The 55,302-nt window shown below is 71.5% G+C and carries 57 protein-coding genes, 2 tRNA genes and 2 rRNA genes (1 of these 61 only partly in view); 15 read left to right on the top strand and 46 right to left on the bottom strand.

What is annotated here, in order from left to right; genetic code table 11:
* The 4 genes from AB0C33_RS05840 to AB0C33_RS05825 all read right to left on the bottom strand — a co-directional run.
* Positions 1–45, bottom strand: partial view of an ABC transporter permease gene (locus AB0C33_RS05840; RefSeq protein WP_352326440.1) — the start only. Its footprint begins 969 nt before the window's first position; the window shows 45 of its 1,014 coding nt (coding positions 1–45); the start codon lies at positions 43–45; the stop codon falls past the left edge of the window.
* On the bottom strand, positions 45–1,553 hold the full coding sequence (locus AB0C33_RS05835; protein ID WP_358284040.1) for a sugar ABC transporter ATP-binding protein: 1,509 nt from the start codon (positions 1,551–1,553) through the stop codon (positions 45–47). The genes AB0C33_RS05840 and AB0C33_RS05835 overlap by 1 nt, the downstream gene beginning before the upstream one ends.
* Before the next feature lie 52 nt (positions 1,554–1,605).
* A complete protein-coding gene (locus AB0C33_RS05830; RefSeq protein ID WP_358284038.1) occupies positions 1,606–2,583 on the bottom strand; it encodes an ABC transporter substrate-binding protein in 978 nt (325 codons plus the stop codon).
* Positions 2,584–3,034: 451 nt separating this feature from the next.
* On the bottom strand, positions 3,035–3,784 hold the full coding sequence (locus AB0C33_RS05825; protein WP_358284036.1) for a metallophosphoesterase: 750 nt from the start codon (positions 3,782–3,784) through the stop codon (positions 3,035–3,037).
* Positions 3,785–3,855: 71 nt separating this feature from the next.
* On the opposite strand from AB0C33_RS05825, the gene AB0C33_RS05820 reads away from it, so the two are divergent.
* The 3 genes from AB0C33_RS05820 to AB0C33_RS05810 all read left to right on the top strand — a co-directional run bounded on the left by AB0C33_RS05820 (position 3,856) and on the right by AB0C33_RS05810 (position 7,126).
* Positions 3,856–5,334, top strand: a complete 1,479-nt coding sequence (locus AB0C33_RS05820; RefSeq protein WP_358284034.1) for a PLP-dependent aminotransferase family protein — start codon at positions 3,856–3,858, stop codon at positions 5,332–5,334.
* Between the two features lie 36 nt (positions 5,335–5,370).
* Positions 5,371–5,556 carry a DUF4236 domain-containing protein gene (locus tag AB0C33_RS05815; RefSeq protein ID WP_352326433.1) on the top strand — a complete coding sequence of 62 codons (186 nt, stop codon included), beginning with the start codon at positions 5,371–5,373 and terminating at the stop codon, positions 5,554–5,556.
* Between the two features lie 85 nt (positions 5,557–5,641).
* A complete protein-coding gene (locus AB0C33_RS05810; RefSeq protein ID WP_358284032.1) occupies positions 5,642–7,126 on the top strand; it encodes a pyridoxal-dependent decarboxylase in 1,485 nt (494 codons plus the stop codon).
* Here the strand turns inward: AB0C33_RS05810 and AB0C33_RS05805 are convergent.
* The 3 genes from AB0C33_RS05805 to AB0C33_RS05795 form a co-directional block, all read right to left on the bottom strand.
* On the bottom strand, positions 7,123–7,575 hold the full coding sequence (locus AB0C33_RS05805; protein WP_358284030.1) for a MarR family transcriptional regulator: 453 nt from the start codon (positions 7,573–7,575) through the stop codon (positions 7,123–7,125). The two genes, AB0C33_RS05810 and AB0C33_RS05805, sit on opposite strands and share 4 nt — an antisense overlap.
* A gap of 70 nt (positions 7,576–7,645) precedes the next feature.
* Complete coding sequence (locus AB0C33_RS05800) at positions 7,646–8,287, bottom strand: response regulator transcription factor (RefSeq protein ID WP_358284028.1); 642 nt, start codon at positions 8,285–8,287, stop codon at positions 7,646–7,648.
* A complete protein-coding gene (locus AB0C33_RS05795; RefSeq protein WP_358284026.1) occupies positions 8,284–8,865 on the bottom strand; it encodes an ATP-binding protein in 582 nt (193 codons plus the stop codon). The genes AB0C33_RS05800 and AB0C33_RS05795 overlap by 4 nt, the downstream gene beginning before the upstream one ends.
* On the opposite strand from AB0C33_RS05795, the gene AB0C33_RS05790 reads away from it, so the two are divergent.
* Complete coding sequence (locus AB0C33_RS05790) at positions 8,860–9,039, top strand: hypothetical protein (protein WP_358284024.1); 180 nt, start codon at positions 8,860–8,862, stop codon at positions 9,037–9,039. The genes AB0C33_RS05795 and AB0C33_RS05790 overlap by 6 nt on opposite strands.
* 259 nt (positions 9,040–9,298) lie before the next feature.
* Here AB0C33_RS05790 and AB0C33_RS05785 read toward each other — a convergent pair whose 3' ends face one another.
* From AB0C33_RS05785 to AB0C33_RS05765, 5 genes are all read right to left on the bottom strand, one after another.
* Positions 9,299–10,096: a hypothetical protein gene (locus tag AB0C33_RS05785; RefSeq protein ID WP_358284022.1), complete on the bottom strand. Its 798-nt coding sequence runs from the start codon at positions 10,094–10,096 to the stop codon at positions 9,299–9,301.
* Between the two features lie 139 nt (positions 10,097–10,235).
* Positions 10,236–10,308: transfer RNA gene (locus tag AB0C33_RS05780), tRNA-Ala, on the bottom strand.
* A 105-nt stretch (positions 10,309–10,413) separates the two neighbouring features.
* Positions 10,414–10,944 (bottom strand): Clp protease N-terminal domain-containing protein, encoded by a 531-nt coding sequence (locus AB0C33_RS05775; protein ID WP_358284020.1) that lies wholly within the window; start codon positions 10,942–10,944, stop codon positions 10,414–10,416.
* A 3-nt stretch (positions 10,945–10,947) separates the two neighbouring features.
* Entirely contained in the window at positions 10,948–11,163 is a 216-nt protein-coding gene (locus AB0C33_RS05770; protein WP_352357954.1) for a hypothetical protein, read from the bottom strand.
* A 50-nt stretch (positions 11,164–11,213) separates the two neighbouring features.
* Positions 11,214–11,633: a MarR family transcriptional regulator gene (locus AB0C33_RS05765; protein ID WP_358284018.1), complete on the bottom strand. Its 420-nt coding sequence runs from the start codon at positions 11,631–11,633 to the stop codon at positions 11,214–11,216.
* A gap of 49 nt (positions 11,634–11,682) precedes the next feature.
* On the opposite strand from AB0C33_RS05765, the gene AB0C33_RS05760 reads away from it, so the two are divergent.
* Entirely contained in the window at positions 11,683–12,423 is a 741-nt protein-coding gene (locus AB0C33_RS05760) for a dienelactone hydrolase family protein (protein ID WP_358284015.1), read from the top strand.
* Positions 12,424–12,463: 40 nt separating this feature from the next.
* On the opposite strand, the gene AB0C33_RS05755 is transcribed toward AB0C33_RS05760, so the two are convergent.
* The 5 genes from AB0C33_RS05755 to AB0C33_RS05735 form a co-directional block, all read right to left on the bottom strand.
* Positions 12,464–13,285, bottom strand: a complete 822-nt coding sequence (locus AB0C33_RS05755; protein ID WP_358284013.1) for a metal-dependent hydrolase — start codon at positions 13,283–13,285, stop codon at positions 12,464–12,466.
* Positions 13,282–14,463, bottom strand: coding sequence for an MFS transporter (locus tag AB0C33_RS05750; protein WP_358284010.1), 1,182 nt, complete (start codon positions 14,461–14,463; stop codon positions 13,282–13,284). Before AB0C33_RS05750 ends, AB0C33_RS05755 begins: the two co-directional genes overlap by 4 nt.
* Positions 14,464–14,645: 182 nt before the next feature.
* Entirely contained in the window at positions 14,646–15,263 is a 618-nt protein-coding gene (locus tag AB0C33_RS05745) for an SRPBCC family protein (RefSeq protein ID WP_357984730.1), read from the bottom strand.
* Between the two features lie 31 nt (positions 15,264–15,294).
* On the bottom strand, positions 15,295–15,672 hold the full coding sequence (locus AB0C33_RS05740) for a hypothetical protein (protein WP_358284008.1): 378 nt from the start codon (positions 15,670–15,672) through the stop codon (positions 15,295–15,297).
* Positions 15,669–16,031 (bottom strand): hypothetical protein, encoded by a 363-nt coding sequence (locus tag AB0C33_RS05735; protein ID WP_358284006.1) that lies wholly within the window; start codon positions 16,029–16,031, stop codon positions 15,669–15,671. The genes AB0C33_RS05740 and AB0C33_RS05735 overlap by 4 nt, the downstream gene beginning before the upstream one ends.
* A gap of 79 nt (positions 16,032–16,110) precedes the next feature.
* Between AB0C33_RS05735 and AB0C33_RS05730 the strand changes: the two genes are divergently transcribed.
* Positions 16,111–16,605: a DUF523 domain-containing protein gene (locus AB0C33_RS05730; protein ID WP_358284004.1), complete on the top strand. Its 495-nt coding sequence runs from the start codon at positions 16,111–16,113 to the stop codon at positions 16,603–16,605.
* Here AB0C33_RS05730 and AB0C33_RS05725 read toward each other — a convergent pair.
* Positions 16,581–16,961: a hypothetical protein gene (locus AB0C33_RS05725; RefSeq protein WP_358284001.1), complete on the bottom strand. Its 381-nt coding sequence runs from the start codon at positions 16,959–16,961 to the stop codon at positions 16,581–16,583. The genes AB0C33_RS05730 and AB0C33_RS05725 overlap by 25 nt on opposite strands.
* A gap of 41 nt (positions 16,962–17,002) precedes the next feature.
* Positions 17,003–17,602: a TetR/AcrR family transcriptional regulator gene (locus AB0C33_RS05720; protein WP_358283999.1), complete on the bottom strand. Its 600-nt coding sequence runs from the start codon at positions 17,600–17,602 to the stop codon at positions 17,003–17,005.
* 142 nt (positions 17,603–17,744) lie between these two features.
* Between AB0C33_RS05720 and AB0C33_RS05715 the strand changes: the two genes are divergently transcribed.
* The 4 genes from AB0C33_RS05715 (at position 17,745) to AB0C33_RS05700 (ending at position 21,882) form a co-directional block, all read left to right on the top strand.
* Positions 17,745–19,115, top strand: coding sequence for a Dyp-type peroxidase (locus AB0C33_RS05715; protein ID WP_358283996.1), 1,371 nt, complete (start codon positions 17,745–17,747; stop codon positions 19,113–19,115).
* An 88-nt stretch (positions 19,116–19,203) separates the two neighbouring features.
* A complete protein-coding gene (gene nhaA / locus AB0C33_RS05710; protein WP_358283994.1) occupies positions 19,204–21,000 on the top strand; it encodes a Na+/H+ antiporter NhaA in 1,797 nt (598 codons plus the stop codon).
* A gap of 36 nt (positions 21,001–21,036) precedes the next feature.
* Positions 21,037–21,528 (top strand): hypothetical protein, encoded by a 492-nt coding sequence (locus AB0C33_RS05705; RefSeq protein ID WP_358283992.1) that lies wholly within the window; start codon positions 21,037–21,039, stop codon positions 21,526–21,528.
* An 84-nt stretch (positions 21,529–21,612) separates the two neighbouring features.
* Positions 21,613–21,882 carry a hypothetical protein gene (locus AB0C33_RS05700; RefSeq protein WP_358283989.1) on the top strand — a complete coding sequence of 90 codons (270 nt, stop codon included), beginning with the start codon at positions 21,613–21,615 and terminating at the stop codon, positions 21,880–21,882.
* 21 nt (positions 21,883–21,903) lie between these two features.
* On the opposite strand, the gene AB0C33_RS05695 is transcribed toward AB0C33_RS05700, so the two are convergent.
* On the bottom strand, positions 21,904–22,359 hold the full coding sequence (locus AB0C33_RS05695) for a hypothetical protein (RefSeq protein WP_358283986.1): 456 nt from the start codon (positions 22,357–22,359) through the stop codon (positions 21,904–21,906).
* 46 nt (positions 22,360–22,405) lie between these two features.
* Between AB0C33_RS05695 and AB0C33_RS05690 the strand changes: the two genes are divergently transcribed.
* On the top strand, positions 22,406–23,377 hold the full coding sequence (locus AB0C33_RS05690) for a YafY family protein (RefSeq protein ID WP_358283984.1): 972 nt from the start codon (positions 22,406–22,408) through the stop codon (positions 23,375–23,377).
* A gap of 139 nt (positions 23,378–23,516) precedes the next feature.
* On the top strand, positions 23,517–23,999 hold the full coding sequence (locus AB0C33_RS05685; RefSeq protein ID WP_358283982.1) for a hemerythrin domain-containing protein: 483 nt from the start codon (positions 23,517–23,519) through the stop codon (positions 23,997–23,999).
* 44 nt (positions 24,000–24,043) lie between these two features.
* On the opposite strand, the gene AB0C33_RS05680 is transcribed toward AB0C33_RS05685, so the two are convergent.
* A tRNA-Ala gene (locus AB0C33_RS05680) sits at positions 24,044–24,116 on the bottom strand.
* A gap of 66 nt (positions 24,117–24,182) precedes the next feature.
* Positions 24,183–25,094, bottom strand: coding sequence for a TetR/AcrR family transcriptional regulator C-terminal domain-containing protein (locus tag AB0C33_RS05675; RefSeq protein WP_358283980.1), 912 nt, complete (start codon positions 25,092–25,094; stop codon positions 24,183–24,185).
* A gap of 155 nt (positions 25,095–25,249) precedes the next feature.
* Between AB0C33_RS05675 and AB0C33_RS05670 the strand changes: the two genes are divergently transcribed.
* On the top strand, positions 25,250–26,437 hold the full coding sequence (locus AB0C33_RS05670) for an FAD-dependent monooxygenase (protein WP_358283978.1): 1,188 nt from the start codon (positions 25,250–25,252) through the stop codon (positions 26,435–26,437).
* Between the two features lie 9 nt (positions 26,438–26,446).
* Here the strand turns inward: AB0C33_RS05670 and AB0C33_RS05665 are convergent, their stop codons facing one another.
* From AB0C33_RS05665 to nadD, 3 genes are all read right to left on the bottom strand, one after another.
* On the bottom strand, positions 26,447–27,076 hold the full coding sequence (locus AB0C33_RS05665; protein ID WP_358283976.1) for a histidine phosphatase family protein: 630 nt from the start codon (positions 27,074–27,076) through the stop codon (positions 26,447–26,449).
* A complete protein-coding gene (gene rsfS, locus AB0C33_RS05660; RefSeq protein ID WP_125639389.1) occupies positions 27,073–27,468 on the bottom strand; it encodes a ribosome silencing factor in 396 nt (131 codons plus the stop codon). Before rsfS ends, AB0C33_RS05665 begins: the two co-directional genes overlap by 4 nt.
* A gap of 91 nt (positions 27,469–27,559) precedes the next feature.
* Positions 27,560–28,177: a nicotinate-nucleotide adenylyltransferase gene (nadD, locus tag AB0C33_RS05655; protein WP_358283974.1), complete on the bottom strand. Its 618-nt coding sequence runs from the start codon at positions 28,175–28,177 to the stop codon at positions 27,560–27,562.
* Between the two features lie 87 nt (positions 28,178–28,264).
* Here nadD and AB0C33_RS05650 point away from each other — a divergent pair, with 87 nt between their 5' ends.
* Complete coding sequence (locus tag AB0C33_RS05650) at positions 28,265–29,296, top strand: M48 family metallopeptidase (protein WP_358283972.1); 1,032 nt, start codon at positions 28,265–28,267, stop codon at positions 29,294–29,296.
* A 21-nt stretch (positions 29,297–29,317) separates the two neighbouring features.
* On the opposite strand, the gene AB0C33_RS05645 is transcribed toward AB0C33_RS05650, so the two are convergent.
* The 19 genes from AB0C33_RS05645 to AB0C33_RS05555 all read right to left on the bottom strand — a co-directional run bounded on the left by AB0C33_RS05645 (position 29,318) and on the right by AB0C33_RS05555 (position 52,972).
* Positions 29,318–31,294, bottom strand: coding sequence for a protein kinase (locus AB0C33_RS05645; RefSeq protein ID WP_358283970.1), 1,977 nt, complete (start codon positions 31,292–31,294; stop codon positions 29,318–29,320).
* Between the two features lie 91 nt (positions 31,295–31,385).
* Positions 31,386–31,562 carry a hypothetical protein gene (locus tag AB0C33_RS05640; protein ID WP_352358003.1) on the bottom strand — a complete coding sequence of 59 codons (177 nt, stop codon included), beginning with the start codon at positions 31,560–31,562 and terminating at the stop codon, positions 31,386–31,388.
* A 50-nt stretch (positions 31,563–31,612) separates the two neighbouring features.
* Entirely contained in the window at positions 31,613–32,896 is a 1,284-nt protein-coding gene (locus AB0C33_RS05635; protein ID WP_358283968.1) for a glutamate-5-semialdehyde dehydrogenase, read from the bottom strand.
* Between the two features lie 10 nt (positions 32,897–32,906).
* On the bottom strand, positions 32,907–34,037 hold the full coding sequence (gene proB / locus AB0C33_RS05630; RefSeq protein WP_358285914.1) for a glutamate 5-kinase: 1,131 nt from the start codon (positions 34,035–34,037) through the stop codon (positions 32,907–32,909).
* Positions 34,038–34,556: 519 nt separating this feature from the next.
* Positions 34,557–35,909, bottom strand: coding sequence for a GTPase ObgE (gene obgE / locus AB0C33_RS05625; RefSeq protein ID WP_358283966.1), 1,353 nt, complete (start codon positions 35,907–35,909; stop codon positions 34,557–34,559).
* Positions 35,910–36,047: 138 nt separating this feature from the next.
* Positions 36,048–36,305: a 50S ribosomal protein L27 gene (gene rpmA / locus AB0C33_RS05620; protein WP_012893687.1), complete on the bottom strand. Its 258-nt coding sequence runs from the start codon at positions 36,303–36,305 to the stop codon at positions 36,048–36,050.
* 15 nt (positions 36,306–36,320) lie between these two features.
* Complete coding sequence (gene rplU, locus AB0C33_RS05615; protein ID WP_055506260.1) at positions 36,321–36,623, bottom strand: 50S ribosomal protein L21; 303 nt, start codon at positions 36,621–36,623, stop codon at positions 36,321–36,323.
* Between the two features lie 208 nt (positions 36,624–36,831).
* Positions 36,832–39,591: an Rne/Rng family ribonuclease gene (locus AB0C33_RS05610; RefSeq protein WP_358283964.1), complete on the bottom strand. Its 2,760-nt coding sequence runs from the start codon at positions 39,589–39,591 to the stop codon at positions 36,832–36,834.
* A 723-nt stretch (positions 39,592–40,314) separates the two neighbouring features.
* Complete coding sequence (locus tag AB0C33_RS05605; protein ID WP_352329263.1) at positions 40,315–41,067, bottom strand: TIGR03936 family radical SAM-associated protein; 753 nt, start codon at positions 41,065–41,067, stop codon at positions 40,315–40,317.
* Positions 41,068–41,219: 152 nt separating this feature from the next.
* Positions 41,220–43,130, bottom strand: coding sequence for a TIGR03960 family B12-binding radical SAM protein (locus AB0C33_RS05600; RefSeq protein ID WP_358283962.1), 1,911 nt, complete (start codon positions 43,128–43,130; stop codon positions 41,220–41,222).
* A 69-nt stretch (positions 43,131–43,199) separates the two neighbouring features.
* Entirely contained in the window at positions 43,200–44,363 is a 1,164-nt protein-coding gene (rodA, locus tag AB0C33_RS05595; RefSeq protein ID WP_358283960.1) for a rod shape-determining protein RodA, read from the bottom strand.
* On the bottom strand, positions 44,360–46,408 hold the full coding sequence (mrdA, locus tag AB0C33_RS05590) for a penicillin-binding protein 2 (protein WP_358283958.1): 2,049 nt from the start codon (positions 46,406–46,408) through the stop codon (positions 44,360–44,362). Before mrdA ends, rodA begins: the two co-directional genes overlap by 4 nt.
* The gene (gene mreD / locus AB0C33_RS05585; protein WP_352328456.1) at positions 46,405–46,869 is read right to left on the bottom strand and encodes a rod shape-determining protein MreD; all 465 of its coding nucleotides are present in this window, start codon (positions 46,867–46,869) and stop codon (positions 46,405–46,407) included. The genes mrdA and mreD overlap by 4 nt, the downstream gene beginning before the upstream one ends.
* Before the next feature lie 90 nt (positions 46,870–46,959).
* A complete protein-coding gene (gene mreC / locus AB0C33_RS05580; RefSeq protein WP_358283955.1) occupies positions 46,960–47,838 on the bottom strand; it encodes a rod shape-determining protein MreC in 879 nt (292 codons plus the stop codon).
* Complete coding sequence (locus tag AB0C33_RS05575) at positions 47,838–48,869, bottom strand: rod shape-determining protein (RefSeq protein WP_352328454.1); 1,032 nt, start codon at positions 48,867–48,869, stop codon at positions 47,838–47,840. Before AB0C33_RS05575 ends, mreC begins: the two co-directional genes overlap by 1 nt.
* 273 nt (positions 48,870–49,142) lie before the next feature.
* Positions 49,143–49,553 carry a nucleoside-diphosphate kinase gene (gene ndk / locus AB0C33_RS05570; RefSeq protein WP_352358020.1) on the bottom strand — a complete coding sequence of 137 codons (411 nt, stop codon included), beginning with the start codon at positions 49,551–49,553 and terminating at the stop codon, positions 49,143–49,145.
* A gap of 166 nt (positions 49,554–49,719) precedes the next feature.
* The gene (locus AB0C33_RS05565) at positions 49,720–51,297 is read right to left on the bottom strand and encodes a hypothetical protein (RefSeq protein ID WP_358283953.1); all 1,578 of its coding nucleotides are present in this window, start codon (positions 51,295–51,297) and stop codon (positions 49,720–49,722) included.
* 11 nt (positions 51,298–51,308) lie between these two features.
* Positions 51,309–51,650 (bottom strand): DUF4233 domain-containing protein, encoded by a 342-nt coding sequence (locus tag AB0C33_RS05560; RefSeq protein ID WP_358283950.1) that lies wholly within the window; start codon positions 51,648–51,650, stop codon positions 51,309–51,311.
* Positions 51,647–52,972 carry a folylpolyglutamate synthase/dihydrofolate synthase family protein gene (locus AB0C33_RS05555; protein ID WP_358283948.1) on the bottom strand — a complete coding sequence of 442 codons (1,326 nt, stop codon included), beginning with the start codon at positions 52,970–52,972 and terminating at the stop codon, positions 51,647–51,649. The genes AB0C33_RS05560 and AB0C33_RS05555 overlap by 4 nt, the downstream gene beginning before the upstream one ends.
* Before the next feature lie 155 nt (positions 52,973–53,127).
* Here AB0C33_RS05555 and AB0C33_RS05550 point away from each other — a divergent pair, with 155 nt between their 5' ends.
* Complete coding sequence (locus AB0C33_RS05550; protein WP_358283946.1) at positions 53,128–53,961, top strand: carbohydrate-binding protein; 834 nt, start codon at positions 53,128–53,130, stop codon at positions 53,959–53,961.
* A 122-nt stretch (positions 53,962–54,083) separates the two neighbouring features.
* On the opposite strand, the gene rrf is transcribed toward AB0C33_RS05550, so the two are convergent.
* Together rrf and AB0C33_RS05540 are read right to left on the bottom strand one after the other, a co-directional pair.
* A 5S ribosomal RNA gene (gene rrf / locus AB0C33_RS05545) occupies positions 54,084–54,200 on the bottom strand.
* A gap of 76 nt (positions 54,201–54,276) precedes the next feature.
* Positions 54,277–55,302: ribosomal RNA gene (locus AB0C33_RS05540) — 23S ribosomal RNA — on the bottom strand; the annotation flags it as partial.

Here is a 55,302-nt window from a genome sequence, read left to right as displayed (position 1 = left end):
CAGCAGCAGCGCGAGCACCGCCACGGGCCACAACAGCCGCCGCATCAGGGCCGCCCTCCGCTCGCGATCGTCTCCATCAGCACGTCCGTGGTGAGGGCTTCGTCGTTGGGCAGCTCGGCCACCAGCCGCCGGTCGCGCAGCACCTCGACCTTGTGGCTGAGCCGCAGCACCTCCTCCAGCTCGGCGGAGATGAACAACACCGCCATGCCGCCGTCGGACAGCTCGGCGACCAGGCGCTGGATCTCGGTCTTGGCGCCGACGTCGATGCCGCGGGTGGGCTCGTCGAGGATGAGCAGCCGGGGCTCCAGGATGAGCCAGCGTGCCAGCAGCACCTTCTGCTGGTTGCCGCCGCTCAGGTTCCGCACCAGGTGCTCGGGGTTGGGCGGGCTGATCCGCAGGGCCTTGACGTACCGGGCGACCAGCTCGTCCTGCTGTTCGCGCGGCACCGGCCTGGTCCAGCCCCGGGTGGCCTGGAGCGCCAGGATGATGTTCTCGCGCACGGTGAGGTCGGGGATCAGGCCGTCCTCCTTGCGGTTCTCCGAGCAGAAGGCGATCTTGTGGTTCATCGCCGCGCGGGGCGTGCGCAGCGCGGCGGGCGCGCCGCCGACGGACAGCTCGCCGCCGCTCGCGTGGTCGGCGCCGAACAGCAGCCGCGCGACCTCGGTACGCCCCGAGCCGAGCAGCCCGGCCAGCCCCACGACCTCGCCCTCGTGGATGGTGAGCGAGAACGGCTCGACGGCCCCGGCCCGGCCCAGCCCGCGCGCCTCGACCAGCGGGCGGTCGAAGACCCTGGCCTCGCCGTGCAGGCGGTCGAGCGCGGCCAGCTCCTGGCCGATCATCTTGGCGACCAGGTCGAGCTGGGGCAGCTCGCGGGTGAGGTACTCGCCGACGAGCCGTCCGTTGCGCAGGATCGTCATACGGTCCGAAATTTCGTAGATCTGGTCGAGAAAGTGGGAGACGAAGAGGATGGCGATGCCCTCCTCCTTGAGCCGCCGCATCACCCGGAAGAGCTGCCGCACCTCGTCGGCGTCCAGGCTGGAGGTGGGCTCGTCCAGGATCAGCACCCGGGCCTCGATGTCGACCGCCCGCGCGATGGCCACCATCTGCTGCACCGCCGGCGAGTACGCCGACAGCGGCGCCGAGACGTCGATGCTCAGGTCCAGCCCGCTCAGCAGCTCGCCGGCCCTGGCCCGCACGCGTTTCCAGTCGATGCGCCCGAACCTGCGCGGCTCGCGGCCGATGAAGATGTTCTCGGCCACCGACAGGTTCGCGCAGAGGTTGACCTCCTGGTAGACCGTGCTGATGCCGGCCCGCTGCGCCTCGGCCGGGCCGGCGAAGGCGACGGGCCGCCCGCCCAGCTCGATCGTGCCCGAGTCGGCGGGATGCACGCCGGTGAGCACCTTGATCAGGGTGGACTTGCCGGCGCCGTTCTCGCCCATGAGCGCGTGCACCTCGCCGGGCAGCAGCCGCAGGTCCACGCCGTCCAGGGCCGTGACCCCGGGAAACTGTTTGCCGATCCCGTTCATCGTCAGGACCGGCACGGGTGCGGCCATGCGCCTCCCCTTCCGCCTGAAGGGGCCGGGCCACCGGGCCCGGCCCGCGCGATCAGTACTGACGGCTGGACAGGACCTGCTTGGCCTGCTCCTGCGTGAACGTGGTCTCCTCGGTCACCACGCGGGCCGGCACCTGCTCGCCCTTGACGACCTTCTTGGCCAGGTCCATGAGCTGCGGGCCGAGCAGCGGCGAGCACTCGACGATGTAGTTGATCTTCCCGTCGGCCAGGGCCTGCATGCCGTCCTTGACGGCGTCGACTGTGATGATCTTGATGTCCTTGCCGGGCACCTTGCCCGCGCCCTCGATGGCCTCGATCGCGCCCAGGCCCATGTCGTCGTTGTGGGCGTAGAGCACGTCGATGTCCGGGTTGGACTTCAGGAAGGCCTCCATGACCTCCTTGCCCTTGGCCCTGGTGAAGTCGCCGGTCTGCGAGGCGATCACCTTGAACTTCGGGTCGGCGCCGATGACCTGGGCGAACCCGGCCTTGCGGTCGTTGGCGGGGGCCGAGCCGGTGGTGCCCTGGAGCTCGACGATGTTCACCGGGTCCTTGGCGTCCTTGTACTCCTGCACCAGCCACTGACCGGCCTTCTTGCCCTCCTCGACGAAATCGGAGCCGAGGAAGGTCTTGTACAGGGAGGTGTCCTTGGAGTCGACGGCGCGGTCGGTCAGGATGACCGGGATCTTCGCGTCCTTGGCCTCCTTGAGCACCGTGTCCCAGCCGGACTCCACCACCGGCGAGAAGGCGATGACGTCCACCTTCTGCTGGATGTAGGAGCGGATGGCCTTGATCTGGTTCTCCTGCTTCTGCTGGGCGTCGGAGAACTTGAGCGTCACGCCCGCGTTCTTGGCCGAGTCCTGCACGGACTTGGTGTTCGCGGTGCGCCAGCCGCTCTCCGCGCCGACCTGGGCGAAGCCCATGGTGATCGAGCCGTCGCCGCCGCCGCCGCTGCCGCCACTGCCTCCGCCGCAGCTCGCCACCGACATCGCGGTGAGCCCGGCGAGCACCAGCGCCGAGATCCTCTTGAACACGTGGGGGGTTCCCTTCTCATGTGAGCGCTAACAACCGAACCCGGCTGCCGGCGCCTTCCTGCCTCGGGGGCCTGCGCGGTCCCGTCGGGCCGTGCCCGTCTCGCGTACCGGCGACCGCGGGGCGCCAGGAGGCGGGCCGCCACCTCGCCTCCTCGGCCGCGACCGAGGGGAGACGACCCCGGACCGATCCCGCGACCGCTCCTTTCCTGGCTTGGCCACGACTGTGAACGTTAACAAGCACATCCGTCAAGGGTCCCCCACATCACGGTCACGTCACGCCGGACACCCCTTGACTCCAGGGGTGTTCCCTCCCTAACGTGACGCCGATCACCTTTGTTAGCGGTCACTTTGACTGGTAGCGCTAACAGTCCCTCGTCCGAGGAGCCCCCCATGAAGCGAACCGTCCCGGCGCCGGGAAGCCCGCGGCCTCCCGGCCCGCCGCCGTCCGCCCTCAGACCGGTACGACGCGGTGGTGGGTGGTGATCCGGCCGTCGTCGTCCAGCACGTGGAAGACGAGCCCCGGCGGGAGTTCGTAGTCGGCGCAGTCGGCCAGCGTGGTCGCGCCCTCCCACGGCAGCCGCAGCGTGGACACCACGCCGGGCGCGGCGAGCAGCGGGCGGCCGGCGAAGGTGGTGGCCGCCGAGGTGTGGGCGTGGCCGACCAGCACGGCCGTCACGTGCGGGTGCCCGGCCAGCAGGCCGGCGAGGCGTTCCGGGGTCCGGAGCATGATCGTGTCGACCGGCGAGTGCAGCGTCGCGGGCGGGTGGTGGAAGGCCACGAGCACCGGCAGGCCGCGTTCCGCACCGAGCACGCCGTCGAGCCAGGCCAGCGTCTCGTCGTCCAGGTGGCCCTCGGGCCGGCCCGGGACGGAGGAGTCGCACAACACGTAGACGGCCCCGCCGGTGCGGTGGACCCGGTTGACCGGCCCGGACGCGGCCGGCTCGGCGAGCAGCACCCGCCGGAACTCCTCCCGGACGTCGTGGTTGCCGGGGCACACGAGGACCGGGTGGCGCGAGGTCAGCAGCTTGCGCGCCTGCTCGTACTCCTCGGGCAGACCGTGGTCGGCGATGTCGCCGGTGACGAGCACCGCGTCGAGGTCGTACGGGAGGGCGTCCAGATAGCGCATGACGGCGTCGGCGCGCTCGACCGACCGCTCCGAGCCGCCGAGGTGGATGTCGCTGAGATGGGCGATCACGAGCATGGGCAGAACTTCCTTTCGAGGTACGCCCTCGACGGTAGCCGCCCACCGGCCCACCCGTAAGATCCGGTTTTATGGCGAAATATTGGGCCAGTTCCGGAGTTGACCTGCATCTGGAGCTCGATCCCGCACTCGGGCGGCGACGAGCCGTCGAGGACGCGCTGCGCGCCGCCGTCCGCGACGGGCGGCTGCCGCCCGGCACCCGCCTGCCCTCGACCAGGGCGCTCGCGGCCGGGCTCGGCCTCGCCCGCGGCACGGTGAGCGCCGCCTACGACCAGCTCGCCGAGGAGGGCTACCTCACCACCCGCCCGGGTTCGGGCACCGAGGTCGCCGACGCCCTCCCACCCGCCCCCGCGCCGATCCGCTCCCCTTCCGCCGCCGGGCCGGCGCAGCCGATCCGCTCCCCTACCGTCGCCCGGCCGGAGCCGGTGCACGACCTTCGTCCCGGGCAGCCGGACGTGTCGGCCTTCCCCACGCGCGCCTGGCTGCGGGCCACCCGCCACGTGCTCGCCGCGGCCCCCGCCGACGTCTTCGGCCCCTGCGACCCCCGGGGCCGGATCGAACTGCGCACCGCGCTGGCCGGCTACCTCGGCAGGACCCGCGGCGTGCGCACCACCCCCGACCGGATCGTCGTCACCACGGGCTTCGTCCAGTCGCTCAACCTGCTGGCGGGCGTGCTCGGCGCGGGCCCGATCGCCATGGAGGACCCGGGCCACGACTTCTACCGCGAGGTCCTGCGCCGCGCCGGCCGCACGCTCGTCCCCCTCCCGGTGGACGAGCAGGGCGCCCGGACCGGCGACCTCACGTCCGGGGTGGCTGCCGCCGTGCTGACCCCGGCGCACCAGTACCCGACCGGCGTCCCGCTGGCCCCGGCACGCCGCCGCCTGCTGCGCGAGTGGGGCGGCCCGGTCATCGAGGACGACTACGACGGCGAGTTCCGCTACGACCGCCGTCCCGTGGGCACCCTCCAGGGCACGGCCCCCGACCAGGTCGTCTACTGCGGCACCACGTCCGAGTCGCTCTCCCCGGCGCTGCGCCTGGGCTGGATGGCGCTCCCGCCCGCCCTGGTGGGACCGGTCGCCGAGGCCAAACTGCACGCCGACGCCCACACCGGGGCGCTGGGCCAGCTCGTCCTGGCCCGGCTGATCGACGACCACGACTACGACCGGCACGTCCGCGCCGCGCGCCTGCGCTACCGCCGCCGCCGCGACCTGCTGCTGTCGCGGCTCGGCCCGGGACCGGACGCCCCGCTGCCCGGCGCGCGCCTGCCCGGCGTGGCCGCGGGCCTGCGCGCCCTGCTGCTGCTCCCGCCGTCCGGACCGGCCGAGTCCGCCGTGCTGGCGGCCTGCGAACGGCGCGGCATCGCCCTGCGCGGCCTGAGCCCGCTGCGCCAGACGCCCGGCCCCGGCGGCCTGCTGATCGGGTACGCCGCCCCCTCCGAACGCGCCTTCCCCGGCGCCCTGGACGCCCTGGCCGACGCTCTGACCTGGGCATCCGCCGAAGGAAGCACCTCCAGCGCCGAAAACCCCGATATTTTCGGCCGTTCGGGGTAGTTGACCGGCTCTCACCGACCTCGACGGAGGAGTCCGATGAGCTGGAGCTACCGCAAGACGATCAAGCTGGGCCCGGTCCGGCTGAACCTGTCCCGCGGCGGCGTTGGACACAGCTGGGGCAACCGGCTGTTCAGGGTGACGCGTACCGCCGACGGCCGCCGTACGCTGTCGGTCAATCTGCCCGGCGGCTTCCACTGGCGCAAGACGCTCAGCGGGCGCTGACCCGCGGGAACAACGGGCCGGAGGCGCGCGGCCTCCGGCCCGTTCCCGTCTTCCCGGGACGCCGCCCGGATGATGATCTGTAGGCATGAACGCCCACATGAGCCCCGAGGAGTTCCGCCGCCACGGCAGGCAGGTCGTCGACTGGATCGCGGACTACATGGCGGGCATCGAGTCCCGTCCGGTGATGTCACGGGCCGAGCCGGGGAACGTCCGCCGCGCGTTGCCCGCCGAGCCGCCCGAGCACGGCGAGCCGTTCGAGGCCGTCCTGGACGACCTGAACACCATCCTGCTGCCCGGCATCACCCACTGGCAGCACCCCTCCTTCTTCGCCTACTACCCCTCCAACGCCAGCGGCCCCGCCATCCTCGGCGACCTGCTCTCCAGCGGCCTCGGCGTGCAGGGCATGTTGTGGGTCACCAGCCCCGCCTGCACCGAGCTGGAGACCGTGGTGGTGGACTGGCTGGCGAGCCTGCTCGGCCTGCCCGCGCACTTCAGGACCGACGCGCGCGGCGGCGGCGTGATCCAGGACTCGGCGTCGAGCGCCTGCCTGGTCGCGCTGCTCGCCGCCCTGCACCGGGCGAGCGGCGGCCGGGTCACGCGCACGGGCGTCGCCGAGCGGTACACGATCTACGTCTCGTCGCAGACGCACTCCTCGCTGGAGAAGGCCGCCCGCGTCGCCGGCCTCGGCTCCGACGGCGTACGGGTGGTGGACGTGCACCCCCGTACGCTGGCCATGGACCCGGGACGGCTGCGCGAGCTGATCGCGGCCGACAAGGCCGCCGGCGCGGTCCCCGCGATGGTCTGCGCCACCGTCGGCACCACCTCCTCGGCCGCCGTCGACCCGGTGCCGGAGATCGGCGAGGTGTGCCGCGAGCACGACGTGTGGCTGCACGTGGACGCCGCCTACGCCGGGGTCGCCGCCGTCTGCCCCGAGCTCCGCGGGCTCAACGACGGCGTGGCGGAGTACGCCGACACCTACTCCACCAACCCGCACAAGTGGCTGCTGACCAACTTCGACTGCACCGTCCTGTGGACGGCCGACCGCGCCCCCTTGCTCAGCGCGCTGTCGATCCTGCCGGAGTACCTGCGCAACGCCGCCACCACGGCCGGCTCGGTGGTCGACTACCGCGACTGGCAGATCCCGCTGGGCCGCCGGTTCAGAGCGCTGAAACTGTGGTCGGTGATCCGCTGGTACGGCGCCGAGGGCCTGCGCGCCCACATCCGCAAGGGGGTCTCCCTCGCCCAGCACCTGGCCGCCCTGATCGCCGCCGACCCCGCCTTCGAGCTGCACGAGCCGCACCCGCTCGGCCTGGTCTGCTTCCGCCCCCGCTGGCCCGGCCTGCCGCCCGCCGACGCCGACGCCGCCACGCTGCGCCTGATGGAGACCCTGAACGCCGGCGGCTCCCTCTATCTGACGCACACCGCGATCGGCGGCCGGATCGTGCTCCGCATGGCCGTCGGCGGCCCCGCCACAGAACTCCGCCACGTCGAACGGGCCTGGGCCGACATCCGCCAGGGACACGCCGCCGTGGCCCGGGAGACCGCCCGGGAGACCGCCCGCGACGACTAGACCGGCAGCCCCGCCTGGGCGGCCAGCGTGCCGAGGACCCTGGCGAGCACGGCCCGGTCCCGCGGGCCGAGCCCGCCGGTCAGCTCGGCGTCGAGCTCCAGCGTCACCTCCAGGCACCGGCCGAGCAGCGCGCGCCCCTCGGCGGTGAGGTCGAGGAGCTGACGCCGCCGGTCGCCGGGGTCGCGCACCCGGGAGATCGCGCCGAGCCGTTCGAGGTGGTCGGCCAGCGTCACCACCAGGCTCGGCGCGACGCCCATGGTCTTGGCGACGTCGAGCTGCGAGGCCGCGCCGCGCGCCTCCAGCAGGGTCATCAGCCCGACGTGCTTGGGCTTGAGATCGAGCGGGACGAGCGCGGCCGTGAACCGCTCGGTCAGGATCGCCCCGAGCGTCCCGATCCTGAAGGCCATCGTCCCCGCCACCGACACCGGCTTGACTTCGTCCACGTGCATAATGCTAGCGTCGATACATCATTCAGAGCATGAATGATTCGACGGCCCGCCGCGTCCGCTGCGCGACCGCTCAGGGGCGGCGGTTCAGGCCGTGCTCGTAGGCCCAGATGACCGCCTGGACCCGGTCGCGCAGCCCGAGTTTGGCCAGGATGCGGCCGACGTGGGTCTTGACGGTGCCCTCGGACAGGAACAGCGCGCCCGCGATCTCGGCGTTCGTCTCGCCCCAGGCGATGTGCCGCAACACCTCCCGCTCCCGCTCGGTCAGCGGGTCGGGCCCGGCGTCCGGCAGGTGCGGCGCGACGTGGTCGAGCAGGCGGCGGGTGGTCGAGGGGGCGATCACCGCGTCCCCCCGGTGGACGGTCCGCACCGCGGCGAGCAGTTCCTCGGCGGGGGCGTCCTTGAGCAGGAACCCCGACGCGCCGGCCCGCAGCGCGGCGAAGGCGTACTCGTCCAGGTCGAAGGTGGTCAGGACGATCACCCTGGGCGCGCCGGGGGTCGCCAGCAGCCGCCGGGTCGCCTCGACGCCGTCCATGCACGGCATGCGGACGTCCATGAGCACCACGTCCGCCGTCACCGCGCGCAGCCCGGCCAGCGCCTCCACCCAGTCGCCGGCCTCCCCCACCACGCGCATGTCGTCCTGGGCGTCGATCACCATCACCGTGCCGGTACGCACCAGCCGCTGGTCGTCGACGACGTACACGCCGATGGTCATGCCGGGTACGGAAGGCGGGCCTCGACGACGAACCCGCCTTCCTCCTCCGTCCGGACGTCCAGGGTCCCGCCCAGCGCGGTCACCCGCTCGCGCATGCCCGCCAGCCCGTTCCCCGGCCCGTCACCGCAGGTCGTGGCGGAGGCGGTGCCGCCCGCGTCGCCACCCGCGTCGCCGGCGGTGATGCGCAGGGCGTCGTCCGTCCACTCCAGCCGGAGGGTGCTGCGCGCGCCCGCGCCCGCGTGCTTGAGCGTGTTCGTCAGCGCCTCCTGCACCACGCGGTAGGCGACCAGATCGGCCCCCGGCCCGAGGGGACGCGGCGTGCCGCGGACGATCTCCTCGACGGGCAGCCCGGCGTCCCGGGTCCGCGCCACCAGGTCCGGCAGGCCGGTCAGTCCGGGCGGCGGCCCGTCCCCGGGCGTGGCGCGCAGCACGCCGACGGCGGCCCGCATGTCGGTGAGGGCCGCGCGTCCCGTCTCCTCGATCGTGGCCAGGATCTCGGCCGCCCGCGCGGGCGCGAACCGGCCGCCCCTGGCCTGGGCGACGATGACGGCCAGCGCGTGGGCGACCACGTCGTGCATCTCCCTGGCGATCCTGGCCCGTTCCTCGGCGGTGGCCCGCGCCGCGGCCTCGCCGGCCCGAGCCCGGCCGCCGCGACGCTGGAGTCGGTCGCGAACCTGGCCGCCGCCGCCCCCGCGCCCGCCAGGCCGACCAGCAGCGGCGGGTGCCGCCGGGCGTGGGCGGCGCAGGAGTAGACCGCGAGCGGGAACAGCGCCGACGACGGCAGCACGAGGAACAACCCGGTCACCGCGACCTGGACGGCGAAGGCCGCGGCGACCACGAGGAACGCCCACGTCCGCCGCCGGTACGCCACGGCCGCGTGCGCCGCCAGGCAGGCCCCCGCCAGCAGGACCGCCCGCACGCCGGGCGCCGACAACACCGCCACCGTCAGGGAGAGCGGGAACAGTGTCACCCCGGCGACCAGGGCCAGGACCACGTCGGCGCGGCGGGCCGTCATCGTGCCGTCGTGCGCTGGTAGGAGAGGGTGGCCCCGGCGACCGCGAGTCCGAACAGCAGCCAGCTCCCGTACACGACCGCGACCGCCGCCACCGTGGCCGGCTCGGACAGCGGCACCGGCCCCTGGGTGAGGCCGAGGAGCTGGGAGAACGTGCCGAGAACGGACATGGCTCCCATAGTGGTCAACATGGCGGCGCCCGTCCACCCGCCGGCCAGCACCAGCCGTCGCGGCAGCGACCGTCCCCACCTCTGCACGAGGGCCAGCGAGCCTACGGCGCCGATGACCAGCATGATCGTCTCGCCGTACGGGAAGCCCTCGCCGTAGTCCGCGGGGCGCAGCAGGGTGCCGCCCGCCGACCAGTAGAGCTTGGCGAGGGGGTAGACGAACCCGAGGGCGAACGCGGCGTACCCGAGCCAGGGCCCGCCGGGCACCCTGATCCGCAGCAGCAGCAGCGCGCCCAGCAGCGCGCAGCCCGCCAGGCTGAGCCCGCGCAGCGCCATCCCGGGCCAGTCGACCTGCGCGAACTCCCCGGCGGGGATGCCGGTGAGCGCGAAGAAGGCGCGGAAGACGTCGAGCACGAGCCCGCCCGCCGACCACAGCAGCAGCAGGGCGGGCAGCAGCCCCGCCAGGTGCGGCCGCACCACGAACACCGCCCCCACCCCGGCGGCCAGCACGGTCACCCAGTGCGGCGCGAACCCCATGGTGTACGGCAGCCCCGGCAGCGGCGCGAGCGCGAGCGCCACGACGAGCGCGAGGACGGAAAGCGCCGAGATCTGCAGTCGTTGAAGTCGCATGCCCTCGACGATCGCGGCTCCGGACCGCCGCCCGCGTCTCCCCCAGGTCCGGACAAGAGGCGACCTGAGAGGGTATTGACACGGCCTGGCGGAGGCATGAAAAAAGGTGACGCCCTAACGGACGCCACCTTTTCTTCTGTGGAGCTATGGGGATTCGAACCCCAGACCTCCTCCATGCCATGGAGGCGCGCTACCAACTGCGCCATAGCCCCTTGCGATCACCAAGTGTATCGGACTTCCGGACCCCTCGCGTCACGCCGGATCCCGCGCCCCGGCGGGCCGGAGGAGCTCTCCGGCCCGCCCCGAACGGCGTGACGTCAGGCGGCGTGGCGGGACGGGATGCCCGCCTCCCTGACCAGCGCGGCCACGTCGACCCCGGCCTCGCGGAGCAGGCGGCCGGCGCCGTTCGCGCCGTCGGCGAGCAGGCCCCACAGCAGCCGTTCGCCGGTGACCGGCCCCGGCTTCCACATCGCCACCTCGATCACCTTCCTGGCGTGCATGGCCAGCGGGATCGTGCCCAGCGGCCCGTCCAGGGCGACGCGCAGCGGGCGCAGCCTGGACCGGCGCAGGGCCCACTGGTCGGGCGCGTCCGTTCCGGCCCTGGTGCGGCGGTGCACCTCGTCGAGGTCGATGCCGAGGGTGGCCAGCAGCGCACGCGCGTCGCCCAGGTCGACGCGGGCGCGCAGGCCGGCGCCGGAGGCGGTGAACGACGACAGCGAGAACGGCCGCACCTCGGCCACGCCCAGCAGCAGGAGATCGGCGTCGAGCGTGGCGCGGTGGGCGTCGAGCGCGAGGATCCCGGCCCGGACCACCGCCCGGCGGGCGCCTTCCGTGAACCTGTCGAACACCTGCTACCTCCCCGTTCTGCGGGCGTGCTTGCGATGGGCGGACTGCCGCCGGACCCCGAGCGCGCCGGCAATCTGCTCCCACGACCACCCCGCCGCGCGGGCGTTGCTGACGTGGACCGCCTCCAGCTCCTCCAGCAGGGCCCTGAGCGCGGCCACCGCCGCGAGGCCCGTTCCGGGGTCGCGGTCGGCTGCCGCCCCGGCCAGTTCGGTGACGTCCATGGTGTCAGCATGTGCTGACAGAGGGCCGCTTGTCAACACATGCTGACACCTCAGAGCCGTTCGGCCAGGTCGGCGAGGACGGGCAGGGCGGCGGCGAGGCGTTCGCGCTCGTCGGGGGTGAGGGAGTCGACGGCCGCGGCCAGGCGTTCGGCGATCACCTCTTCGCGGCTGACGAGGGCGGCGCGGCCGGAGCCGGTGATGGCGGTGATCACCCGCCGCCGGTCGGCCGGGTCGGGCTCGCGGGCCACCATGCCGCGCTGGTGGAGACCGCCCAGCACGGTGCCGATCGCCTGGGCGGTGATGCGTTCCAGGTGCGCGAGCTGGGCCGAGGTGTGCGGCCCGTCCCGGTCGAGACGGGAGAGCACGGCGAGCTCGGTGAACGACACGTCGTCGCCCGAGGCGTTGGTGTAAAGCTGCCGGATGCGGCGGGCGAGCCGCCCGACCGAGATCCGCAGTTCCTTGGCGAGCACAAAACCAAGCCTAGCTTTATCAATCCAGCTTTGGTAGTTTCCCGGCACTATGTGCTACGACAACGACGCCGCACCACCGCGCCCGCGACCGCCGATCACCGGCACCCGCTCCGCCGACCTCCGCCTGACCTCCGCCGACGGCACGTCGTTCGCCGCCTACCAGTCCCGTCCCGACCGGGTGAGCGGGCCCGGCGTCGTGATCCTCCCCGACGTCCGCGGCCTGCACGGCTTCTACAAGCAGCTCACCGTACGGCTGGCCGAGCAGGGCCATCCGGCGCTCGCCCTCGACTACTACGGCAGGACCGCCACCGACGACGACCGGGGCGAGTCGTTCCAGGTCATGGCGCACATCCCCAAGCTGACCAGGGAGAACATCCAGGCCGACCTCCAGGCCGCGACCGAGCACCTGGGACGTCCGGCGGTGGCGCTCGGCTTCTGCATGGGCGGCCGGAACGCGTTCTTCGCCTCGGCGCCCAGGTTCGGGTTCGCCGGCGTGATCGGGTTCTACGGCGCGCCGGGGATCGCCGGCCCGTACGGCCCCGGCCCCGCCCAGCACGCCGCCGAGCTGGGCGCGCCGATCCTCGGCCTGTTCGGCGGGGCCGACGAGGGCATCCCGGCCGACCAGGTGGCCGAGTTCGGGGCCGCGCTGACCGGGGCCGGGGTGGAGCACGAGATCGTCGTCTACCCGGGCGCCCCGCACGGCTTCTTCGACGAGGCCCACGGCGAGCATGAGGCGATCTGCGCGGACGCGTGGCGCCGGCTCCTCGCCTTCCTGGCCGCGAGAGCCTGACACGGGCCTCCGCAGTAAGGGCCCCCGCAGTAAGGGCCCGCTAGCCGCAGGTGGTGCGCATGGTGAGGGCGGCTTCCACCAGGGTGAACGCGACCTCGACCGTGCCGAGCTCGGCCGTGTCGCGCACGTGCGTGCCGCCGCACGGGATCGACGCCTCGCCCTCGGGCAGCGAGCAGTGCCAGGTGCGCAACGCGGTCAGACCGGGCCCCGGCACGTCGAGCCGGACCGGCGCCCGGGCCGCCACCCATGTGCCGAGCTGCTCGTTCACCCGCCGGGCCAGCTCGGTCAGGTCCAGGTCGTCGGCGGAGAAGCCCTTCTTGCGCAGCGACTTGCCGAGGCGGTATTCGTCCACGCTGCCGTGCGGCACGATGCGCGAGGAGGTGATCGCCGTCTGGTCGAAGTCGGGGTGGCCGAGCCGGTCCAGCCGCACCTCCTTGCGCCACCTGTCCGCCAGCGCCGCGTTGAGCGCCAGCGCGGCCAGGTGGCAGGCGGTGTGGCCGGCCGAGAGCGCCGCCCGGTATCCGGCGTCCACCTCCAGGTCCACCTCGGCGCCGACGGGCAGCGGGGTGTCGGTGACGTGGACGACCAGCCACTCCCAGCCCTCGGCGCCCCGCCGGACCGGGATGGACTCGCCGACGAAGATCTCACCGTCGTTCGACTGGGCCCCTGTCACGCAGTCGAGGACCGGCAGCTCGCCGATCGTCCCCCGGTCTGCGGGCTGGTCGGGCCAGGTGTGGTCGAGGGGATGGAACGGCGTCTCGGCGGTGACGAGGCCGTGCCGGTCCCCCACCGGCACGGCCCCGACAATCGGGGAACGGCCGCTGACCCGGCCGTTGGGGAAGGTGACGACAGTGGATCTCACCTGGTCATTGTGGCAGGGCGGCGCTCGTCCTCCAGATAACGGTCGCGGCCGGCGTACAGGCCGGTGAGGAGCTGGACGGCGAGCACGCCGAAGATCAGCACGTACGTCAGCGACCAGCCGCCGGTCATCTGGTAGATCACCCCGACCAGCAGCGGGCCGGCGCCGGCGATGAGATATCCGGCGCTCTGCCCGAAGGCCGACAGCGCGGCCGTGCTCTCCGGCGTACGGGTGCGCAGCCCCAGCATCACCAGCGCCAGCGGGAACGACCCCATGCCGACCGCCACGAACACCACCCAGACCATGGCGGTCGAGGAGGGCGCGAACCACAGCCCGAGGAAGCCGATCGTGTAGAACACGACCAGCCCCACGACGACCGGCCGCTGGTCGCGGAAGCGCGCGGCGATCGTCGGCACGAGGATCGAGACCGGGATGTTCAGGGCGGTGAACACGCCGAGCATGATCCCGGCCTGCGAGGAGGTGTATCCCCCGTCGGTCAGGATCGTGGCCAGCCATCCGAACATGATGTAGGCGATCATCGACTGGGTGCCGAAGTAGATCGCCACCATCCAGGCGAGCCTGCTCCTGAGCAGGGTCGAGATGCCCGCGTCCCGGCTGCCCGTGTCCCGCTCCGGCTCACTGCGCAGCAGCGCAAGCCACGGAATGGCGGCCACGGCGGCCAGGGCCGCCCACACGCCGAGCGCGATGTGCCAGTCCCCCGACGCGCGCTCGATCGGCACGGTCGCGGCGGCGGCCAGCATGGTGCCCGCCGCCAGGGCCGTGGTGTAGACGGTGGTCATGATCCCGGTACGCCCGGGGAAGTGACGCTTGATCAGCGTCGGGATGAGCACGTTGCCGACGGCGCCGCCGGACAGCGCGACCGCGCTGCTCAGCAGGAACACCGGGGCCGACCCGACCAGCGACCTGACCAGCATGCCCGAGCCGAGGGTGACCAGCGCCAGCAGCAGCAGCCGGTGCTCGCCGATCCGGCGGGCCAGGGTGGGGGTGACCGCGCCGACGCCGGCGAAGGCCAGCACGGGCAGCGTGGTGAGCAGGCCGGTGCCGACGCTGCTCATGCCGAGCGCCCCGGCGAGCTGGTCGAGCAGCGGCCCGACGCTGGTGACGGCCGTGCGAAGGTTCAGCGCCGCCAGAACGATGCCCAGCACGAGAAGCCAGGCCAAGGGGGCGGTTCTGCCTGTTCTGCCACGGGCCTCTTGGGCTAGCACGCTCATGCTGGTCAGGTCCTCCACTCATCAAATCATGGGACGAATCACCACCTTAACAGGACCAAAATGTCCCTTTATTCCTGGACATGAGAAAGCCCCCGGGGCGGGGGCTGAGATTCTCGGGGAAAGATCCCGTCCTACAGGACCGGGCTCGGGCCCTCCGGGGGCTGGTTGCGCGGGGGAACGGGGCCGGGGGGCGGCAGGGTGCCGCTCGGCGGGTAGTCGCCGCCGCCGACGGTGCCGGGCGGGACCGGCGCGCCGCTGTCGCCGTAGGTGGAGCCGTGCTCGTGCTGGTGCTGGTGGGCGCCGGGGACGTCGCCGCGCCAGCCGCCCGTCTCGCCGCCGCGCGACTCGATGAACGACTTGAACCGCTCCATGTCGTTCCTGATGCGCAGCCGGACGATCTGCAGCGCGTCGCCGACGGTCTCGACGACGCCCTCCGGGTCGTACTCCATCTGGAGGGTGACCTTGGTGGTGTCGGCGTCGATGCGGTGGAAGGTGACGACGCCCGCGTGGTGCGGCGAGTCCGTGCCGCGCCAGGCGACGCGCTCGTCGGGGTGCTGCTCGGTGATCTCGGCCTGGAACTCGCGACGGACCCCGGCGATCTCGACCACCCACTCGGTGAGCGTGTCGGAGATCTGCTTGACGGACTCCACGCCCTCCATGAACTCGGGGAAGCTCTCGAACTGGGTCCACTGGTTGTAGGCCACGCGGATCGGGACGTTGACGTCTACTGAGTGCTCGATCGTGCTCATGGGGTCTGTCCCTGCCCGCGCACGCCCGGCGTTAACGCCTGCGCAGCAGCCAGTAGAGCCCCACGAAGGGCAGCACGAGCGGGATGAACAGGTAACCCTTGCCGTACGACGACCACACCGTGGCGTCGGGGAAGGCGGCCGGATCGGCCACGCTCGCGGTGCCGATCAGCAGCACCCCGGCCAGCTCGATGACGAGCGCGCCGAGCGCGAGACGACGGGCGCCGCGCACGAGGGCGACGGTGAGCACGACGTAGACCAGCGCGGCGAACGCCGACAGGGCGTAGGCCAGCGGCGCCTCGCCGAACCTGGTGGCGATCTGCACCGCCGCCCGCGCCCCGGCCGCCAGCGAGAACAGCCCGTAGACGGCGACCAGCGCGCGCCCGGGGCCGGTGCCGATCGGGGCGCTCACGCCACGCCCTGCCAGATCTGCAGCAGCCGCGCGTTCATCACCGCGATCGCGAACCCGGCCACGACCAGGATCGCCGTGCCCCACCGGCTGCGCTCGGCCAGCGCGAGGAACACCCCGGCGGGCGGGATGAGCACCTGACCGCCGATGTACCCGAACAGCGTGGCCTTCTCCGGCGGCCCCTCGCCGCCGCTCACCGCCGCGATCACGAACCCGGCCTGCACCAGGATCGCCACCTCCAGCACGGCGAAGCCGACCAGCAGGACCATGCCCATGGGCCGGTCGCGGACGGCGACGACCAGGCTCGCCAGCATGAGCAGCAGTGAGCCGACGATGACGATCGTGGCGACGGTGGTGTTCATCGCGACACAGGTTAGCGCCCGTGCGGGTCGCCCTCGCCGGCGTCCCGCTGGTGCCGATCGCGCTCATAGGATCGGGGACGTGCAGAGAATCCTCGTCAGCGCCTGCCTGATGGGCCGCCGGGTCCGCTACGACGGCGGCGCGAAGACCAGCGCCGACGCCCTGCTCGCGGGCTGGCGGGCGGAGGGCCGGCTGGTGGTCTTCTGCCCCGAGGTGGCGGGCGGGCTGCCCGTTCCGCGGCCGGCGGCCGAGATCGAGGGCGGCGCGGGCGGCGCGGCGGTGCTCTCCGGCGACGCCCGCGTGCTGGCGAGCGACGGCTCCGACGTGACGGCCGAGTTCGTCGCGGGGGCGCGGGCCGCGCTTGAGGCCGCCCGCTCGGCCGGCGTCCGGCTGGCCGTGCTCAAGGAGGGCAGCCCCTCGTGCGGCGCGCTGGCCATCCATGACGGAACGTTCGGCGGCCGGCGGGTGCCCGGCCAGGGGGTGACCACCGCCCTGCTCGAAGCGCACGGCGTCCGCGTGTTCACCGAGGACCAGCTGCCCGAGGCGGCCGATCACCTGCGCGATCTGGAGGCGTAGAAGGCCCCGGCCAGCCCGGCGGCCAGCAGCACCGCCATCGTGTCGTGGAACCAGGTGCTCAGCGCCGTGGCCGCCGACGGGTGCAGGGCCAGCGCCAGGATGCCGATCAGCACGCCGCCCAGCGCCCCCGCGTGGGTGTGGACCAGGCCGTCCCAGGCCCACCGGCGGCGGGTCAGCGCGCCGTGACCGCCGGCGAGCAGGCCCAGGGCGCACAACGTCTCCACGACCACCGCGGGCGGCACGACCGGCTGGGACAGCGGGCCGACCGTGACGCCCGAGTGCAGCAGCGCGGCCCCGGCGAAGATCAGCGCGTAGGCCAGGGAGAGCACGCCGAGGGCTTTGCGCAGTGCGTCCATGGGCTACACGCTCGCATCGCGGGGGGCCGGCGGAATCGTCCTCAGGGAGAAGGCCGCGGTACGCCGCCCGTCGTAGCCAGCATGCGGCGGACGATCCGGATCACCTCGTCGATGGTCACCTGGGCGTCCCCGTCGGACTCGCAGGCCGCCACCTCGCGCCCGGCCTCTCCCATCACCGTGGTCAGCAGCACGACCAGCACGTTGCCCTCCGGCGTGTCCGCCAGGCCGAGCAGCCGCTTGTTGCCGCCGATCCACTCCCAGCCGCGCTGCCTGCGCAGGGTCGTGAACTCGGCCGGGCCGTCGTTCTCCAGGAACAGCCTGGCCACGTCGCGCTGCTCCCACGAGCCCTCCAGATAGGCGCGGGCGCCGGCCAGGAACCGTTCCTCGCCGGCGCCGGCGGTGGCCTTGGCCGCGCGGGAGGTGCGTTCCTCCTGGCTGCGCATGAACTGCTCCCACAGGGCGAGGAACAGGCCCGGCTTGCCGCCGAAATGGTGGTACAGGCTGCCGACGCTGATGCCCGACGTCTCGACGATGTCGGCGACGGTGGCCTCGGCGTACCCCTTGGCCAGGAAGACCTCGCGGGCCGTGCGCAGCAGCGTGTCGCGGGTGCCGCTGGAACGTCCCCAGCCCCGGTTCTTCATCCGGACATTATGTACGGGTCCGCGGGGTTTGATCAGGAAATCGAACTGACCTGATCAAGTGGAAACTTTCTCGCATTCCCGGGAGTCGTACAGATGCAGGGGGGCCCGATTCATTTCGAAACGGGGAAAGGATTCGGCGACAATGGCTGTCGACCTGAACAACGCACAACCCCTGGCCTGGGATTCGGCCAAGCTCGACGCGGACACCAAGGAGATGCTGGACAATCTCCAGCCCAACATTCTCCGCGCGCACGTGCGCGAGCACCTGTCCGTGCTGTTCGTCAGGTTCAACGACGTCGCCGCGGGAAAGGCGTTCCTGCGGCACATCGCCGTCACCAAGATGAAGTCGGCGCGCCGGCACCTTGAGGAGGTGCGCGAGTTCGGCGCGAACGGCCGGCGCGGCACGCCGTACGTCGGCATCGGCATCAGCAAGGCCGGCTACCGCGACCTGGGCCACTCGGTCGAGGACGTGCGCAGGTTCGGCGACAAGGCGTTCCGCGACGGCATGAAGCGGCGCGGCGCCGAGCTGGACGACCCGCCGGTGACGGAGTGGGAGCCCGCCTACCAGCGGGAGATCCACGCCGTCATCCTCATCGGCGACGCCCGCCAGGACCGGGTCGAGGAGCTGCGCGAGGAGATCCTGGGCGAGCTGCCCGCAAGCGCGCGGCTGCTCGGCGAGGAGACCGGCCACGGCATGCGCAACCCCGCCGGCGACGGCATCGAGCACTTCGGGTACGTGGACGGCCGCAGCCAGCCGCTGTTCGTGCGGGACGAGGTGGACAAGGAGCCGAGGGAGCACTGGGACCCCGCCTTCCCGCTCTCCAACATCCTGGTCGCCGACCCCTTCGCACCGCACCCGGAGCGGCATTTCGGCAGCTACCTGGTCTTCAGGAAGCTGGAGCAGAACGTACGGGCCTTCAAGGAGATCGAGCAGGACCTGGCCGACGCCCTCGGCCTGCTCGGCGCCGACCGGGACCGCGCGGGCGCCCTGCTCGTCGGCCGCTTCAAGGACGGCACCCCCGTCACGCTCAAGCAGAAGCCGGGCGGGGGCCCGGTGGCCAACGACTTCACCTTCGACGACGACCCGGGCTCGAAGTGCCCCTTCAGCGGGCACATCAGGAAGACGAACCCGCGATCGTTCGGCCGTGAGGTCCTCATGGCCCGCCGGGGTCAGACCTACGGCGACCGCACCGACGACCCCTGGGACGACTCCCCGCCCGGCGCCCGCCCGAGCGGCGAGGTCGGCCTGCTGTTCATGGCGTTCAACAGCAGCCTGCTCGCCCAGTTCGAGTTCACCCAGCAGAGCTGGGCGAACAACGAGGACTTCCAGAACCCGGCGACCGGCCACGACCCGCTCATCGGGCAGGGAGCCCGCGACGTCAAGGTGAGCTGGCCGAAGGTGTGGGGCCGGGCCGAGCCGTCGGCCCCGCAGGCGCAGGTCGCCCAGACGATCACGATGAAGGGCGGCGAGTACTTCTTCGCGCCGTCCCTGGCCTATCTCCGCAACCTGTGACATCCGGGCCCGGCGGGGAACACCCCCGCCGGGCCCGGCCGCCTTAGGGGCGGGTTCTAAGATCGGATCTCCGGGGGGAGATCTGACGATGTTGCGGGCGTTCTTCAAGACCGAGGCGGGCAGCACGAGCGTGCTGCTCGTGGCCACCGCCCTGGCCATGGTCTGGGCCAACTCGCCGTGGGCCGGGACCTACGAGTCGTTCTGGCACCTGCCCATGGGCATCTCGTTCGGCGACGCGGTGTTCTCCCTCGACCTGCGCCACTGGGTCAACGACGGCCTCATGAGCGTGTTCTTCTTCCTGATCGGCCTGGAGGTCTCCTACGAGGTGCGGCTCGGGCAGCTCAGGGACCGGCGGCTGATCGCCGTCCCGGCCGTGGCCGCGCTCGGCGGGATGCTCGTGCCCGCCGCCGTCTACCTCGCGCTCAACCTCGGCGGCCCAGGCGCGGGCGGGTGGGGTGTGCCGATCGCCACGGACACCGCGTTCGTGCTGGGCGTGCTGGCCGTCGTCGGGGCGCGCTGTCCCGATCCGCTGCGGGCGTTCCTGCTGACGCTGGCCATCGTGGACGACGTGCTGGCCATCATGATCATCGCGATCTTCTACACGGCCAGCCTCCAGCTCACCGCGCTCGTCGCGGCCGTCGTGCTGCTGGCGGCGATCGTGCTGCTGCGCTGGCTGAAGATCTGGCGGGCGCCGGCCTACATCGCGCTCGGGTTCGGCTTGTGGGTCGCGACGCTGGAGAGCGGCATCCATCCGACGCTCGTGGGCATCGCGCTCGGCGTCCTCGTGTTCGTCTACGCCCCCAGCGACCAGAAGCTGCTGCTGGCGGGCGAGGCCGTCCAGGAGTTCACCACCGAGCCGAGCGCGCGGGCGGCCAGGGAGGCCTCGCGGCGCGTGCAGCGCGCCGTCTCGGTCAACGAACGGCTCCAGCTCCGCCTGCATCCCTGGAGCAGCTACGTGATCGTGCCGGTGTTCGCCCTGGCCAACGCCGGGGTGCGGCTCGACGGCGAGACCCTGCGGGCGGCGCTGACCTCGCCGATCTCCCTCGGCATCGCGCTGGGGCTGCTGCTCGGGAAGTTCGCCGGGATCTCGCTCGGCACGTGGCTGCCGCTGCGGTTCGGCTGGGGCATCCTGCCGGGGAACCTGGTGTGGGGGCAGCTGCTGGGCGGCGCGGCGGTGTCCGGCATCGGGTTCACGGTGGCGCTGTTCATCGTCGACCTGGCCTTCGACGACCCGGCGATCCAGAGCCAGGCCAAGATCGGCATCCTGGCCGGGTCGTTGTTGTCCGCCGCGCTGGGCTGGGTGGTCTTCCGGCTGGCCTGGGACCGGGGCGGCGTCTGCGCGCCGCCCGAGGCCGAGCCCGACGAGGAGCTGCCCGACGTGCTGTCGGTGCCGGTCGGCCCCGACGACCACGTACGGGGTCCGGCGACCGCCAAGGTGACCATCGTCGAGTACGGCGACTTCGAGTGCCCCTACTGCGGCCGTCTCCACCCCGTCCTGGACGAGATCCTGCGCCGGAACCCCGACGTCCGGCTGGTCTTCCGGCACTTCCCGATCCGGACGCTGCATCCCCGGGCCGCCTCCGCCGCCATCGTCTCCGAGGCCGCCGCCGACCGCGGCCGGTTCTGGGAGATGCACGACATCCTCTACGACAACCAGCGTTTCCTCACCGACGCCGACCTCGAACACTACGCCGCCGAGCTCGACGTCGACCCCTGGGCGGACGTGGCCGGGCACGCCTCCCGCATCGCGCTCGACGAGGCGTCGGGCAAGGAGAGCGGCGTGCGCGGCACCCCCACCCTGTTCCTGAACGGCCGCCGGCACAAGGGCGGTCTCGACCTGCAGTCGATCAGCCGTGCGGTGGAAGAACTGCGCGGATCCCCGTAACGTCGCCCGAGTCCCCCTTCTGGCTGGAGTCGCCCCATGAGTTTCCTCAACATGCTCACGAACCTGCTCCCCACCCTCATCACCGCCCTGCTGCTGGTGGTGGGCATCGTCCTGATCGGGATGAACAGACGGCACGTGGGCCGCGCGGCCACCCTCGGCATGTCGGGCTGCGGACTGCTGCTGATCGGCACGCTGATCAACCTCGTGCTGAGCATCCTGACCCAGACGCTGATCGAGTCGTACGGCTCCAGCATGATGGCCGTCCTGCCGTTCGCCTACCTCATCTCCTCGCTGTTCCACCTGGCCGGCATCGGGCTGCTGATCTGGGCCGTCGTCGCGCGCCGCGCCGCCCCCCAGCAGGAGCGGCCGCAGGGCCCCGGCTGGCAGCAGCCCCCGCAGCCGTACCACCAGCCCTACCAGCAGCAGCCCTACCAGCAGCCCGGCCCCCAGGGCGGCCCTCAGGGCGGTCCCCAGGGTGGCTGGCAGCCGCCGCAGCCGCCGCCCGGCGGCGATCAGAGCGGTTACTGAGCCTTCCGACGTCTGGACCGCGTTTCACCGGCAAGTATGACAATGTCGATGAAACCCACCTCCAGAGCCGCGTCTGAGGGGATCATGAAGCGAGAGCCGCAGGAGCCGGACCCGAACCAGACCGTCCGACATCGCGTCCCGCACCCGGAGCACCCTCCCCAGGGCCCCCCGGAAGCGCCGTACACGCAGAGCCTGCCCTACACCCCCGACATGCTCCCCGACGTCCCCCTGTACGAGCCCCCGCCGCCGCCGAAGTCGGCCTGGCGGTGGGTGGTCCTGGTGGGCGGGCTCCTGCTGCTGGTCGCGGTGGTGGCCGTGGCCACGGTCCTGTGGGTGCGCGGCCAGGCGTCCTGAGGCCTGGACGAAGCCGCTCGCTCAGGACGCCCGGGTGAAGTCCATCGTCCAGTTGGTCTCCCAGGTCTGGCCGTCGTCCGCCGAGAAGGCCTGCTCCCACCTGGCCCGGTGCTCGTCGACGACGGTCCAGACGAACCGGCAGCGCACCGGCCGGCCCTCGTGGGTCTCCTCGCCGTAGAACTCGCCCCGGTTCCCGGTGAACGCGCCCACCATGGGCCGGGTGTCCAGCGTGCCGGTCGCGCTGCTGGCCCAGTAGATCGACCACTGCCGCGTCGCGGGGTTGCGGACGCGCACGGTCATCCCGTGCCGGCCCTTGGTGGGGAAGGCGATCTCGTCGAAGCTGGCCGCGCCGTCGAAGTGCCGGGTCGCGACCGAGCGGCCGGGGAACTCGTCCCATTCGTCGCTGCCGGCCAGCGGCTTGAGGAGCCTGCGGTTCACCACGTCCCAGGTGCCGGCGAGGAAGTCGAAGTCGTTCATGCGGGCGAACGTACGGCCGGGTCACTGACATGTAGTGTCAGTGTCCGTGCGCGCCTCCCGCCTGGTCTCGATCCTGCTGCTGTTGCAGACGCGCGGCCGCATGACGGCCCACGACCTCGCCGAGCGCCTGGAGGTCTCCGTCCGCACCATCTACCGCGACATGGAGTCCCTGCACGCCGCCGGCATCCCGCTCTACGGCGACGCCGGGCCCAACGGCGGCTACCAGCTCCTCGCCGGCTACCGCACCCGCCTCACCGGGCTGACCACCGACGAGGCCGAGTCGTTGTTCCTGGCCGGGCTGCCGGGGCCGGCGGCCGAGCTGGGCCTCGGCGCGGTGGTGACCGCCGCCCAGCTCAAGCTGATGGCCGCGCTCCCCGTCGAGCTGCGCGACCGCGCGGGCCGCATCCAGGAGCGGTTCCATCTCGACGCGCCCTCCTGGTACCGGGACGCCGAGCCGGTCACGTACCTGCCGGCCGTGGCCGACGCCGTGTGGAACGAGCGGGCCGTCCAGGTCACCTACCGGCGGTGGAAGGCGCCGCAGGAGGTGGAACGGCGGCTGGAGCCGTACGGGCTGGTGGTCAAGGCGGGCCGCTGGTACCTGGTGGCGCGCTGCGGCGAGCACGTGCGCACCTACCGCGTCTCCCAGATCCTCGACCTGCACGCCCTCCCCGAGACGTTCGCCAGGCCGGACGACTTCTCCCTGGCGGCGTACTGGCAGGGTTACCTGGCCGAGTTCGAGGCCAGGCTGCGGCGCGGCGAGGCGGTGGTGCGGCTGTCGCCGCGCGGCCTGGAACGCCTGCCCGACCTCATGACGCCCGGCGTCGCGGCGGCCGCCCGGGAGACCGCCGAGCCGCCGGACGCCGAGGGCTGGACGCGGGTCACCCTGCCGATCGAGTCGCACGACCACGCGCTCGGCGAGTTCCTGCGGCTCGGGACCGACGTCGAGGTGCTGTCCCCGCCCGCGCTGCGCGAGGCCCTGGGCGCGGCGGCGGCGGAGCTGGCCCGGCGCTACGCCTGACGCCGGGGCACGCCGCTCCGGGGCCGGCCCTCTTCGGGGCTCGGCCCGCCGAGTTGATTCGCCGCGAAAAGCATGATCTGATCCCAGATCAGCGTCGCAGTGCACCCGGCCAGGAGACCGCCGCGGGCATGGAGGCGCCGTGACATCGGACACGACCATGAACGACTTCCCCGAGCCGGCCCGCCGTCTGGCGGCCTTCGGCAACCAGCTGATCGACGTGCACCTCCGGCTCCGCGAAGAGCTGGCCAGGCTGCGCGACACCGCCGGCCGCGGCGGCTCCCTGCGCGACCTGCGCACCCACTGCCTGACCTTCTGCTCGGCGATCACCACCCACCACACCGGTGAGGACGCCACGGCCTTCCCGGTGCTCGCCGCCGAGTTCCCCGAGCTGCGCCCCGTCCTTGAGGAACTGCGCCGGGACCACGAGCAGGTGGCCGCCATCCTGCGCGACCTGGAAACCCTGCTGACCGCCGACGCGCCCGCCACCCGTGACGTGCGCACCGAGCTGGACGGCCTGTCGGCCCTGCTGGAATCGCACTTCGTCTACGAGGAGAAGCGGATCGTCGCCGCCCTCAACGCCCTGCCCGCCACGACGTGGAGCGCTCCGGCGTTCCTGGACTGACGCGCGGCCGAGCCTGACTGCCCGGACCAGGGAAACAATCTGTGTGGAGCTATGGGGATTCGAACCCCAGACCTCCTCCATGCCATGGAGGCGCGCTACCAACTGCGCCATAGCCCCTGGTCACCGCTGCGGGATCACCCGTTGCGGCGCTCCGAGAGCATATAGCCATCCGCGCCCTTTCGCCTAATCGCCCGGCCGCCGTCCCCGCTGCGCCCGTGCCACCAGCACGGCGAGCCCGTCGAGCTGCCCGCGGAGCCCGAACTCGAAGACGGAGTCCAGGTCCAGATCCACCCCGGGATCCGTGACCACCTTCGCCAGGGTCGGGAAGGCGCCGGAGGCGAGCAACTCCGCCATCTCCCCTTCGTGCTCGCTCAGCCAGTCGTCCTCGGTCACCCCGGTCTCGGTACGCGCCTGCAGCTCCGCCTCCAGGGCCACGGCGGCGCCCCGGACGAAGTTCACCAGGGACACGACGCCGTGCAGCATGGTGCCGGCGTCGAGGCCGAGCCCGTCCAGGGCCCGCAGCAGCCGTTCGGTGGACGCCATGCCGTTGGGCACGAGCTGCGGCCGGGTCAGCGAGACCGCCTGCGCCAGCCACGGATGCCGCAGGTGCACCCGCCACAACTGCCGGAGCTCCAGCTCCAGCCGGGCCCGCCAGTCGCGCGGCGGCCGCCCGGCGGGCGGCTCCTCGCCGTAGACCGCGTCGATCATGAGCCGGACCAGCTCGTCCTTGCCCGCGACGTGCCGGTACAGGGACATGGCCGAGGCGTCGAGCTCGGCGGCCAGGCGGCGCATGGACACGGCGGCCAGCCCCTCCCGGTCGGCGACCCTGATCGCCTCGCGCACGACGCGCTGCGCGGTGAGGTCCTGCGCCGCCCGCCGCACGGGCCCGGCGACGACGGTTCCGACCCCCGGCACGGCCCGCGTGAGCCCCTCCTCGCGCAACCTGCCGAGGGCCCTGGTCGCGGTGGCCATCGCCACGCCCCACTCGCGGATGATCTGGCGGGTCGAGGGCACCTTGTCCCCCGGCGCCAGCTCGCCGGCGGCGATGCGGTCGCGCAACTCCGCCACGATCCGCAGATACACGGGCCGATCCACGGCCACCCCTTCCGCAGCACTAGTGCACCAGGCTCGGCGCACCCGGCGGCACCTTCTCACCGCACTAGTGCGCCGGGCGACCCTCTTGCCTGCCGGAAAACCCGAACCTACGGTACGCGTACAACGTACATGGCGCACTACCCAAGGAGGCAACCGTGCAGACCGTCCTCATCTCCGGCGGCGGCGTCGCCGGGCCCACGCTCGCCCACTGGCTGGCCCGCCTCGGGTTCCGGCCGACCGTCGTCGAACGCGCCCCCGCCCTGCGCACCGGCGGCCAGGCCGTCGACTTCCGCGGCGCCCCGCAGCTGGAGGTCCTGAAGCGCATGGGCGTGCTGGACCCGATCAGGGCGGCCCAGACCGGCATGGGCGACATCGCCATCGTCGACGGCGCCGGCAGACGGCTGGCCAGGCTGCCGTCGGAGGTGTTCAGCGGCGACGTGGAGATCCTGCGCGGCGACCTGACCCGCATCCTGAACGAGGCCGCCCCCGCCGAACGCCTCCTCGGCGACTCGATCACCTGCCTGACCGAGCGCCCCGACGGCGTGCACGTGACCTTCGAAAAGGCCGCGCCCCGCACGTTCGACCTGGTCGTCGGCGCGGACGGCATCCGCAGCAAGGTACGCGAGCTGGCCTTCCCGGCCACTCCCCTGCGCCATCTCGGCTTCTACGGCGCCGTCTTCTCCGTCCCCGGCACGTACGGGCTGGACCACGACGGCCTGATGCACAACGTGCCGGGCCGCTGCGCCACCATCGTCCGGACGAACGGCCGGACCAGGGCGTCGCTCGACTTCGCCACGCCCCCGCTCGACGTCGGCCACCGCGACCAGGCGGCGCAGCGGGCCCTGGTGGCGCGGGCGTTCCGGGGAGTGGGCTGGCAGGTCCCGTCCCTGCTGGCGGCCATGGACCGGGCCGAGGACTTCTCCTTCTGGCAGGCCGCCCAGGTCGTCCTGCCCCGGTGGTCGTCCGGCCGGGTGGCGCTGGTCGGAGACGCCGGGTACGCCCCCGGCCCCGGCGGCATGGGCACGGGGCTCGGGATGATCGGCGCGTACGTGCTGGCCGCCGAGCTGGCCGCGGCCCCCGGCGACCACAGTGCCGCCTTCGACGCCTACGAGCGGCGGATGAGACCGTACGTCGAGGTGTGCCAGAAGCAGGCCGAGGGGGCCGACAAATACCTCGTGCCGGGCACGCGGGCGCGGATCCGGCTGCGGAACCAGATGATGCGCATGCTGCCGTACCTGCCGGGCAAGGGCATGGTCAAGCGGATGACGGACAAGGCCGCGAGCGCCGTCACGCTGCCGGACCACCCCCGGCAGGGCGCTCGCCGCCCCGCGCAGCCGGCCTGAGCCGGTCGGCTACGCCTCCGCGTCAGGGCGGTCGTCGCTGCTGATGGGCTCGGGCAGGGTGCCCGCGTTGTGTTCGAGCAGCCGCCAGCCCTGACGGCCCTCCTGCAGCACCGACCAGGAGCAGTTGCCCAGCCCGCCCAGCGCCGGCCACAGCTCCTCGGGCAGTCCGAGCAGCTCGCAGATGCCGAGCCTCAGCGCGGCGCCGTGCGAGGCGACGACCAGGAGCCCGTCGTCGTCGAGCTTGGCCGCCCACTTGCGCATGGAGGCGGCCACCCGGGTCGCGACCTCCGAGACGGGCTCGCCGTCGGGGGCCTCCCAGGCGATGTACTCCTCGGGCCAGCGCGCGGCGATCTCGTCGCGCGTCAGCCCCTCCCACTGGCCGCCGCCGCGTTCGCGGAAGTCCTTGTCGACGGTCACGTCGAGCCCCACGAGCCTGCCGAGCGCCAGGGCCGTGTCATGGGCGCGCTGGAGGTCGGAGGAGACGATGAGGGTCGGCCGCAGCGAGGCCAGCAGCGAGGCGGCCCTGGCCGCCTGCGCGACGCCGGTCTCGTCGAGCGGGATGTCGGAGTGGCCCTGGAAGCGGTGCTCCACGTTCCACAGGGTCTGTCCGTGGCGGAGGCAGACGATCCGCCTGCTCAACTGCGGGCCCGCTGCATGTTGGCGAGCATGACGCTCTCCGGCAGGCCGATGGCCGGGCAGTCCTTCCACAGGCGCTCAAGCGCGTAGAACGTGCGGTCTTCCTCATGCTGGACGTGCACGACGATGTCGATGTAGTCCAGCAGCACCCAGCGGCCCTCGCGCTCGCCCTCGCGGCGCACGGGCTTGGCGTCGGCCTCGGTGCGCAGCCGGTCTTCGATCTCGTCGACGATGGCGCGGACCTGGCGGTCGTTCGTGGCGGAGCAGAGCAGGAAGGCGTCGGTGATGACGAGCTGCTCGCTCACGTCGTAGGCGAGGATGTCATCGGCCAGCTTGTCGGCCGCGGCCTCGGCGGCGATCTGGACGAGCTGAACGGATCTGTCGGATGCGGTCACGATGCGGGTCTGTCCTCCTGTGTCGGCAGCATGCCCATATACCGAGGGTACCCTTCCAGGCCGAAACCCCTCACCCACGGCGCGGAGAGCTTCAGCCTTCCCCGTGATACAACCCTCGTTTGTTGATGTACTGCACGATTCCGTCCGGCACCAGATACCAGATCGGCTCCCCCTTGGCCACCCGCTGACGGCACTCCGACGACGAGATGGCCAGCGCGGGGATCTCCAGCAGGGTCACCCTGCCCTCGGGCAGCCCGGGGTCGTGCAACGTGTGCCCGGGGCGGGTGCAGCCCACGAAGTGCGCCAGCTCGAACAGCTCGTCGGCGTTCTGCCAGCCGAGGATCGCGCCGAGCGCGTCGGCGCCGGTGATGAAGTACAGATCCGTCTGCGGGCCGTAGACGTTGGAGATGTCCCGCAGCGTGTCGATGGTGAAGGTGGGGCCGGGGCGGTCGACGTCCACCCTGCTCACGGAGAAGCGGGGGTTGGAGGCCGTGGCGATGACCGTCATCAGATAGCGGTCCTCGGGCGCCGACACCTCGCGTCCGGACTTCTGGTACGGCCGCCCGGTCGGCACGAACACGACCTCGTCGAGGTCGAAGTGATGGGCGACCTCGCTTGCTGCGACCAGGTGGCCGTGGTGGATGGGATCAAAGGTCCCGCCCATCACACCCACCCGCCGCTTCCCCTGGACCCCAGGCGCGTTCATCATGAGTCGGACCCTACGCGGACGCGGTACCCGAACATGACGGCACCCCCCTTGGTGATGTCCGCGCATCACATCCGTTGCGGACGTAGCATGCCGGGCATGACGACCACCCCGGACCGCAACCGCGTCCAACTGCCCGGCATCTCGTCCCGAGCCTACGAACACCCCGCAGACCGGTCCGCCCTGGTCGCTCTGCGTAAGTTGAGTGGGTTCGACACGGTTCTCAAGCAGATGTCCGGTCTTGTGAGTGAGCGCCGCCTTCGCCTGATGTACCTGGCGTCGTCCGTGCGCGTCAGCGAGACCCAGTTCCGCTCCCTGTACGACATGGGGCGCGACGCGGCCTACATCCTCGACCTGCACCGCATCCCGGAGATCTACGTCCAGCAGGACCCGAACGTCCAGGCCAAGGCCATCGGCTTCGACGACCCGTTCATCGTCGTCACCACCGGCCTGCTCAACCTCATGGACGAGGAGGAGCAGCGCTTCGTCATCGGCCACGAGACCTCGCACATCCTGTCGGGTCACGCGGTCTACCGGACGATGCTCGACATCCTCACCCGCCTCGCCACGCGCGTCGCCTGGATCCCGCTCGGCTACATCGGGTTGCGCGCGATCGTCGCGGGCCTGGAGGAGTGGTACCGCAAGTCGGAGCTCTCCTCCGACCGCGGCGGCCTGCTGACCGCCCAGAACCCCGAGTCGGCCAAGCGCGCCCTGATGAAGCTCGCCGGCGGCGCCTACACCCACGAGATGAACATCGAGGCGTTCCTGGCGCAGTACCAGGAGTACGACACCGCGGGCGACCTGCGCGACGGCTTCCTCAAGGTGCTCAACCTGCTCGGCACCACCCACCCGTTCGCCGTGGTGCGCGTCGCCGAGCTCGACAAGTGGCAGCGCAGCGGCGAGTACGACCGCATCATCGGCGGCGACTACCCCCGCAGGGAGGACGACGCCAACGCCCGCGTCACCGACGAGATCAAGGCGGCGGCCGAGTCCTACCGCGCCTCCTGGTCCCAGTCGCAGGACCCCTTCATCGGCGTGCTGCGCGACGTGGCCGAAGGGGCGGTGAACGCGGGCGAGCGCATCTTCAACCGCTTCTCGCGCCGCGACGGCGGCCAGGGCTGACCGGCCGGCCGTCCTCGCCGCCTACAGCAGGAGGGCGATCGCGCGCACGGCGGCCGCGCACAGGGCGACGAACCCGCCCAGCACGGCCAGTGCGCGCAGCCCTTCCCTGCGCAACTCCGGCAGCTTGCCGCCGATCCGCTCGATCTCGCGCCCGGTGATACCGCCGCACAACATGCCGAACACCACCGCCGCGACCGTCACGGGCGCCGGCTGCTGCCACCAGTCGGAGTCGATCTGACCGCCACCGGTCACCCAGAGCGCACCGCCCGACGCCACCGCGACGGGCACTCCCGGCCACACCACGGCGGTCGCCGCCGCCCCGGTCAGCGCGAACGGGAACAGCAACACGCGCAGCGCGATCCGCATGCGACGCGCGCTGCGCTTCCTGACCAGCCAATGACTCATCCAGAGCGTCCTGGTCAGCACCACGAACGCCGTCGTGATGGCGATCGAGGCGATCGGCCAGATCACCGACGTCACCACGCACGGCACCGCCAGCACCGCGAGCAGCAGCAGAGCCGTGTTGCCCGCGGGCAGCGTGGTCGGCGCCTCGCCTCTGAGCCTGGTCCGCCGGCCGTCCTGTGACCTGCTCCGCACGGCCGCCGTCGCCCGCGCGCGCGGGCCCGTCTTGGGGTCGGCGCCGGTCCTGGTGCGAGGCGTGGCGGCCTTGCCGTCGGTGTTCGTCCTGCCCCGCGGCGGCGGAACCGCGCCGTCGGCCCTGACCCGGGTCCCGTCGGCGCCGGTCCTGGCCCGCGTGCCGTCCGTGCCGGTGCGGGTGCGCGTGCCCTCCGTGCCGGTGCGGGGACGTGTCCCCTCCGTGCCGGTCCTGGCGCGAGTGCCCTCCGTGCCGGTCCTGGGGCGAGGGGCGGAGGCCGGTCCGTCCGTGCCCGGTCTGGGGCGCGCGGCCGGGGTCGCGCCGTCGGCCCGGTTCCGCGCGGCGGGCGGTTCCGTCCGGTTGCGCGCCGTGGGCGGTTCCGTCCGGTTCCTGGGTACGGGCGTCTTCCCGTCCCCGCCGGTACGCGTGCGCGGCACGGGCGTCTTCCCGTCGGTGCCCGTACGGCCGCGCGGCACGGGCGTCTTGCCCTCCGTGCCGGCCCGGCCGCGGGGCGCGGGGACCTCGGCCGTCGTGCCGTTCGCCCGGCTTCGTGCGCTCTCGCCCCTGGACGCCTCCTCGGCGGCCGCGGGCGCGTCGCCGTCGGGCCCGTTCGTGGCCTTGGCCAGCCGGGAGAGCCGGTCGGCCAGCAACGCCGCGGTGGGCCGCTTGCCGGGCTCCCGGTTGAGCGCCGCCCGCACCAGCGGCAGCAGCGCCACCGGCACGCCCTTGAGGTCGGCCTGCCCGTTCAGCACCGCGTACATCTGCGCCTCGGCCGTGCCGCGCCCGAACGTGGGCCGCCCGGTCGCCGCGAACGCCACCGTCGCGGCCCAGGCGTGCACGTCGGCGGGCGAGTCGACCTGCTCGTCGGCGAAGATCTCCGGCGCGGTGTAGCCGGGCGTGCCGAGGAACGTGCCCGTCATGGTGAGCCGGGTCGCGTCGAGCACCTGCGCGATGCCGAAGTCGATGAGGACCGGCCCCTCGGTGCCCATGATGATGTTGCCCGGCTTCAGGTCGCGGTGCACGACCCCGGCCGCGTGGATGATGGCCAGCGCCGCGGCGATGCCCTGCGCCATGTGCACGAGCTGGCCCAGGTCGAGCGGCCCGCTCTGGCGTACGCGCTCCAGCAGCGTGACGCCCTCGATGTGCTCCATGACCAGGTAGGGCCGGGCACAGCTCAGGTCGGCGTCGAGCACCTTGGCCACGTAGGGGCTCTCGACCCTGCGCAGCGCGCGCACCTCGCGCTCCAGCCTGACCCGGGACATCTCGTCCTCGGCCAGGTCGTGGAGGACCTTGAGTGCGACCTGCTCGCCACGGCGGGTGGTGGCGAGGTAGACCTCACCCATGCCGCCTCGGCCGAGCCGCTCGACCAGGCTGTACGGCCCGACCTTGCCGAGCTTGCTCACCGTCCCTCCCCGCCCGGCGCGCCCATAAGGGACACAACCCTAGCGCTGGGACGACAGTTGACGCCCGCGGCGCGCCGGAGCCGTTGAACCTTTATCGGGGTGAACGGTCGGAGAGCATGCTGTCGAGCTCGGTCGTGGGTTCCTCGGCCAGGGGCTTGCGGCCCTTCCTGCGCCAGTTGACGTGACCGCGGCTCTCCAGCCAGAGCAGCAGACGGTCGGCGCCGAACAGCACCGCGGCCGAGAAGACAAGGGCGACGACAATTTCCATGACACCCAGTCAACCGAGGCCGCGGGCCGCCGGTCAGCCCGACACGCCGACTAACCGCAAGCCGGTCCGGGCACCACAGTGCCTTCTGACGTGCGCAGATGCCCTTCTCCCGTGTAGATCCACTTGGTGGAGGTCAGCTCCGGCAGGCCCATCGGGCCACGCGCGTGCAGCTTCTGCGTGGAGATGCCGATCTCCGCGCCGAACCCGAACTCGCCGCCGTCGGTGAACCTGGTCGAGGCGTTCACCGCCACGGCCGCGGAGTCCACGAGCGAGACGAAGCGGCGGGCGGCCGGCTGCGACCGGGTGACGATCGCGTCGGTGTGCCCGGAGCCGTAGCGCCGGATGTGGGCCACGGCCTCCTCCAGCGAGCCGACGACGGCGGCGGCGATGTCGAGCGACAGGTATTCGGTGGCGAAGTCGTCGTCGGTGACCGGCACGACCTCGCCGTAACCGGCGATGCGCTCGTCGCCGTGGACGGTCACCCCCTCCTCGGCCAGCGCCCGCAGCGCCCTCGGCACGAACGCGTCGGCGACCCCCTCGTGGACGAGGAACGTCTCGGCCGCGTTGCACACCGACGGCCGCTGCGCCTTGGAGTTGACCAGGATCTGCACGGCCAGGTCGAGATCGGCCTCCGCGTCGACATAGACATGGCAGTTGCCGACGCCGGTCTCGATCACCGGGACCGTGGACTCCTCGACCACCGAGTTGATCAGCGCCGCCCCGCCGCGCGGGATCAGCACGTCGACCAGCCCGCGGGCGCGCATCAGCTCCTTGACCGACTCCCGCGTCGTACCGGGCACCAGCTGCACCGCCCCGGCGGGCACCTGCGTGCCCGCGAGCGCCTCCTGCATGATCCGCACCAGCGCCGTGTTGGACGAGTAGGCGCTCGACGAGCCTCTGAGCAGCACCGCGTTGCCGCTCTTGAGGCAGAGCGCGGCGGCGTCGACCGTGACGTTGGGACGCCCCTCGTAGATGATGCCGATCACGCCCAGCGGCACCCTGAGCTGCCGCAGCTCCAGCCCGTTGGGCAGCGTGCTGCCCCGGACGACCTCGCCGACCGGGTCGGGCAGGTCGGCCACCTGCCGCACGGCCTCGGCGATGGCCTCGATCCTGGCCTCGTCGAGCCGCAACCGGTCGATCATCGCCTCGGACGTGCCCTGGGCCCGCGCCCGCTCGACGTCTTCGGCGTTGGCCTCGACGATCTGGGCCGCGTGCGCGACCAGGGCGTCGGCGATCACCCGCAACGCCCGGTCCTTGGGCGCCCGCGGCAGCGGGGCCAGCTCGGCGGCGGCCTCTCGTGCCGCGCGGGCGACCTTCAGGAACTCCTCGGACATCGCGTGCTCCTCACTGGTGACGGGTTTCCAGTATGACGATGTCGTCGCGGTGGATCAGCTCGCGTTCATATTCCGGACCGAGCGCGCTGGCCAGCTCCTTCGTGGAGCGGCCGAGCAGCCCCGGGATCTCCACCGCGTCGAAGTTGACCAGGCCGCGCGCCACCACGCCGCCCTGCGGCCCGCACAGGTCGACCGGGTCGCCCGCGGCGAACTCGCCCTCCACGGACGTCACGCCGGCGGGCAGCAGCGACTTGCGCCGGCCCACGATCGCCTCGACCGCCCCCTGGTCGAGGTGCAGCCGGCCGCGCCCGGTGGTGGCGTGGGCGAGCCACAGGAGCCGCGTGCCGGGGTGGCGGCCGCCGGGGTGAAAGTAGGTGCCGATGTCGGCGCCGGTGAGCGCCTGGGCGGCGTGAGCGGCGGCGGTGAGCACGACCGGCACGCCCGCGCCCGTGGCGATCCTGGCCGCCTGGACCTTGGTCACCATGCCGCCGGTGCCGACCGCCGCGCCGTTCCTGCCCAGCTCGACGCCGACCAGGTCCTCGGGGCCGCGCACCTCGGCCAGCCGGCGCGAGCCGGGCCGGCTCGGCGGGCCGTCGTAGAGAGCGTCGACGTCGGACAGCAGCACCAGCGCGTCGGCGTGGATCAGGTGGGAGACCAGCGCGGCGAGCCGGTCGTTGTCGCCGAACCTGATCTCGTCGGTCGCGACCGTGTCGTTCTCGTTGACGATCGGCACGATGCCCAACTCCAGCAGCCGCGCCAGGGTGCGCTGGGCGTTGGCGTGGTGGGCGCGGCGCATCATGTCGTCGGCGGTCAGCAGCACCTGGCCGACGCGCAGGCCGTAGCGGGCGAAGGAGGAGGTGTAGCGCGCGACCAGCACCCCCTGGCCGACGGAGGCGGCCGCCTGCTGGGTGGCCAGGTCGCGTGGCCGCGCCGACAACCCCAGCGGGCCGAGACCCGCCGCGATCGCTCCCGACGACACCAGCACGATCTGCGCCCCGGCACGCCGCCGCGCCGCCAGGACGTCGACCAGGGCGTCGACCCGGTCCACGTCGATCATGCCCTGGGGGGTGGTGAGCGAGGAGGAGCCGACCTTGACGACGACCCTCGACGCTGAGCTGATCTGTTCCCGCACGCCTGACAGCCTATCCGCGCCCCACCCCCACCTCCGTCCCGCTTTCACCCCCCGCGGAACCGCGACCGCCGCGTGCCGCACCGGCGGTCCCCCGTACGCCCCCGCCCCCAGGGCCGTCGCCCCCGAGAGACCTCAGCGACCCACCGCTGGGCCACCGCCTCCAGACACTTCGCCCCCCCTGTGGACTCACAGCGGTCCCACCGCACGGCCACCACCGCCGGGCCGGCCCGCACAGAAGGGCGGCGATCCCCCCACGACCACCACCCCCGGCCGCTTCACCCCCGTGGAACCCGCAGCGATCCCGCCACGAGAACCACCGACGGGCACATTCGCGCCCCGCCCGCCGCCTGGGTCACCCATACGAGGGTCCCAGCCGACGGTCACCCCAAACGGCGGCCACCAGCCGGCGACCACACCACACGGCAACACCAGCCAACGGCCACCCCATACGACGGCCACCAGCCGGCGACCACACCGGACGGCAGTCACACCAAGACGACCGTCGCTCCCGGCAGCCGCCGGCAGCGGTCAGCCCAGGCGGTTGTCCGAGCCGCGTGGCCCCTGCCGCACCGACTCGGCGCTGAGCGTCGGCTGCCAGTCGAAGACGTATCCGCCCTCCATCGGCCCGATGACCACCTCGGCCCCCGCCTTGGCGCCCGCCTTGACCAACTCATCCTCCACGCCGAGCCGTTCGAGCCGGTCGGCCAGGTACCCGACGGCCTCGTCGTTGCTGAAGTCGGTCTGCCGGATCCACCGCTCGGGCTTCTCCCCGGTGACCTGGAACATGTTCTCGTTGACCCGCCGCACCTTGAACCCGGCCTCGCCGAGCTGCCTGGGCCTGATCACCAGTCGGGTCGGCTCCTCGACCGGCTTGTTGGCCCTGGCCGCCGCCACCCACTCGCCCATCGCGTACGTGAGCTCCCGCAACCCGTCGTGCGTGGCCGCCGAGATGACGAAGACCTGCAGCCCCCGCTCCTCGAACTCGGCCCTGACCAGGTCGGCCAGCTCCCGCGCGTCGGGCACGTCGGCCTTGTTCAGCACGATCATCCGCGGCCGGTCCTCGAGCTTCCCGTACGCCCGCAGCTCGGCCTCGATCACCTCGTAGTCGGTGACGGGGTCGCGCCCCGGCTCCATGGTCGCGCAGTCGATGACGTGCACGAGCATGTCGCAGCGCTCGACATGGCGCAGGAACTCGTGCCCGAGCCCCTTGCCCTGCGAGGCTCCCGGGATCAGCCCGGGCACGTCGGCGACCGTGAACACGTTCTCGCCGGCCGTCACGACCCCCAGGTTGGGGATGAGCGTGGTGAACGGATAGTCCGCGATCTTCGGCTTGGCCGCGCTCAGCGCCGCGATCAGCGACGACTTGCCGGCGCTGGGGAACCCGACCAGCGCCACGTCGGCGACGCTCTTGAGCTCCAGCATGACGTCGAGCCCGTCGCCGGGCTCCCCCAGCAGCGCGAACCCGGGCGCCTTCCGCCGGGACGTGGCCAGCGCGGCGTTCCCGAGCCCGCCGTGACCGCCCTGCGCGATCACGTACCGGGTGCCGGCCCCCACGAGGTCCACCAGCACCTCACCGGTGTTGGCGTCCTTCACCACGGTCCCGTTCGGGACGGCGAGGATCACGTCGTCGCCGTTGGCGCCGTCGCGGTTGGAGCCCTGCCCCTGCTTGCCGTTGTCGGCCTTGCGATGGGGACGGCGGTGGTAGTCCAGCAAGGTCGCGGTGTTGGGATCGACCTCAAGGATCACGTCGCCGCCACGGCCGCCGTTCCCCCCGTCGGGGCCGCCGAGCGGCTTGAACTTCTCCCGGTGGATGGAGGCGCACCCGTTCCCTCCGTCACCGGCCTTGACGTGCAGGACCACCTGGTCCACGAAGTCCGGCATCCAGCTCTCCTCCATCAAGCCCACCAGGGCAATACAAGATCAATCACAACATGGCGCCCCCGCAGGGCCCCCAGAAAACGCCTAAGGGGTGGATCGACAGGCGATCCACCCCTTGAAGCAACACCGAAGCGAAGCTGATTACTCCGCGACGGGAACGATGCTGACGGCGCGACGACCGCGCTTGACGCCGAACTGCACGTGGCCGGCGGCCAGCGCGAACAGCGTGTCATCGCCACCACGGCCGACGTTGTCGCCGGGGTGGAAGTGGGTGCCGCGCTGACGAACGATGATCTCGCCCGCGTTCACCAGCTGGCCGCCGAAGCGCTTGACGCCCAGGCGCTGAGCGTTGGAGTCACGGCCGTTCCGGGTGGACGACGCGCCCTTCTTGTGTGCCATCTCTCAAACTCCCGATCAGGCCTGGTCGATACCGGTGATCTTCACCTGGGTGTACCGCTGACGGTGACCCTGGCGCTTCTTGTAACCGGTCTTGTTCTTGTACTTGAGAATGCGGATCTTCGGGCCCTTGGTCTCACCGAGGATCTCGGCGCTGACCGTGAACTTGCCGGCCTCGGTGGTCACATCGCCGTCGTTGACGACGAGCACCGTCGGCAGCGTAACCGAAGAGCCGACCTCGCCGGCGACCTTGTCCACCTCGAGGACGTCACCGACGGAGACCTTCTGCTGCCTGCCGCCGCAACGAACGATCGCGTACACCGCGGAACCCTTCTACTGACTCGCTGTTGCCCTCAGCCGCCCCGCATCGAGGCGGCCGCCGAATGCTGCGCCTATCATTCGGCCTGTCTCAAACCGACGAACCGAGTAAGCGCGCCAACAGGGCACGTCACCTGACGCACCGATTCACCAGGGTACCGCTTAACGGTGCCCTAGGCGAACCGGACGGATCGTCGGAAGCCTGCCGAGGCTACTCGGCGGACTTGGCTCGGCGGGAGCGTCGCCGCCCTCTGCCGGAAGTCTGGCTGGCCTGGTCGTCCTCAGCCGGGACGTCATCAAGCGCACCGGTCACGGTATCACGGCTGGCGGAGTCCTTGGCCGCGGAAACCTTGTCCGAGACCGCCTTCTCGATCGCCATCTTGCCCTGCGTGCCGCGCGGCTCCGGCTTGGCCTCGACCGGCTCGGTCGAGACGATCAGCCCGCGCCCGTTGCAGCACTCACAGGCCGTCGAGAACGCCTCCAGCAGCCCCTGACCGACCCGCTTACGCGTCATCTGCACCAGGCCCAGGGAGGTCACCTCGGCGACCTGGTGCTTGGTCCTGTCGCGCGCCAGGCACTCCAGCAGCCGCCGCAGCACCAGGTCGCGGTTGGACTCCAGCACCATGTCGATGAAGTCGATCACGATGATGCCGCCGATGTCCCGCAGCCGCAGCTGGCGCACGATCTCCTCGGCCGCCTCCAGGTTGTTCCTGGTGACGGTCTCCTCGAGGTTGCCGCCCTGGCCGGTGAACTTGCCGGTGTTGACGTCGACGACGGTCATCGCCTCGGTACGGTCGATCACCAGCGAGCCGCCGCTCGGCAGCCACACCTTGCGCTCCAGCGCCTTGCCCAGCTGCTCGTCGATCCGGTACGACTCGAACACGTCGCCCTGCCCGGTGTCCCAGCGCGACAGGCGCTCGGCCAGGTGCGGCGCGACGTACTTGACGTAGTCGTCGACGGTGTCCCAGGCGTCGTCGCCCTGCACGACCAGCGAGGTGAAGTCCTCGTTGAACACGTCGCGCACGACCCGGATGGTCAGGTCGGGCTCGGCCGACAGCAGCTCGGGCGGGCTGGCCGACTTGGCCTTCTTCTGGATGTTCTCCCACTGGGCCGACAGCCGGGCCACGTCGCGGGCCAGCTCGTCCTCGGAGGCGCCCTCGGCCGCGGTGCGGACGATCACACCGGCGTTCTCCGGCATGACCTTCTTCAGGATGCTCTTGAGCCGGGTGCGTTCCTTGTCGGGCAGCTTGCGGCTGATGCCGGTCATCGACCCGTCCGGCACGTACACCAGGTAGCGGCCGGGCAGGCTGATCTGCGAGGTGAGCCGGGCGCCCTTGTGGCCGATCGGGTCCTTGGTGACCTGCACCAGCACCGACTGGCCGGACTTCAGCGCCGCCTCGATGCGCTTGGGCTGGCCCTCCAGCCCGGCGGTGTCGAAGTTCACCTCACCGGCGTACAGGACGGCGTTGCGCCCCTTGCCGATGTCCACGAACGCGGCCTCCATCGACGGCAGCACGTTCTGGACCTTGCCCAGGTAGACGTTGCCGACGTAGGACTGGCTGGCCTCGCGGTTGACGTAGTGCTCGACGAGCACGCCGTCCTCCAGGACCGCGATCTGCGTACGGTCGCCCTGACGGCGCACCACCATCATGCGGTCGACGGACTCACGGCGGGCCAGGAACTCCGACTCCGTGATGATCGGCGGACGCCTGCGGCCGAGCTCGCGCCCCTCGCGGCGGCGCTGCTTCTTGGCCTCCAGGCGGGTCGAGCCGCGCACGCTCTGCACGCCGTCGGTGGCGGTCTCCAGGGAGGCGGCACGGCCGGAACGCGGCGCGCGGATGCGCACCACCGTGTTCGGCGGGTCGTCGCTGGAGGGCTCCAGGGTCTCCTCGGTGCCACGGCGACGACGACGGCGACGGCGACGCGAGCCGGCGCCCTCTTCCTCCTGGGCCTCCTCGCCCTGGTCCTCGCCTTCCTCCTCGTCGCCTTCCTCGCCGTCCTCGGCCTCGTCACGCTCGCGCGACTTGCCGCGGCCCCGGCCGCCACGACGGCGCCGGCGACGACGGCCGCCGCCCTCCTCCTCCTCCTGCTCGTCGGAGGTGTCGAGGTCACCCTCGTCCTCGACGACGGTCTCGTCGACCAGCTCCTCGATCTCCTCGGGCTCCGGCTCCGGCTCGGGCCGCCGGATCACGGCGGGCTTGCCCTGGCTGGGGTCCGGGGCCTGGAACAGCGGCGCGAAGATGGCCGCGGGACGCTGGAACGCCGTGCCCGGCTCGTCGTGCCTGCGCGCGCTCAGCCCGAAGGGGTCGGCGAGCAGGCTCGGCCGGTCGACGTCCTCGTCGAGGTCCTCGCCGGCGGGCTCGTCGTCGAGCGGCTCGTCCTCGGGCAGGATCTCCAGGATGTCCTCGTCGGCCGCCTCGGCGGCCTCGGGCACGGTGACGGCCACCTCGACGTCGGAGGGCGTCGCGACGACCTCGACGTCGGCGCCCGCCGGCGCCTCGACGACGACCTCTTCGGCCTTCTTCCGCGTACGCCGCCGCTTCGGCGCCTCGGCCTCCTCCTCCGGGAGCGCTCCCGCGACCTCCGGCTCGGCCTTCTTGGTCGTACGGCGGCGCGTCGTGGTCGCGGTGGACCGCGTGCGCGTGGCCCTCTTGGGCTTCTCCTCGGGAACGTCGGCGGCTTCCACCACGGCCTCGGCCATGGCGGCCTCGACCACACTGGCCACCTCGTCGGCGTCGGCCGGGCCACCCGCGTACGCGGGGCTCTCGGCCTCCGGCGCGCCCGGACTCCGCACCACGGGCGCCACGACCGGCTCGGCCGCACCGGCCACCTGCCCGGCGGCCTCCCGCCGCTCGACGACCGGCGCCACGACGGGCTCCACGGCGGGTTCCGCCGACGTGCCGGCCTGCGAGGCGGCAGGGCTCTCGGCCTGCTGCGGCCCCGGCCCCTCGGGCACGACGGCCCCCGCCACGGCACCTTCAGAAACACCGGCCCCGGCAGCGGCGCCACCAGGCGCGCCGACGGCAGTCGCGGCACCTTCAGGCGCGCCAGCAGCGGCCGCGGCACCTTCGGGCGCGCCGGCACCGGTCGCGGCGGCTTCAGGCGCACCGGCCACAGCGGAGGCACCCTGCGGCGCACCGGCCACAGTGGAGGCACCCTGCGGCGCACCGGCTCCAGCCACGGCGCTCTCGGGCGCGCCGGCCTGTGCCTGAACGCCCTCCGGGCCGCCCTCGGCTGCTCCGGCCGGGCCTGCCGGCGTTTCGGGCGCCGCCGCGCGGGCCCGGGTTCTCCGGCCACGCCCGGCGTCGGGCGCGGGTTCTCCGGCAGCGCGCTGCACGGCGTTGGTCTGCACCGGTTGCACGTCGGCAACCGACGGCGCGGCCTGAGCGGCCGCGACGGTGATCGGGGCGGTGGCGGCCGGCTCCTCCGGCAGCTCCGGCGGAGGACCCGCCGGGCGGCTCGCGGAACGGCGGCGCCTGGTCACCTTGGGCTGTTCAGTTGTCTCCCCGTCAGGGCCAGTGGCCCCGGCGTTGGGCTCGTTGTCGAGCATGCGGGCGCTCTCCCGTCAGCTCCCGGGCGCGTCGCCGCGCCGCGCAGGAGCCCTCGTGTCTCGTTGTCCGCCCCCACCTCCGGAAAGGAGGCGCGGGCGCCAAGTCCTGTCAGCGGTGGCGCCCCGCTCGCGCAGGGCACCTCCTTAGCCGACGACGTGCTCACCCGCCGGTCCCGCCTCGCCGCCGCGCGTCGTATCGCGGTCAAGGCCGAGCGGGTCGGCAAGCGCACCGGTACCGGCGTCGAGCGGCCCCTGCGCCAGCCTGGTCACCTCGGGGGGGACCGGCGGCGCGAAGTCGGCCACAAGGCGCAGCCCTGTGAGCACATCATCGGGTCGAACGGCAGGCGTCATGTGCCGAACAACCATGCGCAGTATGACACACGTCTGTCCTGGCACCTGAGCTGCGGTTCTGTCTGTTCCCTCGGACACCACGAGCCCCAGGACGGCCTCCCGCGCGTCGAAGCGCCGGGGGCCCTTCTTGGTGAGGCGCTCGACCTCCACGGTGCCCGCCGCGAGGAACTTCTCCACCGCCGTCTCGGCGAGCTCGCGATCGGCCCCGGGCAGGCGTACCTCCCAGTCGGAGACCTCCAGGCGGTCGGCCAGCCCCCCCGGGCCCGCCTGCACGACGTCGAGCACGTCGAGACCGGGCGGCAGTGACGCGTCCAGGCTCGACTTGACCTGCTCGGGGTCGCACAGCCTGGTGACACCGATCTCGAGGTATTCGGCCTCGCTGGCGACACCGGTCGGCGCTGCGCCCGCGTAGGAGATCTTCGGATGGGGCGAGAAGCCCGCGCTGAAGGCCACCGGAATGCCGGCACGGCGGACCGCCCTCTCGACGGCCCGCGAGATGTCGCGGTGACTGGTGAAGCGCAGACGTCCGCGCTTGGCGTAACGCACACGAAGGCGCTGCACCGTAGGCGCGGGCGGAGGCCCGTCGGGAACAGGTTTCAGAGCTTTGCGTCCTTCCCTTGTAAGAGTTCCTTCTCCCAGGATAAGCCGCCGCGACACGTGTATGTGTACGCCGTGACACGGCTCGCCCACTGAGCGCGCTAGACCACGGTGAGAGGAAGGAGCTTGCGCCCTGTCGGGCCTATCTGGATCTCGGTGCCCATGGTCGGGCAGACCCCGCAGTCGTAGCACGGGGTCCAGCGGCAGTCTTCGACCTCGCCACCGGACACGGCCTCCTGCCAGTCCTGCCAGAGCCATTCGCGGTCGAGCCCGGCGTCGAGGTGGTCCCACGGAAGGACCTCGTTCTCGGCCCGCTCACGCGTGGTGTACCAGTCGACGTCGACGCCCGCCTTCTCGGCGGCCTGCATCCATCTGTCGTAGGAGAAGTGCTCGCTCCACCCGTCGAACCTGCCGCCGGCCTCCCACACGGCCCTGATCACCGCGCCGACCCTGCGGTCGCCGCGCGAGAGCAGGCCCTCCACGATGGACGGTTTGCCGTCGTGGTAGCGGAAGCCGATGGCCCGGCCGTACTGCTTGTCGCCGCGCAGCGAGTCGCGCAGCGCCTTGAGCCGCCGGTCGACGGTCTCATGGTCGGCCTGCCCGGCCCACTGGAACGGGGTGTGCGGCTTGGGCACGAACCCGCCGATGGAGACGGTGCAGCGGATGTCGCGGCTGCCGGTCGCCTCACGGCCCGCCTGGATGACCTTCTTGGCCAGGTCGGCGATGCCGAGCACGTCTTCGTCCTGCTCGGTGGGCAGCCCGCACATGAAGTAGAGCTTCACCTGCCGCCAGCCCTGCGAGTAGGCGGTGGTGACCGTGCGGATGAGGTCTTCCTCGGTGACCATCTTGTTGATCACCTTGCGCATGCGCTCGGAGCCGCCCTCGGGGGCGAACGTGAGACCCGAGCGCCTGCCGTTCCTGGAGAACTCGTTGGCCAGGTCGATGTTGAAGGCGTCGACCCGGGTCGAGGGCAGGGACAGCGAGGTGTTGGTGCCTTCATAGCGGTCGGCCAGGCCCTTGGCGACCTCGCCGATCTCGGAGTGGTCGGCCGAGGACAACGACAGCAGGCCGACCTCGTTGAAGCCGGACTCCTTGATGCCGTTGTCGACCATGGCGCCGATCGTGGTGATCGAACGCTCCCGCACCGGACGGGTGATCATGCCCGCCTGGCAGAAGCGGCAGCCGCGCGTGCAGCCGCGGAAGATCTCCACGCTGAACCGCTCGTGCACCGTCTCGGCCAGCGGCACCAGCGGCTTCTTCGGATAGGGCCACTCGTCGAGGTCCATCACGGTGTGCTTGTGCACCCGCCACGGCACCTCGGACCTGTTGGGCGCGACCCGCTTGATGCGCCCGTCGGGGTGGTAGTCGACGTCGTAGAACTTCGGCACGTAGACGCCGCCGGACTCGGCGAGCCGCATCAGCAGCTCGTCGCGCCCGCCGGGACGCCCCTCGGCCTTCCACTCACGGATGACCTCGGAGATGGCGATCGAGATCTGCTCGCCGTCGCCGAGCACGGCCGCGTCGAGGAAGTCGGCGATCGGCTCGGGGTTGAAGGCCGCGTGACCGCCGGCGAGCACGATCGGGTCGTCCTCGCCCCGGTCGACCGCGTTGAGCGGGATCCCGGCCAGATCGAGCGCGGTCAGCATATTGGTGTAGCCCAGCTCCGTCGAGAACGACAGGCCGAGCACGTCGAAGGCGCGCACCGGCCGGTGCGCGTCGACGGTGAACTGCGGCACGCCCTCGGCCCGCATGAGGGCCTCCAGGTCCGGCCAGACCGCGTAGGTGCGCTCGGCCAGGGTGCGGGGCAGCTCGTTGAGGATCTCGTAGAGGATCGCCACGCCCTGGTTGGGCAGCCCGACCTCGTAGGCGTCCGGGTACATCAGCGCCCACCGCACGTCGGCGGAGTCCCAGTCCTTGACGGTCGAGTTGAGCTCACCCCCGACGTACTGGATGGGCTTCTGCACCTTGGGCAGCAGCGCTTCCAGGCGGTGGAATATCGACTCGACAGGCATACCGTCCAGGGTAGCGGCGCGCGGACGGTGACAAATCCGGCCCGCCGGCGGACGGCCCCCGTTACGCGCTCAGTTGAACGACTGCCGCCGCACTCTGATGGCCAGAAGCAGCCCTACCGCCATGAGGTTCGCGAACGTGGCAGTGCCGCCATAGGACACGAAAGGCAGCGGCAGACCGGTGATCGGCATGATCCCGATCGTCATCCCGACATTGATGAACGTCTGGAACGCGAACCAGCACACGATCATGCCCGCGACCAGCGTGCCGAACCGGTCGTCGCAGTGCCTGGCGACCTTCAGCCCGCGCAGCAGCACCACGCCGAGCAGCAGCACCACAGTGACCGACCCGATGAACCCGAACTCCTCCCCCGCCACCGTGAAGATGAAGTCGGTGTGCTGCTCTGGCACGAACCGGCCGGTCGTCTGCCCGCCGCCGAAGAGCCCCTTGCCCAGCAGTTGCCCGGAACCGATCGCGATCAGCGACTGCGTGCTGTTGTAGCCCACCCCGCGCGGATCGACCTTCGGATCGACGAACGCGGTGAACCGCGCCACCTGGTACGGCTCCAGCAGGTTGAACCAGAACACGCAGAACACCCCGGCCGCCGCCACGAGCACCAGCCCGACGATCCACCGCTTGCGCACGCCCCCGATCACCAGCCCCGCGGCCGTGATCACGGCGAGCACGAGTGCCGTGCCGAGGTCGGGCTGCAACATCACCAGCCCCATCGTGATGCCCGCCGCGACCAGGGCCAGCGTGATGTCCAGGGCGCGCGGCCGGTCGCTGCCCTCGGCGGGCTGGGCCAGCAGCATCGCGATGATCAGCAGCAGCCCGACCTTGGCGAACTCCGACGGCTGCACCGCGAACCCGCCTCCGAGCAGGATCCACGAGTGCGACCCGTTGATCGTCGCGCCCAGCGGCGTGATCACCAGCGCCAGCCCCACCAGCGACACCAGGAACACCAGCGGCGCGTACGCCCGCATCGCCCGATGGTCGACCATCGCCACCACGGCGCACAAGGTGACGCCGATGACCTCGTTGAGCAGGTGTTTCTTGACCAGCCCGGTGGCGCCGGGCGCCCACGTGCGGGTCGAGGACCACACCAGCAGGGTGCCGATCAGGCACAGCCCGGCCACCGCGACCAGCATCAGCCCGTCCATACGGCGCACCACCGAGTGCTCGCCGATCGCCCGCTGGATGAGCGAGGGCCGCCGCGCGGCCACGGCGCGGTTCATTGGTGGATCACCGTCCCGTCGGGCGCGAACTTCGGCAGCTTGGTCGGGAGTCTTCCGCCGGGCACGGCGGCCGGCTCCCCCTTGAAGCCGTAGATGCCCTCGTAGATCTCGCGTGCGGCCGGCGCCGCGGTCGAGGCGCCCATGCCACCCTGCGACACCATGACGACCACCACGAACTGCGGATTGTTCGTGGGCGCGAACGACGCGAACCACGAGGTGTCCTTCTTGCCCCACACCTCCGCGGTACCGGTCTTGCCGCCGATGCGCACCTTGTCCATCGGGAAGCCGGTGAACGCCCCCGCCGCGGTGCCGTCGGAGGGCACCTGGCTCAGCGCGTTCTTGATGTAGTTACGCTCCTTGTCGCTGATCGGCAGCTTGCCGACCACCGGCACGTCGATGGTCTTGACCACCTTGCCGTCGGGCCTCACCTGCGCCCACCCGATGCGCGGGCTGCGGACCTTGCCGTCGCTCACCAGCGCCATGTACGCCCGCGCGAGCTGCATCGGCGTCACCAGGACGTCGCCCTGACCGATGGCGAAGTTGGCCGAGTCACCGGGCCGCAGCAGGAAGCCCTCGGTGCAGTTCTCCAGGGCCAGGCGTTTGAGGAAGTCGGCCCGCGCCCGGTCCTTCTCCTCCGGATATCCCTTGCGCGACCGCTCGCAGCTCGTGGCGCTGGTGCGGTTCCACAGGTCCTTCTTCCAGGCCCGGTCGGGGATGCGCCCGGAGGACTCGCCCGGCAGGTCGACCCCGGTCGGCCGGCCGAAGCCGAAGGCCCTGGCCGTGTTGGCGAACACCTCCTTCGTGCGCTTCTTCGGGTTGCGCCCGCCGTCCTTCAGGTACTGCTCGTACGCCGCCCGGTAGAAGATGGTGTCGCATGACTTGACCAGCGCCGTGTGCAGGTTCATCTGCCCGAGGCCGATCCCCCGGAAGTTGCTGAAGGACCGGTCGCCCACCATGTACGCCCCGGGGCAGTCGTACGTGCCGTTGAGCGGATACCCGGCCCGCAACATCGCCGACACCGACGACACCTTGAACGTCGAACCGGGCGCGAACTGCCCGTTGATCGCCCGCGACACCAGCGGCTTACCCGACTTGTCCGACAACAGCCACTGGTAGCCCTTGGCCGAGATGCCACCGGCCCAGATCTCCGGGTCGTACCCCGGCGCGCTGGCCACCGACACCACCCGCCCGGAACGCGCGTCGAGCACCACCGCGGCGCCGCCGTCGGCCCCGGGCGCGTTCTTCATCGCGTTGGCGAGCGCCTTCTCCGTCACCGCCTGCACCCGCGCGTCGATGCTGGTCACCAGGTGGTCGCCGGCGACCGGCGGCACCTGCTCCTCGACCCCGAGGGCCTTGCCCATCCGGTCGACCTGCACCCTGCGCAGCCCCGACTTGCCACGCAGCGCGTCGTCGTAGACGTACTCGATGCCGTCGCGCCCGGCCAGGTCGACACCGGAGAAGCTGGCCTTGAGCCCCTCGCGCTTCTCCAGCTCCGCCTCGGTCACCGGCTGCAGGTAACCCAGCATCTGCGCCCCGGCCCGTCCGCCCGGGTACTGCCGGACGGAGTGGATCTCCGCGGTCACCCCCGGGAACTCCTCCTGCCGCTCCAGGATCTGCAACGCCTCGCGCGTGTCCACCTTCTCGTCCAGCGGAACCGGCTGGTACGGCGACCCCGTCCAGCACGGCTTGCCCACCCCCGGCCCGCAGGGCGTGATGCGCTGCCGCAGGTCCTTGACCGGCCGGTCGAGCACCGAGGAGAGCCTGCGCAGCACGCTCATCCCCCCGCCCGGCATCCTGTTCAGCTTCGTCCGGTCGACGGACACGACCAGCGCCGTCCTGTTGCGCACCAGCGGACGCCCCGACGAGTCGAGGATCTGCCCCCGCACCGCGGGCACGATCACCGTGCGCGTCCTGGTCTCCATCGCCCTGGTCACGAACTCCTGGCCGCGCACGACCTGCACCTGCCACAGCCGTACGGCCAGCACGACGAGCAGCAGCACCACCAGGACGTGCAGCACCAGCAACCTGGTACGCATGCGGATCATGTCGAGTACCTCGGCTGTCTCCCCCGGGTGGCCAGCCAGATCACCACCGGCGCCACGATGAGCGTGTAGAGAACGGTGACGGGCACCTGCTGGGTCAGCGTCGCCAGCGACACCCGCGGATCGGACAGCAGCCCGGCCACCCCCACGGCCACCAGCGGCGCGATCAGCACGCACAGCACGACGGTCGTCGCCGGCCCGCCCGCGCCGCGCCCCGCCACATAACCGACCACGGCCAGCACGAACGCGTACTGGCCCATCAGATGCGCGGTCGGCGGCACCAGGTCCACCAGCAGCCCCGAGAAGAAGCCGACCATCGCCCCCGCCACCGGCCCGCGCTCCAGCGCCATGCCCACCACCGCCAGCAGCACCAGGTCAGGCGCGCCGCCCGCCGGCAACGGCAGCCGGTTGACCAGCATGACCTGTGCCAGCAACGCCAGCACCACGACCATCGCCCCGATCACCGCGCCTCCGTCCCCGCCGAAAGCAGCACGCTTCTCATCCCCCGATCACCACACCAGCAGCGGCCTCGCCGGAGGCCGTGCCGCCGCCGATCACCGCGCCCCCTCCTTGACCGGCAGGACCGCGTCACGCGGATCCCTCTTGGGCCCTTCGACCACCACCCCGACCACGTCGAGCGCCGTCAGGTCGGCGAACGGCCGGGCGTAGGCGATCCGGGTCAGCTCCCCCGGCGTGGACTCCACCCGCTCGATCACCCCGATCGGCACCCCCGGCACGTACGGCCGCCCGTTCTTGGAGCCGAAGCTGACGATGCGACCGCCCCGCTCCATCGGCGCCGTCGAGTCGAGCAGCCGGAACTGCACGAGCCGCCCGTTCTCGCCCACCCCGTGCACCACGCCGATCTCCTGGCCGCCCTCCAGTCGCCCCCCGGCGGCCGAGGCGGGGTCGCCGAGCAGCACCACCGTGGAGGTGGCCGACGAGGCGTGGATGACCCGGCCGACCAGCCCGTCACCGTTGAGCACCGTCATGTCGGGACGCACCCCGTCACCGGTGCCCACGTCGATCTGCACGCTGTCCTCGAACCCCGGCTGCCCGCGCCTGGCCACCACGTTGGCCGTGACCACCTTGTAGCCGCCGGTGCCGGAGAGGCCGAGCAGCTTCTTCAGCTCCGCCGAGCGGGTGGCGTCGAGCGTGCTGGAGGACAGCCCAGCCCGCAGCCTGGCGTTCTCCTCCTGGAGCTGCTCGATGTGCCGCTGCGCGCTGGGCGCGCTGGCCAGGGCGTGCAGGAAGCCGCCGACGGGACGCACCACGCCCCCGCCGAACCGCTCGGCCGCGCCGAACACCCAGGACCCCGCCGAGCGCAGCGGACGCAGCGGTGAGCTGTCGCCCGCACGATGGTCGATGGTCAGGACGACCAGCGCCGCCATCAGCAGCACTCCCAGGATCAGCCGGGCCCGGCGCGAGTCTCTCATCAGTGCCGCGACTCCGGAACGAGCACCTGCTGCAGGGCCTCGAACTCCTCGGCGCACTTGCCCGAGCCGATGGCGACCGAGTCGAGGGCGTTCTCCACCAGGTGGACGGGCATGCCGGTCTCGGCCTTGACCCGCTCGTCGAGCCCCTTGAGCAGGGCACCGCCGCCGGTCAGTGCGATGCCGCGGTCCATGATGTCGCCCGACAGCTCGGGCGGGCACTTGTCGAGGGTGGTCTTCACCGCGTCGACGATCGCGTTGACCGGCTCCTCGGTGGCCTTGCGGATCTCCTCGCTCGACACGATGATCGTCTTGGGCAGCCCGCTGATCAGGTCGCGCCCCCGCACCTCCGCGTGGGTCTCCTCGCCGTTGGGGCAGGCCGACCCGATCGCCATCTTGATCTCCTCGGCGGTGCGCTCGCCGAGCATCAGTGAGAACTCCTTCTTGGCGAACGTGATCACCGCCTGGTCGAGCTCGTCGCCGCCGATCCTGATCGACTGGCTGGTGACCACGCCACCCATCGAGATGATGGCCACCTCGGTGGTGCCGCCGCCGATGTCGACCACCATGTTCCCGGTGGGCTCGTGCACCGGCAGCCCGGCCCCGATGGCGGCGGCCATCGGCTCCTCGACGATGTAGACCTTCCTTGCGCCGGCCTGGTATCCGGCTTCCTTCACCGCGCGCTGCTCGACGCTGGTGATGCCGCTCGGTACGGCGATGATGATGCGCGGCTTGGCGAAATGGCGTCGTCTGTGCACTCGTTGGATGAAGTAGCGCAACATCCGTTCGGTGACGTCGAAGTCGGCGATCACGCCGTCCTTCAGCGGGCGGACCGCGACGATGTTGCCGGGCGTACGACCGATCATTCGCTTTGCCTCGATGCCCACCGCCACGATCTTGCCTGTGGTGGTGTTGATCGCTACGACTGACGGCTCATTGAGCACGATGCCCCGGCCACGCACGTATACCAACGTGTTGGCGGTGCCCAGATCGACCGCCATGTCACGGCCGAGAAACGCGAGCTTGCTGCCCATGGGGAACGGAGCCCTCCGTATCGTCGTTCGCGAATGACTACGGATCGAATTCGAATCGTAACGTGACGTACCCACCAGTGAGCGCAATGAGCCCTCGCGCTCCACAAAAATCTCCAGCCCCTACCTCAACCTGGATTTTGCCCGAATTGCACCCACACGACCGGATCAACTGCGCCCGCGCCTGCCAGACTCGGTGAACGCTACAACCCGGCGCCGACAAAAAGACGCGCCCGCACGGCGTGAAGCCGGCGGGCGCGCGGGTGAAGCTGACTGCTAGAAGCGGTCGGGGAAGAAGATCTTGATCTCCCTGGCCGCGGACTCGGGCGAGTCGGAGCCGTGGACGACGTTCTCGCCGATCTCCAGGGCGTGGTCGCCGCGGATGGTGCCGGGGGCGGACTTGACCGGGTCGGTGGCGCCGGCCAGCGCGCGGAAGGCCTCGATGGCGCGCGGGCCCTCAAGGACCAGGGCCACGAGCGGCGCCGAGGTGATGAAGTCGACCAGCTCGCCGAAGAACGGCTTCTCGGCGTGCTCGGCGTAGTGCGCCTTGGCGGTGTCGGCGTCGAGGGTGCGCAGGTCCATCGCCACGACCTTGAGGCCCTTGCGCTCCACGCGGGCGATCACGTCACCGATGAGGCCACGCTTCACCCCGTCGGGCTTGATCAGGACAAGAGTGCGCTCGGACACGTGTGGTTCTCCTTTGAACAGATTCGGGTCGCGGCTACGGGCGCCTGGCCTGACCACGAGGGCGCTCCGCGGGACACGGGCCCTCGCGTCGCCATAGCCGTCGCTCAGCTTACCGTCCGCACCCACACCCTCGTCGCCACAGGCATGACGCGCGCGGGCGAGGACTTCAGGACCGCTCGCCGTCCTCCGGCGAAGGCGCCTGCGGCGGCACCGCGGGCACGGGCTCGGCGGGCTCGTCCTCCTCCTGCGCGGGAGAGCCCTCGGGAACGACCGAGCCCCACGTCGTGACCGGCTCCTGCGCCGCGGCCCCGCGCTCACGCCCGGCCCCGACCGCGACCGCGACCTCCGCCGGCTCATCACCGGACGGCGGCTCCTCCTCCCGCGACGGCCGCCGCCCCATCACCGCCGCCAGCACGATCACGCCCACCAGCAGGAACCCGCCGATCAACGCCCACCAGTGCAACGCGCCCACGAAGCTGTCGACCAGCTCCTGGCGCGACCCGACCCCCTCCAGCATCCACATCTGCACGCCGGTGCCCAACAGGTAGCCCGCCAGCACCCCGGCGACGCCCAGCGACAGCCCGAACGCCGCCGCCCCGATCCCGACCTCGCCGAGCGTGGCCGTGACCGCCACGGTCGCGCCCACCGCGAGCAGCGTGAACGGCACCGCCAGCACCAGCCCGTCGGCCGACGGGACGACCAGCCGCACCGAGCACAGGCCGACCACCATCGCCAGCAGCCCGAGCGGCGCCGCCAGCCGCCCCACGCCCTTGGCGAACATGCGCACGCCCACCCCGGCGACGACCGCGAGCACCGCCGCCACCCCGAACGGCGTCCACAGCCCGCGCAGCCCCGGCCCGCCCAGACCGCCCATCTCCACCAGCGTGACCTGCGCCGTGCTCGGCAGCAGCACCACCCCGACGGCCACCATCGCGTACGCGTGCGTGCGGCCCTCCGCCCGGCCGATCGAGCCGAGCGCCAGCAGCCCGGCGATCGCCACCCCTGCCAGCAGGATCACCGGGACGACGCCCCATCCCGCGCTCGCCGTGCTGACCGCCACGACCGCGATGCCCGCCGCGGGCGCGGCCGCGAGCAGCAGCCGACTGCGCTCCCTGGCGTCCGGCGCGGGCGCGGGCCCCCGCCCGGCGAGCCTCCAGACCAGCAGGTACGCCGCCGCCAGCGCCAGCGCGACCCCGGTGGCCATCGGGTACGGCTGCAACGTGACCTTCCAGCTCGTCACGTCGACCAGCGGCCAGAGCGCTAGCGCCTGAGCCTCCAGCAGGCTGACGCACAACACCCCGGCCCACAGGCCACGCAATGCGGGCGTACGGTCCCAGACCGCCACCAGCGTGGCCGGCACGATCAGGCCGCCGCCGACGCCGCGCAGCACGCGTACGACGCCGACGACCAGCTCGGAGGCCGCGTATCCGCCCGCCGCGTCGGCCACCGCCACCAGCGCGAGCCCCGCGACCAGCACGTGAGCCACCTTCATCCGCCGCAACGCGACCGCCGCGAGCGGCACCGTCAGCATCAGGGCGGGCAGCGCCAGCCCGTGCGTACGGCTCAGCCCGATCTGGTCGAAGTCGCCCGGCAGCAGGTCGGCGACCACGGACAGCGTGTTGGGTATCGCGACGATCGCCAGCGGCAACGCCACGAGGACGAGCAGCCCGAGCACCACGTCGAGCAGCCAGGAATGTCTGAGGCCAGCCGGAAGCGGCGACCGTTGAATCGGGGGGACGGCCATGTAGGCCGACTTTAGCGGGAAGTCACGCCCTCGACACGGCGAGCTACGATAATCGCGGTGATCCACAGCGCCGCGAAGATCGCGCCGAGGAAGAACATGGTCGGCACGAGGAAGCCCGTGGCGATCGCCAGCACCTGGATGACGCTGCCCAAGACGTACCCGAAGGGCCGTTTGAGCAGGCCCGCGGCGACCACGCACAACACCAGCAGCCCGATGCCCACCGCGACGGCGAGCGCGGGGGCCACGCCGCCCACGACGATCGCCACCGGCGTGATGAGCCCGGCCACGATGGCCTCCATGCCGAGCACGCTCGCGCCGAGCCTGCGCATGCCCGGTGTGACCTCGAAATTCATCTCACACCATCCGCCTTGAGCAGATGCCGGGCATCTCCGGCAGTCACCACCGAACCGGTGATGAACACCCCGGTCCCACTGAACTCGCCCTCAGCATCGGCGATGCCGATACCCCTGTCGATGGCCTCGTCGAGCCGCTCGACGACGTGCACGCGGTCCTCGCCGAACAGCGGCACGGCCAGCGCGGCGAGCTCCTGCGCCGACAACGACCTGGGTGAGGAGTTACGCGTCACCACGATCTCGTCGAGCATCGGCTCCAGCAGCTCCAGCAGGGTCTCGACGTCCTTGTCGCGCATGACGGCGACCACGCCGATCACCTTGGCGAAGTCGAACGCCTCGTGCAGCGCCTCCAGGCTCGCCTCCAGCCCGCCGGGGTTGTGCGCCGCGTCGATCACCACCGTGGGCGTGTGCCGTACGACCTCCATCCGGCCGGGCGAGGCCGCCTGGGCGAACGCCCGGCGCACCAGGTCCGCGTCGAGCGGATCGTCGCCACCGGTCAGCGCCTCGACGGCGGCCAGCGCGCACACCGCGTTGCTGGCCTGGTAGCTGCCGTAGAGCGGCAGGTAGATCTCGTCGTAGACGCCCTTGAGCCCGCGCAGGGTGAGCAATTGCCCGCCCATCGCCATCTCCCGGCCGAGCACGCCGAACTCCAGCCCCTCGCGGGCCACCACCGCGCCGACCTCGGCCGCGCGGCGCATCAGCACCTCGGCCGCGGCCAGCTCCTGCTGAGCGAGCACGGTCGTGGCGCCCGGCTTGATGATCCCGGCCTTCTCCCCGGCGATGCTCGGGATGTCAGGACCCAGCCGGTCCATGTGATCGAGGGAGATGGGCGTGATGACCGACACCAGGCCGTCGGCGACGTTCGTCGCGTCCCACGAACCGCCCATGCCGGCCTCGATGACCGCGACGTCGACCGGCGTGTCGGCGAACGCCGCGAACGCCATGGCCGTCAGCAGCTCGAAGAACTGGATGCGCCGGTGCCCCTGCGCGTCGGTCAGCTCGACGTAGGGCGCGATCTCCTCATAGACCTCGGCGAAGCGCTCCTCGCTCAGCGGCTCGCCGTCGACCGTGATGCGCTCGCGCATGGTGACCAGGTGCGGGCTGGTGAACCGGCCCACCCTGAGGTTGCGCTCGCGAAGCAGCGCCTCGGTCAGCCGCGCCGTGGTCGTCTTGCCGTTGGTGCCGGCGATGTGTATGACCGGGTACGCCCGCTGAGGGGAGCCGAGCAAATCCATGAGCGCAGCGATCCTGTCGAGCGTCGGCTCGAAGTCCCACTCGACGCCCCGCTCCAGGATGGCACGTTCAACCGCACGATAATCCACCCCTCAACCCTACTGACCACGCGTAGCGGTCTGGACGCGGGGCAAACATATCGTGAATCGTATAGAAAATTAGAGGGTACTCACCTCAGCCGCAGGGTGCCACCTTGGAGAACAGCCTGCTCTACCCCCCAGCAGGCGCTTTCAAGGAGGCCATCGTGGAAGGCGAGAACACTCGCGAGGAAAGGCAGCGCGGAATCACCAGAAAGGCGCTGTTCAAGGCGGCTCTCATAGCGACACCGGTCCCGTTCCTGATCGGCGAGGTGCCGGCCCTGGCCCGCACCATGGCCGGGACCGGCCAGCAACTGGAGCCCACCCCGTTCTGCGACGACGGTGACGATCTCACGATCTCGCAGACCGAGGGCCCCTACTTCAAGCCCAACTCCCCCCAGCGCTCGACCCTCCCCGGCTCGGGCACCCCGCTGACGGTGAGCGGGTACGTGTTCGGACTGTCCTGTCAGCCACTGGCGAACGTCCTGCTGGACTTCTGGCAGGCCGACACCAACGGCAACTACGACAACGTCACGTACAACTTCCGCGGGCACCAGTACACGAACGCCCAGGGGGCCTTCAAGCTCACCACCATCGTGCCCGGCCTCTACCCGGGCCGTACCCGGCACATCCACGTTAAGGCGCAGGCTCCGGGCCGTGGGATCCTCACCACGCAGCTCTACTTCCCGGGCGAGCCGCGCAACAACACCGACAGCATCTACGACCCGAGACTGCTCATGAACGTCCGCCCCGTCGGCTCGGGGAAGGAAGCGACGTTCGACTTCGTGCTCAACGTGCAGGGCGTGCCACCCACACAGACGCCCACTCCCACGCCCACGACTAGCCCGTCTCCGGGCGGCGGAACCTGGAAGGTTGGGGTGACCTACCAGGCGGGTGACCAGGTAACCTACGGCGGGTCGACGTACCGGTGCCTGCAAGGGCACACGTCAATGGCCGGTTGGGAGCCACCCAACGTGCCGGCCTTGTGGCAGCGCGTCTGACCCACTGGTCCCCGAACGCAAAAAAGGGCCACCCCGGCTGCTGGGGGTGGCCCTGTTCGTGTTGTCATGCCGGTGAATGCGAAAGGGCCCCACACAAGTGTGTGGGGCCCTTTCGAAAGATTGTCCGGCGGTGACCTACTCTCCCACACCCTCCCGAGTGCAGTACCATCGGCGCAGAGAAGCTTAACTTCCGGGTTCGGAATGTAACCGGGTGTTTCCTTCCCGCCATAACCGCCGTAACCCTATGAAACTGTCAAACGAACAACGCCGTTTGCTGTCTCAGAATTGCCTAGTGGACGCGAGCAAAAAAGCTTTGAGGTCAAGTCCTCGGCCTATTAGTACCGGTCAGCTCCACACGTTACCGTGCTTCCACCTCCGGCCTATCAACCCGGTCGTCTACCGGGAGCCTTACCCACTCTCGTGGTGGGAGACCTCATCTCAAGGCGAGCTTCCCGCTTAGATGCTTTCAGCGGTTATCCCTTCCGAACGTAGCCAACCAGCCGTGCACCTGGCGGTACAACTGGCACACCAGAGGTTCGTCCGTCCCGGTCCTCTCGTACTAGGGACAGCCCCTTTCAAGTCTCCTGCGCGCGCAGCGGATAGGGACCGAACTGTCTCGCGACGTTCTAAACCCAGCTCGCGTACCGCTTTAATGGGCGAACAGCCCAACCCTTGGGACCTACTCCAGCCCCAGGATGCGACGAGCCGACATCGAGGTGCCAAACCATCCCGTCGATATGGACTCTTGGGGAAGATCAGCCTGTTATCCCCGGGGTACCTTTTAGCCGTTGAGCGACACCGCTTCCACACGCCGATGCCGGATCACTAGTCCCAGCTTTCGCTCCTGCTCGACCCGTCAGTCTCACAGTCAAGCTCCCTTGTGCACTTACACTCAACACCTGATTGCCAACCAGGCTGAGGGAACCTTTGGGCGCCTCCGTTACTCTTTAGGAGGCAACCGCCCCAGTTAAACTACCCACCAGACACTGTCCCCGATCCGGATCACGGACCAGAGTTAGACGTTCAAAACGACCAGAGTGGTATTTCACCAATGACTCCACCCGAACTAGCGTCCGAGCTTCCCAGTCTCCCACCTATCCTACACAAGACGCTCCAAACGCCAATGTCAAGCTGTAGTGAAGGTCCCGGGGTCTTTCCGTCCTGCTGCGCGTAACGAGCATCTTTACTCGTAGTGCAATTTCGCCGGGTCTGCGGTTGAGACAGCGGGGAAGTCGTTACGCCATTCGTGCAGGTCGGAACTTACCCGACAAGGAATTTCGCTACCTTAGGATGGTTATAGTTACCACCGCCGTTTACCGGCGCTTAAGTTCTCACCTTCGC

It is taken from the genome of Nonomuraea sp. NPDC048881 (assembly GCF_040649795.1).
GTDB lineage: Bacteria > Actinomycetota > Actinomycetes > Streptosporangiales > Streptosporangiaceae > Nonomuraea.
Note: the sequence above shows the minus strand (reverse complement) of the source record. Positions and strands in the feature narration are given on the sequence as shown.

What these genes read in the sequence shown, in the direction of transcription:
- AB0C33_RS05785 (WP_358284022.1), bottom strand. Translation starts at nt 10,096, where the DNA reads ATGCGACTTCAACGACTGCAGATCTCGGCGCTTTCCGTCCTCGCGCTC.
- AB0C33_RS05565 (WP_358283953.1), bottom strand. Translation starts at nt 51,297, where the DNA reads ATGGCCGTCCCCCCGATTCAACGGTCGCCGCTTCCGGCTGGCCTCAGA.
- AB0C33_RS05760 (WP_358284015.1), top strand. Translation starts at nt 11,683, where the DNA reads ATGTGCTACGACAACGACGCCGCACCACCGCGCCCGCGACCGCCGATC.
- AB0C33_RS05725 (WP_358284001.1), bottom strand. Translation starts at nt 16,961, where the DNA reads ATGGACGCACTGCGCAAAGCCCTCGGCGTGCTCTCCCTGGCCTACGCG.
- nadD (WP_358283974.1), bottom strand. Translation starts at nt 28,177, where the DNA reads ATGATGAACGCGCCTGGGGTCCAGGGGAAGCGGCGGGTGGGTGTGATG.
- AB0C33_RS05715 (WP_358283996.1), top strand. Translation starts at nt 17,745, where the DNA reads ATGGCTGTCGACCTGAACAACGCACAACCCCTGGCCTGGGATTCGGCC.
- AB0C33_RS05640 (WP_352358003.1), bottom strand. Translation starts at nt 31,562, where the DNA reads ATGGAAATTGTCGTCGCCCTTGTCTTCTCGGCCGCGGTGCTGTTCGGC.
- obgE (WP_358283966.1), bottom strand. Translation starts at nt 35,909, where the DNA reads ATGCCGGACTTCGTGGACCAGGTGGTCCTGCACGTCAAGGCCGGTGAC.
- rodA (WP_358283960.1), bottom strand. Translation starts at nt 44,363, where the DNA reads ATGAACCGCGCCGTGGCCGCGCGGCGGCCCTCGCTCATCCAGCGGGCG.
- AB0C33_RS05825 (WP_358284036.1), bottom strand. Translation starts at nt 3,784, where the DNA reads ATGCTCGTGATCGCCCATCTCAGCGACATCCACCTCGGCGGCTCGGAG.
- AB0C33_RS05700 (WP_358283989.1), top strand. Translation starts at nt 21,613, where the DNA reads ATGAAGCGAGAGCCGCAGGAGCCGGACCCGAACCAGACCGTCCGACAT.
- rpmA (WP_012893687.1), bottom strand. Translation starts at nt 36,305, where the DNA reads ATGGCACACAAGAAGGGCGCGTCGTCCACCCGGAACGGCCGTGACTCC.
- AB0C33_RS05695 (WP_358283986.1), bottom strand. Translation starts at nt 22,359, where the DNA reads ATGAACGACTTCGACTTCCTCGCCGGCACCTGGGACGTGGTGAACCGC.
- AB0C33_RS05720 (WP_358283999.1), bottom strand. Translation starts at nt 17,602, where the DNA reads ATGAAGAACCGGGGCTGGGGACGTTCCAGCGGCACCCGCGACACGCTG.
- mreC (WP_358283955.1), bottom strand. Translation starts at nt 47,838, where the DNA reads ATGAGAGACTCGCGCCGGGCCCGGCTGATCCTGGGAGTGCTGCTGATG.
- AB0C33_RS05735 (WP_358284006.1), bottom strand. Translation starts at nt 16,031, where the DNA reads ATGAACACCACCGTCGCCACGATCGTCATCGTCGGCTCACTGCTGCTC.
- AB0C33_RS05705 (WP_358283992.1), top strand. Translation starts at nt 21,037, where the DNA reads ATGAGTTTCCTCAACATGCTCACGAACCTGCTCCCCACCCTCATCACC.
- AB0C33_RS05560 (WP_358283950.1), bottom strand. Translation starts at nt 51,650, where the DNA reads ATGAATTTCGAGGTCACACCGGGCATGCGCAGGCTCGGCGCGAGCGTG.
- AB0C33_RS05600 (WP_358283962.1), bottom strand. Translation starts at nt 43,130, where the DNA reads ATGCCTGTCGAGTCGATATTCCACCGCCTGGAAGCGCTGCTGCCCAAG.
- AB0C33_RS05745 (WP_357984730.1), bottom strand. Translation starts at nt 15,263, where the DNA reads ATGAGCACGATCGAGCACTCAGTAGACGTCAACGTCCCGATCCGCGTG.
- AB0C33_RS05635 (WP_358283968.1), bottom strand. Translation starts at nt 32,896, where the DNA reads ATGTCCGAGGAGTTCCTGAAGGTCGCCCGCGCGGCACGAGAGGCCGCC.
- AB0C33_RS05835 (WP_358284040.1), bottom strand. Translation starts at nt 1,553, where the DNA reads ATGGCCGCACCCGTGCCGGTCCTGACGATGAACGGGATCGGCAAACAG.
- AB0C33_RS05800 (WP_358284028.1), bottom strand. Translation starts at nt 8,287, where the DNA reads ATGACCATCGGCGTGTACGTCGTCGACGACCAGCGGCTGGTGCGTACC.
- AB0C33_RS05650 (WP_358283972.1), top strand. Translation starts at nt 28,265, where the DNA reads ATGCCGGGCATGACGACCACCCCGGACCGCAACCGCGTCCAACTGCCC.
- AB0C33_RS05805 (WP_358284030.1), bottom strand. Translation starts at nt 7,575, where the DNA reads ATGCACGTGGACGAAGTCAAGCCGGTGTCGGTGGCGGGGACGATGGCC.
- nhaA (WP_358283994.1), top strand. Translation starts at nt 19,204, where the DNA reads ATGTTGCGGGCGTTCTTCAAGACCGAGGCGGGCAGCACGAGCGTGCTG.
- AB0C33_RS05795 (WP_358284026.1), bottom strand. Translation starts at nt 8,865, where the DNA reads ATGCACGACGTGGTCGCCCACGCGCTGGCCGTCATCGTCGCCCAGGCC.
- AB0C33_RS05815 (WP_352326433.1), top strand. Translation starts at nt 5,371, where the DNA reads ATGAGCTGGAGCTACCGCAAGACGATCAAGCTGGGCCCGGTCCGGCTG.
- AB0C33_RS05575 (WP_352328454.1), bottom strand. Translation starts at nt 48,869, where the DNA reads ATGGGCAGCAAGCTCGCGTTTCTCGGCCGTGACATGGCGGTCGATCTG.
- AB0C33_RS05820 (WP_358284034.1), top strand. Translation starts at nt 3,856, where the DNA reads ATGGCGAAATATTGGGCCAGTTCCGGAGTTGACCTGCATCTGGAGCTC.
- mrdA (WP_358283958.1), bottom strand. Translation starts at nt 46,408, where the DNA reads ATGATCCGCATGCGTACCAGGTTGCTGGTGCTGCACGTCCTGGTGGTG.
- AB0C33_RS05770 (WP_352357954.1), bottom strand. Translation starts at nt 11,163, where the DNA reads ATGGACGTCACCGAACTGGCCGGGGCGGCAGCCGACCGCGACCCCGGA.
- AB0C33_RS05810 (WP_358284032.1), top strand. Translation starts at nt 5,642, where the DNA reads ATGAACGCCCACATGAGCCCCGAGGAGTTCCGCCGCCACGGCAGGCAG.